Genomic DNA, 57,671 nt, shown 5'->3' with positions numbered 1-57,671 from the left:
GTAATCGCTTTCATTACCCTATGAAAAATGCGACTGAACTTATGGATTTTTCTGTCATGCAAACAGTGTGAAAAAGAGAAATTCAGAGGAACTAAATCGAAAAACAAGCGGAGACATTCAGCGCGAGTTGGCTATAATACCCGCCACTTGTTTGCCATAGCATATTTAAAGGAAACAGACATGAGCTTACTCAACGTCCCTGCCGGTAAAGATCTGCCGGAAGATATCTACGTTGTTATCGAGATCCCTGCGAACGCAGATCCGATCAAATACGAAGTTGACAAAGAGAGCGGCGCCCTGTTCGTTGACCGCTTCATGTCCACTGCGATGTTCTACCCATGCAACTACGGTTACATCAACCACACCCTGTCTCTGGATGGTGATCCGGTAGACGTTCTGGTCCCGACTCCGTACCCGCTGGAGCCAGGTTCAGTCATCCGCTGCCGTCCGGTTGGCGTACTGAAAATGACCGACGAATCCGGTGAAGATGCGAAACTGGTTGCAGTACCGCACACCAAACTGAGCAAAGAATACGATCACATCAAAGATGTGAACGACCTGCCGGACCTGCTGAAAGCGCAGATCACTCACTTCTTCGAGCACTATAAAGACCTCGAAGCGGGCAAATGGGTGAAAGTTGACGGTTGGGACAACGCAGAAGCTGCAAAAGCTGAAATCGTTGCATCCTTCGAGCGCGCCGCGAAGAAATAAGTTCGCTTGTGCTGATAGCCCTGAACACCAGACTCTGGTTAGTAAGGGTTTTTTTATGTCTGTGCTTTCCCCCTTCCGTTTCCTCACGCAACCTGCTGGTTCCTTTTTGACCTACCAAATCGGGTAGTCACATTTCATTTATCTTATTTGCGAATAAGATTCGATCTCATTATCATTCGCAACACGTAAATAAATGTGAATAAACGTCAATGAACCTCCACAATGTGAAGTCCCTGAAATGCTATTCCGGTGTGGCCTTCGCCACAGCGCTGCTATTTACCACTCTGTCCGGTTACGCAGGTACGCTGCCTGAGAAAGATTTTCTGACCCGCGATGTCGGTAACGGCGTGTATGAACTGGCGGTTGATGGCCAACAGAATGCACTTTTTGCTGCCTCGTCGCCGTCGTTTGATAAGGATAAAACCAGTGGGCTGATCTATAAACTCGATCTGGAGAAACTCACCACTACAGAAGTTATTACTACCAGCCGTCGCGCTTTTGCTACCGCGCTGGATGCAGAAAATCATGTTCTGTATGTCGGAAATACGCTGGAAGGTTCAGTAACGCTAATCGATACCCGCAGCGGTAAAGAGCTGGCGATACTACAACTGAGCGAGACCAAAAGCCCGAAAGACATTATCCATACCCGTGAAATGGTGCTCGATAAGCAGCATCACCGTCTGTACATTTCCGGCGTCGCAGAAAAAGGAATTGTCTGGGTAGTAGATACGCAAAAGCGTGAAAAAATTGCCACTATTGAAAATATGGGTGAATACCCGACCGGCATGGCTGTTGATGCCGATAAAGATCGCCTGTATGTCGTTAATGGCAGAAACGAGTTGATTACTCTGGATACCACCAGCCATAAAATTATTAACCGCTTTACCATTGAACCTGCCAAAAAACATTTCTTCCTGAATATCGCTCTTGATGCGAAAAATAATCGTGCATTCCTCACCGATCCTGATCTCGCGGACGTACTGGTTGTTGATATTAATAACGGAAAAGTCATTGCGCCAATTAAGGTAATTAATTCTCTTGCCGTGTTATATAACGAAAAACGTCAGGAAGTTTACATCACCCACCGCAATGCAAAACGAGTCAGCATTGTGGACAGCAAGACCTATCAGGTGAAACAAAGCATTGAAACCAATGCATTACCAAACAGTCTTGCGCTATCGACAGATGCTAACTCCTTGTATGTCAGCGTAAAACAGCCAGAAAAAATGATTGGCGTGAAGCCCGACTATGTGCTGAAAATCGATCTCTCTAAATATTAATAATCAAAAATCATTCTTTCACCTTGTCGCCAAAACGACGACAAGGTGACGTTGTTATTTTTACTTTTCAGGTGTCTTATATTATGAAAACGCGTCAACTTATTACGCTGACAGGGATCGTTGCACTCTCTGGCGGTGTTATATTCCCCTCACAGGCCGAGGAATTAAGTGAAACTTCTCGCAACAGTGAAGATGAAATGGTAATCACCGCATCCGGTTTCTCACAACAAAAACGTGAAGCCCCGGCGACCATTTCCGTTATCGATCGTAAAACACTGGATATTCAACCCGACCGTAACATCGGTGAAGCAATAAAAAATATTCCCGGCGTTTCAGTTACCAACAGCAGCGGTATGAATGCTGGCAGCATTATGATCCGCGGGATGGACCCGTCCTATACCGCATTCATGGTCAACAGCGTCAAACAAAACACCGGCGAGTCACGCCCGTACGGACACGATATTGGTACCGAAGCCAACTTCTTACCGCCGATGGAGGCCATTGAGCGTATCGAGGTTATTCGCGGGCCGATGTCATCGCTGTACGGATCAGATGCCATCGGCGGCGTGGTGAACGTTATCACTAAAAAGCCTTACGGTACAAAGGACTGGACGACGGCAATTGCCGCTAATACCTGGCTTCAGGAACACCAGTATCTGGGCAATACCAGCCAGATGAATCTGTTCACTATGGGTCCCATTATCCCTGATGTTCTGGGATTAAGCGTGGCGGCAGACTGGCTCGACCGACGCGATGACGATCGCAACAATTACTTTGGCAAGCATAACCGTAAATCCATGGATATGACGCTGGGTCTGGCCGCCAGCGAAAATAACCTGTTCGACCTCAACGTCGTCACCGGTGAACAAGAGAAAAACCGCACCCAGAAACGTGGCGCGCCGTGGTCATGGCTGTTCGATCGTAACGCCGTCACCCTCACTCATACCGGCTGGTACGCAGAAGATACCGTCGCGACAACCAATTACATTAACTACGAAAAAGGCCGGTCAAAATACGTTTACGACGGGCAATCACCGCAGTATGTGCAGATGGAAAACTACGTCGCCAACTCGCAAACCACCATCACTCTCGACAACCACAAGCTGACCGTCGGGGCGAATTTTACCCGTGAAGAGTTAAACGACCGCTTTGATGTGGCAAACAAAACGCTGCCGGGTTCAGAACCCGTGACCAAAGTCAGCCGCAACGGTTGGGCGCTGTTTGCTGAGGACGGTTGGAGTATTGATGATTTTATCCTGACTACGTCAGCGCGTATGGATCAGGATGATAATTTTGGGACACATATTACGCCAAAAATGTACGGCAACTGGGCATTCAGCGATGCCTGGGCGCTGAAAGGCGGCGTTTCCGCAGGGTATAAAAAACCAGAGCTGCGCGCGACCTCCAGCGACTTCGTCACGCCTTACGGCTCAACTGTGCCTTATCCGTTCCTGACGGTGGGTAATGACGACCTGAAACCGGAGAAAAGCGTTAACTCTGAGCTGGGTCTCTACTGGACAGGCAATACATTGTCGCTGGATAGCACCGTCTTCTATACCCAGTTCAAAGATAAAATTGCCGAGCAAACCATTTGCGAAACCACGGCGACAAATCAGTGCTCCGTAAATGGTTACAAGGCAGATTCCGTCAGTAAGTACTTCAACGTTAGCGAGGCGGATGTATACGGTGTGGAGCTCAACGCCGACTGGCAAATCAGCGCGGATATTAAAGCTAACGCCAACTACACCTGGAACCACAGCGAGCAGAAAAGTGGGGTAAATAAAGGCTACGCGCTGAACGATTACCCACGCCATATGGCAAATCTGTCGCTGAACTGGACGGCAACACAAAGTCTGGACGTATGGAGTACGGTGAATTATCGCAGCAGTAACCGCAACAGTGGCAACAACTATAAGTACGATGACTACACGATGGTAGACGTAGGCGTACGCTATAAACTCAATAAAAATACACAGCTGATGGCGGGTATCTACAACCTGCTGGATGAGGATCCGAAGCTGACTACCGCGTGGAATGAGTCCGCTCAGGTGGAAGGACGTCGCTATAACCTCGGCGCGCGAGTGGAGTTTTAAGCCCTGTAATAAAACAACGCCACCCGAGGGTGGCGTGTTCATATTAGTACTGGTCTCTGTCTAACCAGTTACCGCTTTCAATCAGCGTTAACCCCTCGACCGGACGTTGGTACACGTACATCCATGCACTTCCGTACGGCGTCTGAATTAACTGGCGTGCATACTCGCCGCCTCGCGTACGCAGAGCATCAAGCTCTGCCAGCGTAGCGTTGTCAATACGATAAACTTCCCCGTGTACCGATCCGTTTCCCGGAACTGCGCCTGGATAGTGGCCCAGACTATACAACTGGTAGTTCTCGATATTGAAATCACCCAGCAACTGGGCGTTGGTCATCCAGTGGCTGTTGCCCTGTTTGCGTCGTAAACTACCGTAGACAAATATTCGCATTGCTAAAACTCAAACTGATAGAGCAAATCAAGTGCCTGATCTACGCCAGACACGGCTTCCAGATATAGCTTAGGCATCAGACGATAACGTAGCGTGAGTGTCGCTAAGGAGTCAAATATACCCACACCATATTTCACCTGCAGACCTGGCAGTACGTATCCGCTGACAACCACCTGAGATGAGTCGCCCACCCCTTGTGTGTCCAGTGCCAGATTGCTTACGCCAAATGTCTCCCCGATTTTACCCACAACCTGACCACTTTGTGCAACCCCCAGACCAATAAGCATTGATGTCATTGCCGCACTGTCGCTCTGCTCGCTGTCCAGTCCTTGCCCACGAAGCAGGTAGGAAAGCGCCATTTGCTGTGACATCGCCGGGTCAGAGAAGATCTCCGCTTTCGGTTCATCAGCAGTACCCGTAACGCGAACACCAGCAATGACGTCGTCTTCAGTGGCATCCGGGTTACGAATCGCCTCGATGTTGAGCAACGGCTGGTCCGGCGGGCCGGAGAACAACAGCTCGCCTTTGCGCACAATAAGATCCTGACCATAAGCATGGAAGCGACCGCTCGGGATGTTAATCTGCCCGTTAAGCCCCAGCCCCTGCTTGTCCTGCGCCACTTTCAGATCGCCTGTCAGTCTTGCTTTCAGACCAAACGCATCGATGCGCACGTTGTTGCCTACATGCACGATCAGATTGCTGTTGATCGGAATACCCGCACTCTGTGGCTTCTCAGGCTGAAGATCGTTATTGAGCATTACCATATCGCTGGAGACACCCACCGCGCTTTCCGGCAGGTCATGCACCACAATACGCGCCCACGGTACATCAACGCTACCATCCAGCGTGAATAAACTTGGCGTGGCTTCGAAGACCACATCCGGAGATACATCCAGACGAACCATTGGCGGCACGGTGATACGAACGCGGCTGCCTTTAGCCGCGATACGCGCCCGCCAGTTGTCTATCTGAGTCCAGTCGGCGTCACCACTCAGGTTAATCTGTCCCTGCTGCGTGCGCACCACGCCCGCAATCGTCGAACGTGACCCCGTGAAATTAATCGCCAGCTGGCTTGGCTGCATGTCAAATGGCATAAAGTTGCCGTCAATGTCCAGACCACTAAGCTGTAACTGTCCGAGCAACTGCGGGCTTTGCACATCGCCGCCGAGGCGCAGGTTAGCGTTTAACATCCCCGCAGCTTTTTCACCACGCGAGAAGATGGGATTGACCATCGCCAGATTAAAGTTACGGATATTAACGTTACCGCCAAGGTTGCGTCGCCCTTGCGGATCGGTAACCTGCACCTGCCCGTCAAACTGTCCGTTATTGGTCAGGCGAATCAGCCATCCCAGTTCGGCACGGTTATTATGCAGGTCAGCGGTCATATTCAGCGTTTCAAATGCCACCGGCAACGGTGCATCATTGACGCTTTGTGTGACCTTCACGTTACGCCCGCTTAGCGTTACCTTTCCCTGTGGCAACCCTTCTTTAGTTGTGTCCCAGCTTACATCGGCTTTACCGCTGAACACGCCGCTCGCCTGCGTGGTATCTGGCATAAACGGTTTCAGCATCGCCAGATCGAAGCGGTTCAGATTAACCACTGCACGTCCTTCAGCACCGGCATCAATCGTCTGCGGCACGCACAGTTCAGCGTTTGGATTGTTCCAGCAGTGCGGCCCGATGCTGATTTTCTGTTCCTGATTACGGTAATCCAGCGCTATCGCGCGGTTCAGCGACCACGGACCAACCGGCGTCTGGAAGCGGGTATTGCTCAAGGCTCCTTTCCAGCGCTGTTCTTTGCGATCAAAACTCCCTGCCAGGTCAAGCTGCCCGGAGACCGGCTCCCCCTGAATACGCAGCTGCAGCTCATGCTGCTTTTCGCTGCCTTTGGCATTCAGGGTAACGAGATTGATATTCACATCAGGTTGCACAATCCGCTCTACGCGCACGTTGAGGCTACCGGCGATTTGTTCAGCCGATTTCACATCGCCTTCAACGCGCACCTGGGCAACGGAGAGTTCCTGCCAGCGCAGGCCACGGGCGGTGATATCCGCCAACAGTTGCGGCGCTTCCACCGTACCGCGAATTTTGACCAGACCTTTCGCCGTACCGCCTAACCCCGGTAGCGCGTTATCCAGGCCCGGAGCATCAATCATCGCGTCGAGATTGAGATCTTTTACCCCCAGTTCACCTTTCACCTCGGCGCTGTTACGCCCCAGTTCCAGGTGCAGGTCTGGGATTGTCCACTGCAGGTAACTGTTCCCTTTCAGTGAGCCATTCACATTAACCTTGTTCTGTTTAACGTTACCGGTCAGCTTTAGCTCCGGAACCTCCATCTGCCAGGTTCCGCCATACAAGCTACCTCGGGTTTTCACCAAACCATTCAGTTTTGACGGCCAGTCCGGAAGCTCTTTCGCAGTGTTAATACCATCCAGCGTCAGTTCTCCACGCCAGCTTATAGCCTGCTGCCAGTCAAGCAACGCTTTGAGTTCGGTTTTCCCCTCCAGCGCCGCCACGGTAAGTTTGTCGAGATTAATCTGCTGTTCGTTGCCTTTAGCATCCAGCGTAATGGTTGCCGGAGGAATGTCCTGTCCCTTCACTGCTGTGCGCATCGACAGCGTATAGTCCGTCATTTTGCCGGTCAGTTTGAGCTTGATATCATCGGCCTGGAATTGCTTATCGCCAGTAAACGGCCAGTAAACCTGTTTGCTGACGACGTCCAGATTGAGCGGTAATCCTGCTTCCGCCAGGCGCGTCTGTGCGCGCAGATCCATATCCACCGGGCCGGATAGATTAACACCCACTTCCAGTTGTTCGCGCAGCGCGCCACCAACCTTCAGCTTCACCTTTTCGCCTTTTAACGGGTCAATGTTCAGCGTGCTGTTCAGCGTAATATCGACTGGCCAAGCATCGGTCAGTTGCGCCGTACCACTGGCGTTCACCGTCCCCTGGCTGGAGTCGATATCCAGCGCATCGAGCTTCATATTGCCGTCAATGCTGCTCACTTTCAGCAACATGTTGTGTACTGTCAGATCGGTATCCCCAGTCACGCGCAGTTGCTCGCCGCGGAATTCTTCAATATTGAGATTCAGCGGCAGGTGAACATCGGTCATTTCCGGTAGGACCGGTTTTGAGAACAGATCTTTGAGCGTTTCACCCAACGGTTTCTCATCCGGCTGCGGATTCTGGATCTTCGGCTCAACAACCTCTTCCTGGGCGACTTCCGCCACTTTAGGCAGTGCAATCAGCAGGCCCTGTAATGACGTTGGCTTCAGGGTCAGCGTTTTTTCCTGCCAGTTCAGGCCGGAAGTAAAATCCAGCACGGAAACGGTGGTGTCATCAATTTTGATATTGATGTTGTTAAGCGCCACGCGTGAAAGCGTGATGGGATAAGGCGTTGACAGATTAAGCGGGCCGCTATCCTCTTCCTCCACCGGAGCAGAAGGCGGCATTTTTTTACTGTCGATAGCCACGTTAATATCTTTTAGCGACAGATCATTGACGCACAGACTGCTGTTCCACAGACAGTTGAGGCCGACGGCCAGATGCACTTCACCCGCATTCACCGCCACGCCAGGCTGATCGTAGCGGATATTTTTCAGCGATAAATCCCGCCAGCCGCCAGTGACCTGGCCTATCTCCAGCCCCGGAACCCAGCGATTAGCCGCCTTAAAGAGCAGATGCAGACCCGAGGTTGTACCCACGAGAAACGCTACGGTGCCTAACAACAGCAGGATAAAAATCAGAACGCCGAGGCTTATCTTCTTCCATAAACTCATAATTCAGGCCCCAGACCGATGTAAAACTGTAAACCATGCTCATCTTTGTCGTCGACAGGTACAGCAAAATCGAGCTTGATAGGTCCTACCGGTGACTGCCAGCGCACACCAACCCCGGCACCGGTTTTAAAATCACTTCTGCGGATATCGCTGACCGCTTCACCGCTATCAACAAACATCGCACCCCACCATTTTCCGGTCACGTTGTACTGGTATTCCAGCGATCCTGTCGCCAGTTTCGAGGCCCCTTTCAGTTTGCCGTCGCTGCCTTCAGGCGCAATAGATTTGTATTTGTAACCGCGAATACTGCGGTCGCCCCCGGCGAAGAAACGCAGATCCGGTGGTACTTTGTCGAAGTCTCCGGTTTCAATCCAGCCGAGGTTACCGCGCATCACAAAGCGATGACGGTCGTACAACGTGCGGATCCAGACGTTCTGTGCCTGGAAGACGGAGAAATCGACATCTGAACCCCAGGCGGTATTCGAGTAATCGATGGAATAGCGCTGAGAATCCCCCCAGACGGGCATCAGACCGCCGCGCGAGCGCGTCCGGCTAATCATCACACCAGGATAGAGCAGCATGGTGGTATTGGTTACATTACCTTGGGTAAAGTGGTCGAGGCTCCAGCGCAGGTTAATTGCGCGTTGCCAGCCGCTGGAGAGATCCCAGTAGCGAGAGACGGCAAGCGTGGTGGAGTCCTGCTCGGTATCGTTCAAATCGGTACGTTTAAATCCCCCCTGAACCAGGTAGTACTGCTCCAGTGGGTTCTTTAACAGCGGCATTTTATAACTGAAATCAAGAACCTGTTCAGGCGCAGAAACGCTGACGCTGGTCGCCAGACTGTGACCGTACGAGTTCATCCACGGTTTTTTCCACGTGGTTTTTAACCGTGGCCCGACGTCGGTGGAATAGCCGACCCCGGTTTCAATGGTGTTTTCCGTGCGTGGCGAGACCACGCCTTTCAGCGGCAACACTTTGGTTTTGCGGGCTTTGTCGAATTCCGGCGCGACCACTACAGAATTAAACCAACCGGTTGCCGAGAGACGACGGTTCAGCTCCGCCAGATCTTTCGATTCGTACTCTTTGCCTTCTTTGAACGGCACCAGATTTTGCAGATACTCATCGCGAATCTGCGATCCTTCAAAGGTGACATGTCCAAAACGATAACGCTCTCCGCTGTTGTAATCGATATCCCAGAATGCCTGGCGACGATCGAGCGCGATCCCGAGTTGGCTTTTATTAAATTCACTGTCGAAATAGCCCTTACGCAGCGCCACGCTGGTTAGCGACTTTTTGAAGCTGTCATAGTCGCCTTGATTCAGCACAGTGCCGATGGCTGGACGCGTTTTTAGCAGGTCCAGATAATCTCTGTCAGTGCGCGCCCCACCGCGTAAAATGACGTCGGTTCCGCCGATCAGTACCGGTTCACCGGGTGTCACTTTGGCAATCAACACCTGACGTCCCTTCGCCGGTGGTGGACGCAATTCAAAATCAATGGTCGGCTCAAAATAGCCCAGCGCTTTTAGCCCTTCGCGAATAGCATCATCGACGCGCGCACGAAAACGGCGGTCAGGCGTGACTTCATCACTCTGAATCGTGGATAACTGCGCACGGACGTTTTTTTCCAGCGGTCCCGATAATCCCTCGACCTGTAAGCGAACATTCGCAGCGGCGGCTGAGCCACTTAAGCACAGTAACCCCACCCAACATAACTGACGGATATGTGGCACATTTTCTCCTGAATATCCTTTTTTCCCACCCCTGGAAAAAAATACTATGCCGTTCCTGGGCTTAACAAAAAATCAACAATAAGAGTTGAAAAACAGACGACAACCCAAATATTTCTTATGTTTAACTCTAGACGTATTCACACCGTTTATTGTGGGCAAAGACGCGTCTTGTTACAACCTTAACCCAAATGACTGATTTCGGGAGAACGGCCATGAGTTTATTTGATAAAAAGCATCTTGTTACTCAAGCAGATGCATTACCTGGACGCAACACCCCGATGCCAGTGGCAACGCTGCATGCGGTTAACCAACATTCAATGACCAACGTGCCCGACGGTATGGAGATCGCCCTTTTCGCCATGGGCTGTTTCTGGGGCGTAGAACGTTTGTTCTGGTCACTCCCCGGCGTGTACAGCACTGCAGCCGGATACACTGGCGGCTATACCCCCAATCCAACCTATCGGGAGGTTTGTTCTGGTGATACGGGCCATGCTGAAGCAGTACGTATCGTCTATGATCCGCATGTTATCAGCTACGAACAGCTACTGCAGGTATTCTGGGAAAATCACGACCCGGCGCAAGGTATGCGTCAGGGCAACGATCAGGGTACTCAGTATCGTTCCGCAATTTATCCATTAACTCCGGAGCAAAATACCGCAGCCCAGGCCAGCCTTGAACGCTTTCAGGCAGCGATGACCGCAGCCGGTGATGATCGTCCTATTACAACGGAAATCAAAACGGCAACCCCGTTCTACTATGCCGAAGACGATCACCAGCAGTACCTGCACAAAAATCCTTATGGATATTGCGGCATTGGCGGCATTGGGGTTTGCCTGCCGCCACAAGGATAAATATCAGCCTCTGGCGACTTTACAGTCGCTTACGCTATACTAGCTTCTGAATTTACCGGCTCACTTCCACGAGCCGGTTTTCAATGAATATTCCATTGGATTTATACTCTATGGATTTCGAGTTGCAGAAAGGCGGCAAACTCGTGAATCCCCAGGAGCATAGATAACTATGTGACTGGGGTGAATGAGTGCAGCCAACGCATCTGCAGCTTGAAAGACGACGAGTATCAACTTCTCCCTTCCGAGGATCTGGCCTTAACGGTCGGATAAGATATGTTAAACAGTATTTTAGTCATTCTCTGCCTGATCGCCGTGAGTGCGTTCTTCTCGATATCCGAGATCTCGCTTGCCGCATCACGCAAAATTAAACTTAAGCTGCTTGCCGATGAAGGCAATATCAATGCACAACGCGTTATGAAGATGCAGGAAAATCCCGGCATGTTCTTCACCGTGGTGCAAATTGGTCTTAACGCCGTCGCCATTCTTGGCGGTATCGTGGGGGATGCTGCGTTTTCTCCGGCTTTTTACGGCTTGTTCTCGCAATACTTCGCTCCAGAGCTGTCCGAACAGTTGAGCTTTATCCTCTCGTTCTCACTGGTAACTGGCCTGTTCATCCTGTTCGCGGATTTAACCCCGAAACGCATCGGTATGATTGCGCCAGAAGCTGTGGCTTTGCGTATCATCAACCCGATGCGCTTCTGCCTGTTCGTGTTCCGCCCGCTGGTGTGGTTCTTTAACGGCCTGGCAAATAACATTTTCCGCCTGTTTAAGATCCCAATGGTGCGCAAAGATGACATCACCTCAGACGATATTTACGCCGTGGTAGAAGCTGGCGCGCTGGCGGGTGTACTGCGTAAACAGGAACATGAGCTGATTGAAAATGTGTTCGAGCTGGAATCCCGTACCGTCCCGTCTTCCATGACATCACGTGAAAACGTCATCTGGTTCGATCTGCACGAAGACGAGCAGAGCCTGAAGAACAAAGTTGCGGAACATCCGCACTCCAAGTTTCTGGTGTGTAATGAAGATATCGACCACATCATTGGCTATGTGGACTCCAAAGATCTGCTTAACCGCGTACTGGCAAACCAGAGCATGGCGCTAAACAGCGGCGTGCAGATCCGCAATACACTGATTGTACCGGATACGCTGACGCTCTCAGAAGCGCTGGAAAGCTTCAAAACTGCAGGTGAAGACTTTGCCGTCATCATGAACGAGTACGCGCTGGTAGTAGGGATTATCACGCTTAACGACGTAATGACCACGTTGATGGGTGACTTAGTCGGTCAGGGCCTTGAAGAACAGATCGTAGCGCGTGATGAGAACTCCTGGCTGATTGACGGCGGTACGCCGATTGATGACGTGATGCGCGTGCTGGATATCGACGAGTTTCCACAGTCTGGCAACTATGAAACTATCGGCGGTTTCATGATGTTTATGCTGCGTAAAATCCCGAAACGCACCGACTCGGTGAAGTTCTCAGGCTATAAATTTGAAGTGGTGGATATCGATAACTACAAGATCGATCAGCTGCTGGTGACGCGACTGGACAGCAAACCCAGCGTCCTGGTGCCGAAACTGCCGGATGCAAAAGAAGAAAGCAAAGCCTGAATGTCCTGAGTGTAAAAACATCAACGGCTCCTGTTTAAGGAGCCGTTTTTTATATACCACTTACACTACTGCATAGCACTTTGGTCAAGCCATCTCAGTTTGCAGACGCAAAACCTGACGGTTAACTTCGGACATCACAGAGAAATGCTGTTTGTCCTTCACTTTTGGGATAAGAATCTTACCCTTATCAAATTCAAAAGCGCCTACATCCTTGATATATAACCGTCCACGAAACAGGATCTTCACGTACTTCGCCACCTGCAGCGGGTTGTATCGTTGGAAAATTTTCATTGTTGTCTCCTGCTGAGCATTACGCCTTTGCGGTACCACAATCGGTCCGACAATACTCAGGCGCAAATTTTAATGCCCTATGACTATAGACTATCTCTACGATGTTTCCAGCGTGTATAAGTTTATTTACCTTCAGGTTACAATTATTCAGAATTATCTTTTCATCCATTCGCTGTCTTCAGTATAAGCCTTCATTTTTCACAGGATTTGTGCGCCCGTCCGCAAACTGGCATCGCACTTGCGGGAAAAAGCATCATTCGCACATATGATTAAATTCCAGACCCAAGTGGTCGGATCACCTGCAAAATATAAAGAAAGAAGGAAACACCATGACCTTACAAAAACTGCTGGCGGTATCATGCCTGCTGCTACCCATGATGGCCTCCGCACATAAGTTTGAAACCAACCAGCGCGTGCCGCCGGTGGGGATTACCGATCGCGGTGAACTGGTGCTTGATAACGATAAGTTTAGTTATAAAAGCTGGAATAGCGCGCAGTTGCCAGGGAAGGTACGCATTGTGCAACACATTGCCGGACGCACTTCTGCCAAAGAGAAAAACGCGACGTTAATCGAGGCAATCAAAGCGGCAAATCTGCCGCACGATAAATACCAGACCACCACCATCGTCAATACAGACGACGCCATTCCAGGCTCCGGCATGTTCGTTCGCAGCAGCCTTGAGAGTAATAAGAAGCTCTATCCCTGGTCACAGTTTATTGTCGACAGTAACGGTGTTGCGCGTAAAGCCTGGCAACTGGATGAAGAAAGTTCAGCCATCGCGGTACTCGACAAGGATGGCCGCATTCAGTGGGCAAAAGATGGCGCATTGACGCAGGAAGAGGTGCAGCAGGTTATTGCCCTGCTGCATAAGTTGCTCAGTAAATAGAGACCCGGAAGCCGGGGTTAAGAAACGATTCACGCGGAGTGTAATCCAGGGGTTTCCCCTGCCAGTCGTGAACGTGCGCCCCGGCTGCTGCGGCAACAGCGTGGCCTGCGGCAGTATCCCAAACATTGGTTGGCCCAAAGCGCGGGTACAGCTGTGCCTGCCCTTCAGCGACCAGACAAAACTTCAGCGACGATCCAATCGACGTGGTCTGATGCTCGCCTAATTGTTGCAGATACTCTTTTAGCTCATTGTCAGCATGCGAACGGCTGATCACCACCAGCGGTGGACGCGCGTCGCGTACCCGGATTTGCTTGCGCACGCCGTACTCTTCTTTCCACGCCTTACCTTCCGCCGCGCTGTACATCACGTTCATCACCGGCGCATACACCACGCCCAGAACCGGTTTTCCCTTCTCAATTAGCGCAATATTCACGGTGAATTCGCCGTTACGTTTGATGAACTCCTTCGTTCCGTCCAGAGGATCAACCAGCCAGTAGCGCTGCCAGTGCTGACGTATATCCCAGCCCGGGGGAGCCTCTTCTGATAAAACCGGAATATCTGGCGTCAGGGCCTGTAATCCTTCGAGGATCACCATGTGCGCGGCAATATCCGCCGCAGTGACCGGAGAATCATCCTGCTTGCTGGTGATCTCTATCGGTTTGATTCCATCGTAGACCTGCATAATGGCATCGCCCGCGTTCCGTGCAAGCTGGCATACATGTTCTAGCATTCTCCACCTCGTTTACACCCGTCATACTTCAAGTTGCATGTACGTTGGCTGCGTTCCTGCAACTCGAATTATTTAGAGTATATATCAGTGATGTTAACTCGTTGTTTTACTTATACCCGATCGTCAGGGGATCCGCCAACTGTGATAGCGTCTGCGGTTTTAAACGCTAACTTCATGTCATGATTCACAGTTCTGTAAGCAAGAAGATTTATATACATTTTCTTTTGTGGCTTAGATCTTAAAAAGGATGCCCCTGATGATTAAGTTTAGTGCAACGCTTCTGGCCACGCTGATTGCAGCCAGCGTGAATGCTGCAACCGTCGATCTCCGCATAATGGAAACCACTGATTTGCATAGCAACATGATGGATTTCGATTATTACAAAGATACACCAACTGAAAAATTCGGTCTGGTGCGTACGGCAAGTTTGATTAATGCCGCCAGGGGTGAAGTAAAAAACAGCGTTCTGGTCGATAACGGCGATCTGATTCAGGGCAGCCCTCTCGGGGATTACATGGCGTCCAAAGGGCTTAAAACTGGCGAGACTCACCCGGTCTATAAGGCGCTCAATACTCTCGATTACGCGGTGGGCAACCTCGGCAACCATGAGTTTAACTATGGGCTGGAGTATCTGCATAAAGCGCTCGCTGGCGCAAAATTTCCCTACGTTAACGCCAATATCATCGACGTTAAGACCCAAAAGCCGCTGTTTACCCCTTACCTGATTAAAGACACTGAAGTTGTCGATAATGAGGGCAAAAAGCAGACACTGAAGATTGGCTATATCGGCTTTGTACCCCCGCAGATCATGACCTGGGACAAGGCTAATCTCAGCGGTAAAGTGACGGTGAATGACATTACCGAAACCGCACGTAAGTATGTGCCGGAAATGCGCGAAAAAGGCGCTGATGTGGTGGTAGTGATTGCTCACTCCGGTCTCTCTGCCGACCCATACCAGACCATGGCGGAAAACTCTGTTTATTACCTCAGCGAAGTCCCGGGCGTGGATGCGATTATGTTTGGCCACGCTCACGCCGTTTTCCCGGGTAAAGACTTTGCCAGTATCAAAGGCGCAGATATTACCAAAGGCACGTTGAACGGTATTCCTGCAGTAATGCCAGGCATGTGGGGCGATCATCTGGGCGTGGTGGATCTGGTACTGAACGACAACAGTGGTAAATGGCAGGTCACCCAGGCGAAAGCCGAGGCGCGTCCCATTTATGACGCGGCGGCTAAAAAATCCCTGGCTGCCGAGGACAGCAAGATAGTTGAGATCCTGAAAGCCGATCACGACGCCACGCGTGAGTTTGTCAGTAAGCCAATCGGAAAATCTGCCGATAACATGTACAGCTATCTGGCATTAGTGCAGGACGATCCGACCGTCCAGGTCGTGAATAACGCGCAAAAGGCCTACGTTGAACACTTTATCCAGGGTGATCCAGACCTGGCAAAACTGCCGGTACTTTCTGCCGCTGCGCCGTTTAAGGTTGGCGGACGTAAAAACGATCCGGCAAGCTTTGTGGAAGTCGAAAAAGGCGAGCTGACTTTCCGTAATGCCGCCGATCTCTATCTGTATCCGAATACCCTGGTGGTGGTAAAAGCCAGCGGTAAAGAAGTGAAAGAGTGGCTGGAATGTTCCGCCGGGCAGTTTAATCTGATTGATATTCACAGCAACAAACCCCAGTCGTTAATTAACTGGGACGGCTTCCGTACCTACAACTTCGACGTGATTGACGGCGTGGATTATCAGATTGATGTTTCACAACCCGCCCGCTACGACGGCGAGTGCCAGACCGTGAACGCCAAAGCAGAGCGTATTAAAAATCTGACCTTTAACGGTAAACCTATCGATCCTGACGCGACCTTCCTGGTAGCAACCAACAACTATCGCGCCTACGGTGGCAAGTTCGCCGGTACCGGCGACAGCCATATCGCGTTTGCTTCACCGGATGAAAACCGCTCAGTGCTGGCGGCATGGATAGGTGCCCAGACGAAGAGTGCAGGTGAAATTCACCCAGCGGCGGATAATAACTGGCGTCTGGCGCCGATCCACAGCGATACGAAACTGGATATTCGCTTTGAAACGTCGCCGTCCGATAAAGCCGCCACGTTTATCAAAGAGAAAGGGCAGTATCCGCTGAAGAAAGTCGCCACCGACGATATCGGTTTTGCCATTTATCAGCTGGATTTGAGTAAGTAACGTTAATGCCGGATGACGGCTAACGCCTTGTCCGGCTTAAAAATTGTGTACGCACACAGGCCGGATAAGCGAAACGCCATCCGGCAACATATCATGCAACCCGCTCTTCCCTCAGTGCCAGAACCTGCGGCAAATTCATTTCAATCCAGTCCGCCAGTGCAGCAACTTTATCACTCACCTGCTCACCCAACGGCGTGAGACTGTACTCAACATGCGGCGGAACCACCGGATACGACACCCGGTTGATAAACCCGTCCTGCTCCAGCGCCTGCAGGGATTGCGCCAGCATTTTTTCACTAACGCCGCCCATCTTGCGACGTAAATCACTGAACCGGTGCGTACCATCACGCAGCGCCACCAGAATCAACACGCCCCAGCGGCTGGTGACGTGTTTTAACACCTCGCGGGAGGGACACTGTTCGGCAAATAAGTTGCCGTCACGCAATTGCTGAGAAAGTGTCGAAGTTGTCATATTCATACTTACCTTTTTGTACGTACTTACTAAAAGTAAGTTTAAGTGCTAGCTTTACTAAACACAAGACAAACACCAAGGAGTTCCCCATGATTGCGATTACCGGTGCCACTGGTCAACTGGGCCAACACGTTATTGAAGCCCTGCTGAAAACCGTACCCGCCAGCCAGATTGTGGCCATTGTGCGTAACCCAGCCAAAGCTACTGCACTCAGCCAACAGGGTATTACCGTCCGTCAGGCGGATTACATCGACGAAGCCGCTTTCACTACAGCATTGCGGGGGATCGACAAGCTGCTGCTGATCTCGTCCAGCGAAGTTGGGCAACGTACCCCACAGCATCGCAACGTGATTAACGCGGCAAAAGCCGCTAATGTGAAATTTATTGCCTATACCAGTCTGTTGCATGCCGACAGCTCTCCGCTGGGGCTGGCAGCTGAACACGTGGAAACCGAGAAAATGCTGGCTGACTCCGGCATTGCTTATACCCTGCTGCGTAACGGCTGGTATACCGAAAACTATCTGGCCAGCGCGCCAGCCGCGCTGGAGCACGGCGTGTTTATTGGTGCTGCGGGCGAAGGCAAAATCGCCTCAGCGACCCGTGCCGACTATGCTGCCGCTGCCGCACGTGTCATCAGTGAAGACGCTCACGCCGGTAAGATCTACGAGCTGGCGGGCGATGAGGGCTGGACCCTGAGCCAACTGGCCGCCGAACTGGCAAAACAGAGTGGCAAAAAAGTGGTGTATCAAAACCTGAGTGAAGCCGATTTTGCCGCTGCGCTGAAAGGTTTTGGTTTGCCTGCCGGACTGGCGGATATGCTCGCCGACTCTGACATCGGTGCCTCAAAAGGTGGTCTGTTCGACGACAGCCACACCCTGAGCCAATTAACCGGTCACCCGACAACTTCTCTGGCGGACAGCGTCAAAGGCATCGTGTAAGTGTTAAAAATCGGTTAATTATGGTGGCATCCCCGCGTATCCTCTCTGATAATGAAAGACGATGCGTGGGGAGAGAAAACGTGCAAGGTGTACCTGAGCAGTTCATTGATGAGAAAGACAGCGCCCGCTTTCGCCATCTGGCGCAGGTTCCGGGCGTTGAGTTGTATCATGCGCACATCTCCCGTTATGCCTTTGAACCACATACCCACGAAGCCTTTGGCATAGGCGCGATTGAAGCGGGTGCAGAACGTTTTCGCTATCGCGGTACGCAGCACGTTGCTCCTGCCCACTCCGTCGTCACCATGAATCCTGATGAGCTGCACACCGGAGAGGCGGCAACCGCCGACGGCTGGCGCTATCGGATGGTCTACCTCGAACCCGACCTTCTGGAAGACATCACCGGGATCCGCCACTGGTGGTTTCATGATGTTACGCGCCACGATCCGCTACGCTCGTACCAGATCTGCTCACTTATCCACGGCCTGTGGAATACCGAGGATCCGCTGGCGCAAAAAGGGTTACTGCTCGATCTGATTGATACATTCCAGCCTCTGGCCCGTCATGCGCCGGTACAACTGGAAGGCGCCCATCGCTTTGAGCGCGTACGCGAATATCTACACGACAACTACATGCACCCGGTGACGCTCGACGAACTGGCCCGCGTTGCCTCGCTGAGTCCCTGGCATTTTCAGCGCCAGTTCAAATCTCATTTCCACGTCACGCCACACCAGATGCTGATGGCGATCCGCCTGTGGCGTGCCAAATGTTTTCTTACTCACGGCATGCCCGCTGCAGATGTCGCCGCAGCGACTGGCCTGACCGACCAGTCGCATCTCACCCGCGCATTTACTCATCGTTACGGCATTACGCCTGTACGCTACCAGAAACAGGTTTTTTCGCGCTAATGCGCAATCTCATACAATACGTGGCCATTTTGCCTGCCTACACTGCTCGCAATGTTAAGCGATTTGGATGTCAAAAATGATTAGCGGTGTGTTGTACGCCCTGCTGGCCGGGCTGATGTGGGGATTAATTTTTGTCGGGCCGCTGATCGTGCCGGAGTATCCGGCAGTATTGCAGTCGATGGGACGCTATCTGGCGCTGGGACTGATCGCCCTGCCGATCGCCTGGCTGGGCCGCGGACGTCTGCGCCAGCTGGCGCGTAAAGACTGGATGACCGCACTGACGCTGACGATGATGGGTAACCTGATTTATTACGTTTGCCTGGCCAGTGCGATCCAACGCACCGGCGCGCCGGTCTCAACAATGATCATTGGCACATTACCGGTGGTGATCCCGGTATTCGCCAACCTGCTCTACAGTCAACGTGATGGCAAATTATCGTGGTGGCGCTTAGCCCCTGCCCTGGTGCTAATCGGCATTGGTCTGCTGTGCGTGAATATTTCTGAGCTGAATCAGGGACTGCCTGATTTTAGCGGTTGGAGATACGGTTCCGGTATCGCGCTGGCGCTGGTTTCCGTAGTGTGCTGGGCGTGGTATGCGCTACGTAATGCCCGCTGGCTGCGAGAGAATCCCGATAAGCATCCAATGATGTGGGCAACAGCGCAGGCACTGGTAACGCTTCCCGTCTCCCTGCTGGGATACGTTGCGGCCTGTCTGTGGCTAAATGGACAAACACCAGATTTCTCTCTGCCCTTCGGCCCACGTCCGGGCGTGTTTATCGGTCTGATGGTCGCCATTGCGGTACTGTGTTCGTGGGTGGGAGCATTGTGCTGGAACGTCGCCAGTCAGAAGTTACCAACGGTGATCCTCGGGCCGCTGATTGTCTTTGAAACGCTGGCGGGCCTGTTCTACACCTTTATTCTGCGCCAGGAGATGCCGCCGCTGCTGACCCTGAGTGGCATCGTGCTGCTGGTTGTGGGTGTGGTGGTCGCCGTCAGGGCCAAACCGGAAAAACCAAGTGTCGTCGCGGTTTCACCATCATAATGAGCCGGATAGTACTACGCTAATCCGGCCTACAGGATATTTTCTTGTAGGCCGGAGCAGACGTTAAACTTTAAACACCGCCACCGTCTGATTCAGGCGTGCAGCCTGCTCTTCTAGCGCGGCAGCGGCAGAAGCAGACTCTTCCACCAGCGAGGCATTTTGCTGCGTCACGCGGTCCATCTCAGCAACCGCCTGACCTACCTGATCAATACCCCGACTCTGTTCATCTGAGGCGGATGCAATCTCACCCATGATGTCAGTCACCCGGCTGACGGCACTGACTATTTCCGCCATCGTTTCACCGGCTTCATGCACCAGCGCAGTACCGGCGTTGACCCGGTTACCGGAATCATCAATCAGCGCCTTAATTTCTTTCGCCGCCTGGGCGCTGCGCTGCGCCAGCGTACGCACTTCTCCTGCTACCACAGCAAAACCGCGCCCCTGCTCACCGGCTCGCGCCGCTTCTACCGCCGCGTTCAGTGCAAGAATATTGGTCTGGAAGGCAATACCGTCGATAACATTGGTAATTTGCGCAATTTTACTCGAACTGGTGGCGATCTCATCCATAGTGCGCACCACACCATCGACCACAGCGCCACCTTTCTGCGCCGTCTGTGAGGCATTTTTTGCCAGACTGGTTGCCTGCCGCGCATTGTCCGCATTCTGTTTCACGGTAGCGGTAAGCTGCTCCATACTGGCAGCCGTCTCTTCAAGAGAGGCGGCCTGTTGTTCAGTACGGGAAGAGAGATCATTACTACCCGCAGCGATTTCCCCCGCGCCGGTGTAGATGGTATCTGCCCCATCGCGTACGACGCCAACCGTGTTTGCCAGCGCCTGTTGCATATCACGGACATTACGCGCCAGTAGCGCCATTTCATTACTGCCCTCGGCGCTGATACCGTGGGTCAGATCGCCAGCGGCAATATGGCGGATGTGCCCAATTACCTCATGGAGTGGCCTCAGCAGTACGCGTTGCATGGCTATCCAGCTGACGACAATAACGGTTATCACGATCAGCATCACCGCGGACAACAGCCAGATAATCTTCTGATAGTCCTTCTCGTTATCCTGTACACCAGCATTTGCCAGAGCAGATTGCGCAGCGCGCCATTCCTGATAAACCCCCTGCATCGCCGTCTGCTTTTGCTCAGCATTCTGTTTAAACATCTCCTCCAGTTTGCCTTCAGCGAGCAGCGCATTCATTTTTGCCAGCGTTGCAGAATAGATGCCGTATTGCTCTTCGAGCCGGTCAGCCAGATGCTCATCCAGACCCGGCGTTTCCGGCAAGGCATAGTATTTATCGTAATGATCTTTGGCATCATTCAGCAGGCGATTTGCTGTATTCACCAGTTCCTTCAACTGGCCACCGTTAATTTCATTCGCCATCGTCCCTTGCAAACGCAGCATACCCCGATTGAGCGTGACGCGAGCCTGGTTCAGGCTAATCCAGGCATCAGTAAACTCGGCCACATTCTGGCTGGAAAGCTGAGACACGTTAAAGTTTTGCTTGTCGTTATTGAGCGCGCCAATAAAAACGCCTGCGGAAATGAGCTGCATTGCGCCCAGGGCGAGTAACACGGTGATAAGTAAGGTTATCACTTTGATTCGTTTGAACATCTGTTGCCTTTTTATTATGCAGGTATTGTCTGAGGTCTAACTATCGGCAGCGGCGTCCGCTTATTTAATCTTGTGACGCGGTTTTTTTCGCCGTTTTTCCCCTTTTCAATAAGATTCAGCATGTTAAAGAGATAAGAAATTTTCGTGACAACCATCACATAATCCTCTGCCCCGAAAGGGTTATATCCTTCTCTATAAGTTGCATTTAAAATGCACCTTATATTATTGAGAATGAGGTAACGGCTATGTCTTATCGCGATCAACCTTTAGGTGAACTGGCGCTCTCTATTCCTCGCGCTTCGGCACTGTTTCGTAAATACGATATGGATTACTGCTGTGGCGGTAAGCAAACGCTGGCACGCGCTGCCGCACGTAAAGAGCTGGATGTAGAAACTATCGAAGCACAGCTCGCACAGTTGGCAGAACAACCGCTGGAGAAAGACTGGCGCACCGTAGCGCTGGCAGAAATCATCGACCATATCATCGTTCGTTATCACGACCGCCACCGCGAACAACTGCCGGAACTGATCCTGCAAGCCACTAAAGTTGAACGCGTTCATGCAGACAAACCTAACGTACCACGCGGTCTGGCAAAGAACCTGACCATGCTGCATGAAGAACTGTCCAGCCACATGATGAAAGAAGAACAGATCCTGTTCCCGATGATTAAACAGGGAATGGGTAGCCAGGCGATGGGACCTATCAGCGTGATGGAAAGCGAGCACGACGATGCCGGTGAACTGGTAGAAGTGATCAAGCACATCACCAACAATGTGACGCCTCCGCCAGAAGCCTGCACCACCTGGAAAGCCATGTATAACGGCATTAACGAGTTGATCGACGACCTGATGGAGCACATCAGTCTGGAAAACAATGTGTTGTTCCCGCGTGCCCTCGCTGGTGAATAAAAAGGGCGCCTGAGAGCGCCCTGTTTTACGGAATATTAGAGCCGCATCGCGGCTCTTTTTTTATTAGCGTACGCCAGCCATGCGTTTCTTACCGATAAACAGCCAGCCCAGCCCCAGTGCAATGAACCACAGCGGCGTTACGATCAGTGCCTGTCGGGTATCCTCTTCCAGCGTCAGCAGTACCAGTACAAACACGAAGAACGCCATGCACACCCAGCACATCAGCTTGCCTAACGGCATCTTGTAGATCGATTTCTCATGCAGATGCGGACGCTGTTTGCGGTACACCAGGTACGAGCAAAGAATAATGGTCCAGACAAACATGAACAGAATCGCTGATACGGTGGTGATCATGGTGAATGCGCCAATCACACTCGGGTTAACATACAGCATCACTACGCCGCCCAGCAGGCAGATACAGGAGAACGTCAAACCTTTCGCCGGTACTGCACGTTTAGACAGCTTGGCGAACGCTTTAGGCGCTACGCCTTCCTGCGCCAGACCAAACAGCATACGACTGGTTGAGAACACACCGCTGTTCGCAGAAGACGCAGCAGAAGTCAGAACCACAAAGTTAATCAGGCTCGCCGCTGCCGGTAGCCCTACCAGCACAAACAGCTCAACGAACGGGCTTTTGCTTGGAACAACCGAGCTCCACGGTGTTACAGACATAATCACGATCAGCGCGAAAACATAGAACATGATAATACGGATCGGAATCGAGTTAATTGCTCGCGGCAGAGATTTCTCCGGGTCTTTGGTTTCCGCAGCTGTCGTTCCCACCAGCTCGATACCCACAAACGCGAACACCGCTATCTGGAAGCCAGCAAAGAAACCACTCAGACCTTTCGGGAACCAGCCACCATCATTCCATAAGTGCGTAAACGACGCTTCAACGCCGGTTGGCGACTGGAAGTGCGTCAGTACCATCACCAGACCGACAACAATCAGTCCAACAATGGCGACGATCTTGATCATGGCAAACCAGAACTCCATCTCACCGAACATTTTAACGGTGGCGAGGTTGAGACTCAGCAGCAGAATGATCACTGCCAGTGAAGCAACCCAGTCAGAGAGTCCAGGGAACCAGAATTGCGCATAAGCCGTAATGGCGACAACGTCCGCCATCCCGGTAACTACCCAGCAAAACCAGTAGGTCCAGCCGGTAAAATACCCAGCCCATGGCCCGAGAAGGTCAGAGGCGAAATCGCTGAAGGATTTGTATTCGAGATTCGAAAGCAACAGTTCTCCCATTGCCCGCATCACGAAAAACAACATGAAACCGATGATCATATATACAAAGATGATCGACGGTCCGGCGAGACTGATGGTTTTTCCGGAGCCCATAAACAGGCCCGTGCCGATGGCACCACCGATTGCAATAAGTTGAATATGACGGTTTGTGAGATTGCGCCGTAGCGACTGTTCAGACGAACCCTCTTCGTCGGCAACGACTTTTACCTGATCTACCATGTTTTTTTCTTCCTGTACCTGTCTGTGTTGTTCAGGCTCTACGGCCTTTAATGTGTCTATGATACGACGATCCCGTTAGCAGGACTCATCGATATTAGGTAAGAATCGGCGGGATGAATACTAAGATTTAGATATAATGTTAATTTAATGTTTAAAGTGAGTGTCATATCACTCTGATACCGCGAATTAGCTCACAAAAATACACGCAAGAACGTCATTTGCAAGATAAAATATCGATACTATTACAACTATAGGTTTTAAAACTAATTTTCCGCTCCCCTCAACCCTGAGGGGAACAGAAGTCACTGCTTACAGGATCTCGAGCAGCTCAACCTCGAACACCAGCGTGCTGAACGGAGGAATGGACGCGCCAGCGCCACGCTCGCCATAAGCCAGTTCCTGAGGAATAGTCAGTTCCCATTTGGAACCCACCGGCATCAGGGTCAGCGCTTCAATCCAGCCAGGGATCACGCCATTAACCGGGAATTCAGCCGGCTCACCACGAGCGACAGAACTGTCAAACACAGTACCGTCAATCAGTTTACCGGTATAGTGCACACGTACGCGGTCGGTACGCGCCGGAATTGCACCTTCACCCTGAGTCAGAACACGGAACTGCAGACCGGATTCAGTGCTGTTCACACCGTCTTTCTCACGGTTTTCTTCCAGATATTTGACGCCTTCGGCGGCCATAGCCTGGAAACGTTCACGACGTACCGCATCTGCACGTTCGTGGATTTCACGCAGTGCGCGGTGCACAACGTCAACAGGCACAGCTGGGTGTTTGCCTTCCAGCGCATCAGCAATACCAGCGACCAGCGCTTCAGGTAACAGCCCTTCCAGACCGGATTCGCTCAGTTGCTGTCCAACCTGCAAACCAATGCCGTAGCTTGCTTGCGCTTCGATAGTGTCAAAAGTCGGGGTGGCCATCATATTTCCTTTCATCGGATGTAAAGTAGCGGGCAGCATATCAGCCATGCCGCATCCGGTAAAACTTTGTATCAGGAAGAGATGACAAATCGCGAGGAAAAAGAAACAATGGCTATATTCCGCATCAATATCACGAAAGCGGATGTATACCCTGAAAAATTCGAGTGCAGGCAGGCGAACGAATCCCGATGAGCTTACATTTATAAGTAATTAGGGTGAGTGAGAGCAGCCAACACACCGGCAACGCGAAGCATGAAGGGTATTATGACGAACATCATAGCGTTAGCCATCTATACTCTATGATCGAGGAACGATAAGCGGAGCAGGAGGAAAGCCATGCCCGGGCGCTTTGAATTAAAACCAACCCTGGCGAAAATCTGGCATGCACCGGACAATTTTCGCATTATGGACCCGCTACCGCCTATGCATCGCCGTGGCATCATTGCTGCTGCAATCGTGCTGGTGATAGGTTTCCTGCTCCCTTCTAATGACTCCAGCGATACTCCAGTGGTCACACGTGATGCACAACTGGATTTCCAGTCGCAATCACAGCCGCCGACTGAGGCTCAGCTTCAGGCACAGCTGGTTGCCCCGCAAAACGATCCTGGCCAGGTCGCTCCGGTTGCGCCGGAACCGATCCAGGAAGGAGAACCAGACGTACAGCCGCAGGCTCAACAATCTCAGCCCCAGACGCAGCCTTTTCAGCAGGATAGCGGGATTGACCAGCAATGGCGCACCTATCGCGTAGATTCAGGCAAAACGCTGGCGCAGGTATTCCGCGATCATAACCTTCCACCAACCGATGTGTATGCTATGGCACAGGTCGAGGGGGCAGGAAAACCGCTGAGTAATCTGAAAAATGGTCAGATGATACAGATCAGGCAGAATGCCAATGGTGTGGTGACGGGTTTAACTATCGATACCGGTAATGGTCAGCAGGTGCTGTTTACCCGCCAACCCAACGGCAGCTTTATTCGCGCACGGTAATTTTTAGTCCGGGTGGCGACGTCAATGCCTCACCCGGACTGGCATCGGCCTGATAAGCGCCACGTTATCAGGCATTCTGTGGTTTGCGCACTTTACTGACCTTATTCACCCACCAAATCCCCGAACAGACCAGCACCAGCGCAACCGCGTATTTCCACTCCAGAATATTCTCGCCGAGGAAGATCGCCGACAGCACCGCTCCCGAAACGGGAATAAGAAAGTTAAACGGAGCGATCATCCCTACACGATTGTACTTGAGCAAGATGCTCCACAATGCGAACGCCACCGAAGAGAGCAGCGTCAGGTAGCCAAGAATCGCCACCGAAGACGAACCGTGTACGGTCAGCGTCCCACCGAAAGCATAGCCCCCGATAACCAATGCCAGACCGCCTATCCCCAGTTGATAGCATGTCATCACCGTCGGATCCACTGTCTGAGAAATACGTTTACCGTAAAGCGTGGCGGCAGAGAGAATAAAGGCTGCCAGCACCACCGAGCCATCCCCTAACAGACTAAAGCTAAAGTCCATCAGGCCACTGTTAAAGTTCACCACCATCACACCGGTAAAGCCCAGGATACAGCCCAGCGCCTTGTTGTAGCTCAGCTTGTCGTTCTGGTAGATAAAGTGGGCCAGCAGTACGCTAAAGAACGTGCCAGTGGCGTTCATGATTGAGCCTTTCACACCCGTCGTGAACGCCAGACCGATGTAAAAGAAGATGTATTGCAGTGAGGTCTGCGTCAGTCCCAGCAGCGTGAGCTGTCCAAACTGGCGTGGGCTTAACCTGCCGATAGGTTTACGCTGCATCATAGCCAGCAACAGTAGTAATAATCCCGCAAACAAGAAGCGGTATCCGGCAAAGACAATTTTCGACGGAATGTCATCCGTGGCAATCTGGAAGATCTCATACCCGCTTTTTATCGCCGGATAGGCACTTCCCCAGAGCAGGCAGCAGAACGCCGCGCTCAGATAGACTACGTTTTTACGCGCAAACAGAGGTTGGTGCGTTGTTTCCATTCCATCACCACTTTGAAATAATGTTTTATTTTTACGATTATCCCGAAAAGGATAGAGAATAGCCAGAGCGAAAAACAGGAGGGGGAGAAAAGCAAAACGCCGGCACAGGGCCGGCGCTTTTACGCGGTTTTCAGAATAAAAACTTATTCTGCAACTACGTTTACAGTCAGCTTAGCAAACACTTCGCTGTGAACCTGGAAGCTCACTTCATGCTCACCAGTGGTACGCAGAACACCGTTCGGCAGACGAACTTCGCTCTTAGCCACTTCAACGCCAGCTGCAGTTACAGCGTCAGCGATGTCGCGAGTACCGATGGAACCGAACAGTTTACCTTCATCGCCCGCTTTGGACGCGATGGTTACGGTTTCCAGTGCGTTGATTTTCTCAGCACGAGCTTCAGCAGCAGACAGAACGTCAGCCAGTTTGGCTTCCAGTTCAGCGCGACGCGCTTCGAAAAATTCAACGTTTTTCTTGGTAGCAGGAACAGCTTTACCCTGTGGTACCAGGAAGTTACGAGCGTAGCCCGCTTTAACGTTAACCTGATCACCCAGGCTACCCAGGTTTGCTACTTTATCAAGCAGAATAACTTGCATTACCTTATCCTCTCAAAGTCGTATTAATGGACCGTGACCGATTACTGATGACGATCAGTGTACGGCAGCAGGGACAGGTAGCGAGCGCGTTTGATAGCGCGAGCCAGCTGACGCTGGTATTTTGCACGGGTACCGGTGATACGGCTTGGGACAATCTTACCGCTTTCGGTGATGTAGTTTTTCAGCGTAGCGATATCTTTATAGTCGATCTCTTGAACGCCTTCCGCGGTGAAACGGCAGAACTTGCGACGACGGAAATAACGTGCCATATGGCTAGTCTCCAGAATCTATCAATTCAATCTGCTCGGCATGCAGAACCATTTTGCTCAGGCCGTTCTTTGCCTTATGGCAAGAAATGAACCCCTGAACGGTCACTGCGCTACCGACCGTTATACTGTGAGTAATGGCCTGGTTTTCGTGTCCGCTAACAATAACGGGCATTTGACACCATGCCTGCCGGTGAAAACCGGCTTCCTCCTGCACAGAACGATGCTCAAGCACGAACTGGCAATGAGGAATTCCTGATGGACTGACCTTTCGAAGGGGAGCCCTGCACACGGTGCCGGACAACGCCAGACGGTTGGTCATCAGAAATTACTCTTCAGAATCCCCAGCATCTGCATCATCTGCGGTTTCGTTTGCGAAATCATCGCGACGTTCACGACGCTCGTCTTTCGCTTTAACCATCGGAGATGCTTCGGTAACAGCGTGCTTAGTACGCATTACCATGCTACGGATAACGGCATCATTGAAGCGGAAGTTTGTTTCCAGCTCATCGATAACTTCCTGCGGCGCTTCAACGTTCAGCAGAACGTAGTGAGCTTTGTGCAGTTTGTTGATCGGGTAAGCCAGCTGACGGCGGCCCCAGTCTTCCAGACGGTGGATCGTGCCTTCTGCTGCAGTGATTGCACCAGTGTAGCGTTCGATCATACCCGGAACCTGTTCGCTCTGGTCAGGATGGACCATAAAAACGATTTCGTAATGACGCATCGAATTGCTCCTTACGGATTATTCAGCCTCCTGTCTGGGTCAGCCGAGGCCCGGGGAGGCAAGGAACGTGTTAAAGGTCGGCTGAAAAATTGACGCGTAATCATACTTGCGCCTACAGCCAAACACAAGGCGATTGTTCGATTATTTATCATGGCGTCATTAATACATATCCAGCAGCATTTTGACGCTGATGCAAATGGAGACAATCACAATCATCGGTCTGATGACTTTCTTTCCTCGCGTCAGCACCACCGTGGCCCCCAGGCGCGCACCGAGGGATTGTCCCACGAACATGACCAGCCCGAGCGACCAGATCATTTTACCGCCGAAGATAAAAAACAAAATCGAGGCGATGTTCGATGCCAGATTAATAAAGTTAGAGTGGATTTGCGCCTTATCGATGCTGTATCCCCAAAGCAGGATATAGCAGAGCGTATAGAAAGAGCCGGCCCCAGCGCCAAGAAACCCATCATAAAAACCCACGCACCCGCCGCCGATAAGTGAAAAAAGAAGCAGTGACACCTGCTGTTTTCTTTTCGGTTCACTGAGATTAGGGGCAAATATGAAATAGATGGCGACGGCGATAATCAGTACCGGCAGCAACTTTTTTAGCAGGTCCGGCTCAATAAACTGGATTAATGTGGTGCCCAGCGCAGAACCAATAAAGGCAGATAAAAATACATATTTGTGTTCCTGAACATTGATATGCCCTCGGCGTAAAAAATAAATCCCGGAGGTGAGCGAACTACCCAACGCCTGAATTTTATTGGTCGCCAATGCGTTGGCCGGCGGCAAACCGGAAATCAACAATGCGCCAATAGAGAGAAACCCACCGCCCCCCGACACTACGTTAATAAAACCAGCTACCAGCGCAACCATAAACATAATCAGAAAATAGCTGAAATCCATGAATGAAGTATCCATAAGTTTTTGCCTTATAATCATAAAGTTATATTATTTTTTTCAGCTCACTATAGACGGCGTACTCATTCGGTTAAATTGACCATTTGGTAAGAGGTTATGCCTGGAAAACAGGAATTTTTAACCACAGCGGTAGACATCAGCTAACTGTTAATTAAAGGAAAGACAGGCATGCGGTAATTTTTTGAACAACTGCATCAGAAATGGTCGCTATCGACTCCGTCGGTAACGGTTAAAATTAAATCAGAAGTTATCTACTCACAGGAGAAAGCGAACCAGAGACCGCAGTCGAGGAGGTACATATGCGAGCCCGTGTTTTGACCCTTCTGGCTGTACTTTTGCTCAGTGCAAGTGCAACAGCAGCCATCAAGATTGACAATCATCAGGCCAGAAATATGGATGATGTGCAGAGCTTAGGCGTAATTTACATAAACCATAACTTCGCCACTGAAAGTGAAGCCAATCAGGCCCTGAATGAAGAAACAGATGCTCAAGGCGCTACCTACTACCACGTAATCCTCACCAGGGAGCCAGGTAGTAACGGAAATATGCGCGCCAGCGCGGATATTTATCGCTAGCTATCCAGAAATAACCAACGAGAACATTGCCACAGTTTGACTTGCCCCCTTCATTGGGGGCTTTTTTTGCAGTAAAACGCATCCGGAGCTGATCGATAACATCCCCTGAAAGCGTTAGCTCCGGAGCGTTTTGTTTATTTCTGTCCGTAATAGGCGTTCGGGCCGTGCTTACGCATGAAGTGTTTGTTCATCAGGTAGCCATCAATGGGATTGAGGCATGGGTTGATGCCGCGCGCAATCCACGCCATCTTCGCCACCTCTTCCATCACCACTGCGTTATGTACCGCCTCATGGGCAGTTTTCCCCCACGCAAACGGACCGTGCTGATACACCACCACACCTGGGGTATGCAGCGGTTCAACGTCCCCCAGAGTTTCAATGATGACCTTGCCGGTGTTCAGCTCATATTCGCTCTGTACCTCTTCTTCGTTTAACGCCCGGGTGCAGGGAATATCGCCAAAGAAATAATCCGCATGCGTAGTGCCAAGTGCTGGGATCGCCAGCCCCGCCTGCGCCCATGCCGTCGCATGGGTTGAGTGGGTATGCACCACGCCGCCGAGCGACGGATAGCGGCGGTACAGTGCCAAATGCGTCGCAGTATCAGAGGAAGGACGATAACGCCCTTCCACCACGTTCCCTGTCATATCGACCACAACCATATCGTCTGCGGTCATGGCCTCATAAGCAACACCGCTGGGTTTGATCACTACCCACCCGCGTTCGCGGTCGATGCTACTCACGTTACCCCAGGTAAAAGTCACCAGTCCGTAGCGCGGCAAATCCATGTTGGCATCGAACACCTGCTGTTTAAGCTTTTGCATTACGCCGCCTCCACCAGACCAACGCTTGCCATACGCGCTTTCACCCAATCACGCGCTTTCGCCACTTCTCGTGCCGGATCATCTGCCGTTTCACTCCACATCTCAATCAGGTAGGGCCCGCAATACCCACTCTGCTTGAGTGTCGCAAAACAACGTTCGAAATCCACCACGCCCTCGCCAAACGGCACGTTTTTGAACACACCGGGTTTGGTGTCTTTAACGTGTACCGCCACGATATGTCCTATCCCGGCCTGTAATTCCATCTGCACGTCGTTATCCCACGCCGACAGATTGCCAATATCAGGATAAAGCTGGAACCAAGGATTGTTCAGGTAGTGCGCATAACCCAGCGCCTTGCTGATCGAGTTCATCAGGGGATAATCCATAATCTCCATCGCCAGCGTCACCTGAGCACGACTCGCCATTTCCACGCTCTCTTTCAGCCCATCGCGAAAACGACGACGCGTTTCGTTATTGGCCTTCTGGTAGTAAACGTCGTAACCCGCCAGTTGGATCACGCGAATGCCAATATCCTGAGCAAATCGGATCGCTTTACGCATGATCTCCAGTCCCTGGTCACGCACCGCGTCATCTTCGCTACCGAGCGGAAAACGACGATGCGCACTCAGGCACATGGAAGGGACACGCACACCGGTTTCGGCAATCGCACTTACCAGCGCCAGACGCTGCTCACTGCTCCAGTCCAGGCGCGCCAGGCGGTCGTCTGTTTCATCAACAGACATCTCAACAAAATCAAAACCCAGTTCTCTGGCAAGCTTCAGCCGCGTTTGCCAGCACTCCCCGACGGGGAGCGCTTTTTCATAGATACCGAGCGGGATCTGTTTCGATAACATAACCGCTCCTTAGCCCCAAAGCTGGGCGATGGAACGTTTGAACTGACGAGCAGCTTCTACCGGTGAGGCTGCATCACGAATGCTGCGACCGGCGATAAAAACATGGATTGGAATGCCTTTGAACAACGGTAGATCCTCCAGCGCCAGACCGCCGGTAACGGTGACTTTGAAGCCCATATCGGCCAGACGTTTGATGGCACTGATATCTGCGTCCCCCCACGCCACACCTGCGGCCTGTGCATCGCGACTACGGTGATACACAACCTGTCCAATGCCCGCGTCACGCCATTCCTGCGCCTGTTCCCAGGTCCAGTAACCGGTCAGTTCAATCTGTACATCGCCATTGAATTCTTTCGCCACATCCAGCGCACCTTTGGTGGTGTTGATATCCGCACAGCAGATCACAGTCACCCAGTCAGCGTTGGCTTCAAAGCACATACGAGAAAGAATTTTGCCTGCATCGGCAATTTTGGCATCCGCCAGTACGATTTTATGCGGATACAGCGCTTTAAGATCGCGAACCGCACGCACGCCTTCAGCGACACAGAGAATCGTACCAACTTCAATGATGTCCACTTCATCTGCAATCAGGCGTGTTGTTTCATACGCGGAAGCCATCGTTTGATTATCCAGCGCTACCTGCAACATAGGTAATGACATTTTAGTGTTCCTTTTAAGCAGCCGCCGCAGTGGCGTTATCAATTAAATCCAGTACTTCCTGCGCGGTGCGGCAGGCACGTAAACGATCAAAATTAGCTTCATCTTCAAACAGATTAACAATCTGCATGATGCCAACCTCCTGATGCGTGTTGGCATCCACTGCCGCCATGGTGATCAGAATATCAACCGGGTCGTTATCTTCATGGTTAAACACCAGCGGTGTTTTCAGCGTAACCAGGGCAAACCCGGTTTTCTTCACACCTTCCTCCGGGCGGCCATGAGGCATAGCCAGACCAGGTGCTATCACAAAATACGGGCCAAACTGCTCTACGCCGTCGAGAATCGCCTGGTAGTAACGCGGTTCGACAACATCGGCCTTAACCAGCAGATCGACGCCCAGCTTTACGGCTTCCTGCCAGGTGCTGGCATCAGCCTGCAAAAGGATGGCGTTATTGTCCGCTAATGAATCACGTAATTTCATATGGCGTCCTTACTTCACATCCTGCGGAAAATGTTCTTTGATCACTTCCAGCAGCTTTGGACCAAAATCGGCTGGCGATAGCATATTGCGTACGCCAACGACATATTTGTTACCGGAAACAGTGATTTCACCGGCGATATGGGTAGAGGCGATGATGATATCTGCGCCGCTCAGCTCGCTTTTGTATTCGCCCACCGCGCAACTGTTCACCGTATGGTCAATATTTGACTGGGTTAAAAACTGATCCACTTTCATTTTCATGATCATGGAACTGCCTTGCCCATTGCCACACACAGCCAGAATACGTACGGTCATAATCGGAACTCCTTATTAGGCAGATTGTCCTGCCAGTTGTTTTTCTGCATCTTCCTCAGCGCGCAATGTGCGCCCTGCGAAAAACATATAAGCCAGTGAAATCAGAATCATGACGGCCATAAAAATCAGTCCGAGTGAGGCAAAGCCCTGCATCATCGGTGGAGCCAGAATCGACCAATCCGCCATCCCCATCCAGGCGCTCATGCCGGTGAGTTTCACCGCCCAGACGCAGCCAAAGATTTCGATCATCCCCATCACCAGACAAATTTTGAGCGCCGCACGCCAGCCGCCAAAGTGGTTAGCAAACACACCAATAGTGGCGTTAGAGAAGAACATTGGGATAAAGCCAGGGATTATCAGAATGGATGAGCCGAAACCCACCAGGATACCGACGGCGATCAACTGGCCGATGGTGCCCCACATAAAACCCCAGACCACCGCATTTGGTGCAAAGCTATAAATCGCCGCACAGTCAATCGCCAGTACTGCGCCGGGAATAAGGCGTTGAGAAATACCATTGAACGCTTCTGAAAGTTCAGCAACGAACATACGTACGCCCTGGGTGATGATGAAGATCGCGACCGCGAACGAGAAACCAGTTTGCAGGATATAGATAGTCCAGTGGGTTTTACCCGCCATCGCCTGGACAACATCAATACCGAAGGAAAGCAGGATCGCTCCAAAGAAAATGGTCATCACAATGGCTGTAGAAACGATGTTGTCATGGAAGATATTCAGCCAGCCAGGCAACTTAAGATCTTCGACGCTCTCTTCTTTTTTACCCAGATATGGTGCGAGTTTGTAAGCCATCCACGAAGCGAATTGCTGCTGGTGACCAATGGAGAAGCCGCAACCGTCGGTGACTTCCTGGGTCGGCTTGTACATCATGTTGGAGGTAATGCCCCAGTAGAGCGACACCAGCACCGCGGTACAGATAATGGTGGTCCACATCGGGTAACCGAAGATGTAGAAAGAGACCGCAATCAGCCCCGCTTGCTGGAACATGATGTGGCCGGTCAACATGATAGTGCGGATACCGGTAATACGCCGCAGCAGGACGTAACAAATGTTCAGCGCCAGCGCCAATAACACGGCGTAGCCTACCCAACTATAGGCATCGCCCATACGTTCAATGGTCGCCATCATTGAGGCGTAGGTATCTGAAATCGCGCCGTTGATGCCATAAACCTCAGACATCTTCGCCACCACTGGTTTAAAGGTGCTGGTCAGGATGCCGGACCCCGCCTGCAACAACATAAAACCGATGATTGTTTTGATCGTGCCTTTGATAATCACGCTGACGCTCTTACGCAGCAGGATGTAGCCAAGACAGGTCACAATACCCAACAGCAGCGGAGCATTGGTCATTACCTGATTAAAAAAGACGGTAAAGATGTTGTAGAGGATCTCCATAACGATCTCCAGTAAACGAAGTTGCCGGGTTTTGTTGATACCCGAATGTTGTACTCTCACTCTAATTTTCAAAAGTAATCACAACAAGATTGAATTTGATTAAATGTGACGCACCACGCAAATAATTCCTATAGATCAGGAAAGGATTAATCACCATCAACTCAAACCACAATTAAGTGCAATAAAATCAAATAAATAATAAAACACCCCAAATAAAACCTCGCGTAATTCCCTCGTAATTACACTCTGTCCGAGATGCTGGTCGCGAAAAACAAGTCATTGCCAACGTGAAAAAATAGTGTCAGGATTAATCAAAACAAATCACACTTTGATTTAACTTGAACAAACATGAAGGTAAATGCGATGAGTAAAGTAAAAAGCATCACGCGTGAATCATGGATCCTGAGCACGTTCCCGGAGTGGGGAAGCTGGCTGAATGAAGAGATCGAACAGGAGCAGGTTGCACCAGGCACCTTTGCCATGTGGTGGCTAGGTTGTACCGGGATCTGGCTGAAATCAGAAGGTGGGGCTAATGTCTGTGTCGATTTTTGGTGCGGGACAGGTAAGCAGAGCCACGGTAATCCGCTGATGAAAACCGGGCATCAGATGCAGCGTATGGCCGGAGTAAAGAAATTGCAGCCAAACCTGCGCACCACGCCATTTGTGCTCGATCCTTTCGCTATTCGCCAGATCGACGCTGTACTGGCCACTCACGATCATAACGATCACATTGACGTTAACGTTGCTGCGGCCGTCATGCAGAACTGTGCCGACGATGTACCATTTATCGGGCCGCAAACCTGCGTGGATCTGTGGATCGGCTGGGGTGTGCCAAAAGAACGCTGCATCGTAGTGAAACCGGGTGACGTTGTTAAAATAAAAGACATTGAAATTCATGCTCTTGATGCATTTGACCGCACAGCGCTGATCACACTGCCAGTCGATCAAAAAGCGGCCGGCGTCCTTCCAGACGGCATGGATATGCGTGCCGTTAACTACCTGTTCAAAACGCCGGGCGGTACGCTGTATCACAGCGGAGACTCCCACTACTCCAACTACTACGCAAAACACGGCAATGAACATCAGATAGATGTGGCACTGGGTTCCTATGGCGAAAACCCGCGCGGCATTACCGACAAGATGACCAGCTCCGACATGCTGCGTATGGCGGAAGCGTTAAATACCAAAGTGGTGATCCCGTTCCACCATGATATCTGGTCAAACTTCCAGGCCGATCCGCAAGAGATCCGTGTTCTGTGGGAGATGAAAAAAGATCGGTTGAAGTATGGCTTCAAGCCGTTTATCTGGCAGGTTGGCGGCAAGTTCACCTGGCCGCTGGATAAAGATAACTTTGAATATCACTATCCACGCGGTTTTGACGACTGTTTTACAATCGAGCCGGATCTGCCGTTTAAATCCTTCCTCTAATCGCTATGATGCCGGGTTTTTCCCGGCATTTTTCTATATTTACTTTAGTATTTTCAGGCTATTTCAAATATCATCTTAAAAAATCATTTTGTATCGGAATAGCTCATGACTGAAGCACAAAGACATCAAATTCTACTCGATATGCTGGCACAGCTGGGCTTTGTGACCGTTGAAAATGTCGTAGAACGCTTAGGAATCTCACCCGCCACGGCACGTCGGGATATCAACAAACTTGACGAAAACGGCAAGCTTAAAAAAGTTCGTAACGGCGCAGAAGCCATTACTCAACAGCGGCCACGCTGGACGCCGATGAATCTGCACCAGGCACAGAATCATGACGAGAAGGTACGCATAGCCAAGGCAGCGTCACAACTGATCAATCCAGGCGAAAGCGTGGTGATCAACTGTGGATCCACTGCATTCCTGCTTGGGCGGGAAATGTGTGGCAAGCCGGTGCAGATCATTACTAATTATCTGCCTCTGGCAAATTATCTGATCGACCAGGAGCATGAGAGCGTAATCATCATGGGCGGGCAATATAACAAGAGCCAGTCCATCACACTTAGCCCGCAGGGCAGCGAGAATAGCCTGTACGCCGGGCACTGGATGTTTACCAGCGGCAAAGGACTTACCGCTGACGGGCTGTATAAAACTGACATGCTGACCGCGATGGCAGAACAGAAGATGCTTAGCGTAGTCGGCAAACTGGTAGTACTGGTCGATAGCAGTAAAGTGGGTGAACGTGCAGGTATGTTATTCAGCCGTGCCGATCAAATCGATATGCTGATTACCGGTAAAAATGCGAACCCTGAGATCTTGCAACAGCTCGAAGCGCAGGGTGTAAACATTTTGCGCGTTTAGAGATGTTGGCGGAAAAATGATACCGTCGCTGCCAGCGCTTCTGGCGTGATACGGTGGCGCACGCCAGCTTCCCACAGGCAGGTCAGATTTTTATCCAGACCTGCCTGAATCAACGCCTGTTGTAAGCGGAAGGTTTCAACGGCCGGGACCACATCGTCATCCTGTCCATGCCACAATAAAAGCGGTCTGTCGGCCAGTCGGTCCAACTGATGCGTCACATCCCACTCAGCGAGCGGAGCTATTATCGTATCGAACTCCGTCTGCTGCTCTGGCGTCTGCACGAATAAAGGTGGAAAAAGCGTATGGGCAAGGTGGGTAAAATAGCCCGAACCCATCAGGTTGGCTGCACATTTAACCTCGGGATATCGCGCCATAATACCCAGTGCCGTCATACCACCCATTGAGGCGCCCGCGATAGCAAGACGTTCATCTAATATCCAATTCTCTGCCACCAGCGCCGCACGTAACGCCGTAAATTCCTGCATGTTTTGCTGCAAAATCTGCCAGAAGCGGTACATTCTACCCTGCGTATCACCACTGAACCGCGCACCATGATCGGGTGCTTCGGGCATAACAACCCGGAACCCGGCCTGTGCCAGAGCGACGGCAAAATAGCTGTAAACCAGGCTGGAAGAAGTGAACCCGTGATAAAAGATAATGCAGGGAAGTGTAAGGTCGTGTTGACCAGCAGGAAATGCGTGCAGGACAGGAATACCAGCCAGTTGCCGTGTTTCAATTTCTATCATTTGTCGCCTCTTTCTTTCCGGTATGCCATGGAGAAATACTTAACGCAAGTGAATGTGTTCGGCAATGATTCATAATGTTGAGAACTAGGTTACGCTTTCGCAACATTTTCATTCGAAAATCGCGCGAGAGATAACATTTCGGGAACATTCCCCTAAAGGGAAATTAATAAGGCACTACACTATGGCTATCAGGAAACGAGATAGAGTTATGCGTCGGTTTGCCTCTTTGATGCTGGTTATGTTTTTAAGCGCCTGTAGCGTGCTACAGGGGACGCCACAACCCGCGCCACCTGTCGCAGACCATCCGCAAGAAATCCGCCGTGACCAGAGCCAGGGGTTACAGCGAATGGGGACCGTCAATGCGCTGGTGAGAGGCTCTCCAGATGATGCGCTGGCAGAGATTCGTGCCAAAGCTGCCGCGGCTAAAGCTGATTATTACGTTGTATTACTGGTTGATGAAACCGTGGTAACGGGCCAATGGTATTCACAAGCCATTTTATATCGTAAATAACACGGGATTGAAATTTAGTCAGCTTTACATTGCTTTGCGCCCCTATGCGTTTACCTGTGCACAATAAACCAACAGCAGGGAGCTTGAGGTTTATTATCGCGATGGAATGCCCTGCCACGTGTAGGGGTACGAATAATGGAGCTGACGATGAAACAATCACTTGCCTTATCCTCACTGCTGCTTTCTGCCGGACTGGTGGATACCACGGCACAGCCTGCCGAGTTCGCCAGTGCTGACTGTGTCACGGGTCTGAACGAAATAGGACTGATCTCTGTCAGCAACATTGCAGGAAATCCACAGGATGTGGAACGCGTTGTGGCGTTAAAAGCGGATGAACAAGGTGCCTCATGGTATCGGATCATTCAAATGTATGAAGAACAACAGCCTGATAACTGGCGTGTACAGGCCATACTCTATGCATAGCATACTGCCAGGTGTCGCTCACTTATCTGGCCTACATCGAAAGTAAGAGTGTAGGCCTGATAAGATCCTCCTGCACAGCCGCCAGGCAAGTCATTAACACAAGCCACCCGTAGCCCGTAATAACAAGTCATTCTGCACCTGTTCAGACAAACGCCGACCACCACGCGTATCCAACATCATCTGACACCAGGCCTGCGCCACTGGCGGAGAGGCATAGCGCAACATCTGCGCCCCACAGCCGAGCAGGAAAAGCTGCTGCGTAATCTCCCGTCCCAGCTCCTCACTGGGTTTACGTAAGTGCTGTTGTAGCTGACGTACCATTCTGTCGTAATGTCGGTCTTGCCCTTTTACTTCAGCAAAAGCTTCACTGAGCATATCGTACATACCCGGTTGTTTCGTTAACACTCGCAATACATCGAGGCACATAATGTTCCCGGATCCTTCCCAGATACTGTTTACCGGCATCTCGCGGTACAAACGCGGCAGTTCACTCTCCTCACAATACCCCGTGCCACCAAGCACTTCCATGGCCTCTGCAACGAATGGCATACCGCTTTTACAGATGGCGAACTTTGCCGCTGGCGTAAATAATCTGGCCCACAGTGCTTCTTTCACATCGTTGCGACGATCCCAGGCTCGCGCCAGCCGAAACAGCAACGCCGTGTGGCCTTCCAACTGGAGGGCCATCCGGCTCAATACCTGTCGCATCATCGGCTGCTCAATCAGTGGTTTGCCAAATACCTGCCGCTGATGTGCATGATAAATTGCCACGGAAAAGGCGCGCCGCATCATACTGTGGCTACCAAGCGCACAGTCAAAACGTGTCATACCACCCATTTTCAGGATATGACGAACGCCTTCCCCCTCCTCGCCCAGTAGCCAGCCAATCGCATCCTGAAATTCAACTTCGCAACTGGCGTTAGAGCGGTTGCCTAACTTATCCTTCAGCCGTTCAAGACGGATAGCGTTACGCCGCCCATCAGGTAAAAATCGCGGGACAAAGAAGCAGGACAACCCTCCTTTAGCCTGTGCCAGCACCAGATGAGCATCGCTTTGCGGTACGGAGAAAAACCATTTATGCCCAACTAGCCGATACGTGCCATCCTCAAGGCGGTCTGCCTGAGTGGTATTGCTCAGCACATCTGATCCCCCCTGTTTCTCCGTCATTCCCATGCCAATCAGTAGACCGCGCTTTTGCCCGCCGGGCAGCAGATGTGAATCATAACGATCGCTGCATAGCGGTGTGAACCAGTCATGAAATTGTGGGGGTAACATATCAAGTAACAGCGGCGTGGCGGCAAACGTCATGGTAACAGGGCATAACGTGCCAGCCTCCACCTGCGCATGCAGCATAAAACGTGCGGCCCGGGCAACAAATGTCCCCTGTCTTGCATCTTCTTCCCAGGCAAGATTATGTACCCGGTTGGCACACAGCCCCTGCATCAGTAAATGCCAGGCGGGATGAAAACGCACGTCATCCAGTCGCTGCCCCTGCGGATCGTATCGCAATAGTTCTGGCGGATAAGCGTTGGCCAATCGTCCCAGTTCGAGCGATTCCGCCGTTCCTAATTGCTGGCCAATACTGGCAAGAAGATCGCTGTCCCAGCCAGCCCCCTCACGATTCACCGCTTCACACAGTGCACCATCGGACAGGTATAAATTGCTGTTATTGAGCGGTACAGGTTGGTTAAAAACGGTATGCGTTTGCCAGTGCATTGTGTTTCCCTCCGTCAATGGCAGTGACCATAAGTATGGTCACTCACAGAAGAGGGTGCCTGGGATAGCGGTCACAAAAAAGCCATCCCGGAGGATGGCTTGATGGAAATGGAGAGCTCAGTTACCCGCGCTGACGAACGGCCTCAAACAGGCAGATCCCCGTTGCAACGGAGACGTTCAACGATGAGACGCTACCAGCCATCGGAATACTGATCAGCTCATCACAGTGTTCGCGAGTCAGACGACGCATACCTTCACCTTCAGCTCCCATGACCAGCGCCAGGCGGCCAGTCATTTTGCTCTGATACAGAGTGTGGTCAGCTTCACCTGCCGTCCCAACAATCCAGATGTTCTCTTCCTGCAGCATACGCATCGTGCGCGCCAGGTTGGTCACACGGATCAGTGGCACGCTTTCTGCCGCGCCACAGGCGACTTTTTTCGCCGTCGCATTCAACTGCGCAGAACGATCTTTCGGGACGATAACAGCATGCACACCAGCCGCGTCTGCGCTTCGCAAGCAAGCGCCCAGGTTATGCGGATCGGTAACGCCATCCAGGATCAAAAAAAACGGCTGATCGAGAGAGGCGATCAGATCCGGCAGATCGTTTTCCTGATACTGCCGGCCCGGCTTCACGCGGGCAATAATACCCTGATGTACCGCACCCTCACTTTTCTCATCCAGAAACTGGCGGTTAGCCAACTGGATGACAACGCCCTGCGCTTCCAGAGCATGGATCAGCGGCAGCAGGCGTTTATCTTCACGACCTTTGAGAATAAAGACGTCCTGAAAGCGCTCAGGCGCACGCTCCAGCAGAGCCTGCACCGCATGGATGCCGTAAATCATTTCACTCATGAATGTACTCGTTAATAGTTTATGTGTAATGCCGGGCAGTACTTAGCTCACCCGGCTTACGGTTTATGGCCGTTATTCCGCGACTTTCTTTTTCGCCGCGCGTTTAGCTTTGGTGGCAGCAGCGATTTTAAGCGTTTTCGCCGATGGCTTTTTCGCTTTTTTGTCGCCTTTTTTCTCAGTCGCTTTTTTATCCGCCTGAGGTTTAGCTCTGCCTTTCTTCTCGCCACGGAAAGCACTATCCGGCTCGAAATTCACCTTTTTGCCCATCTGGCGACGTCTGCCGGTGTTTTTACCTGCATCACCTTTTTTCGCTTTTTCGCGCGCGGTTTTACCCTCATTACGCGGTGCGCGTTCACTGGAGATCAGGCTAAAGTCGATTTTACGCTCGTCCATGTTGACGGCTTCCACACGAACTTCCACACGATCGCCCAGGCGATACATCTGACCGCTGGATTCCCCCGTCAGGCGTTGTCCAACCTGATCAAAGCGGTAATAGTCATTATCCAGTGAGGAGACATGCACCAGACCGTCAATAAACAGCTCATCAAGACGAACAAAGAAACCAAAACCGGTCACGCTGGCAATCACGCCTTTAAAGACATTACCGACCTGATCCAGCATAAAGTCGCACTTCAGCCAGTCAGAAACGTCCCGCGTAGCTTCGTCAGCGCGGCGCTCCGCCATGGAACAGTGCTGGCCCAGTTGCAACATCTCTTCCATCGAATAATGGTAGCCCCCCGTTTCCGTGGTGTTACCTTTGTGGCCCTGCTCCTGTGCCAGCAAATACTTAATTGCACGGTGCAAAGACAGATCCGGATAGCGACGAATCGGTGAGGTAAAGTGTGCATAAGACTGCAGCGCCAGACCAAAGTGTCCGCGGTTTTCTGGATCGTAAATCGCCTGCTTCATTGAACGCAGCAGCATAGTTTGCAGCATTTCCGCGTCAGGTCTGTCGGCAATTGATTCCAGCAACTCGGCATAATCACGTGGCTCTGGTTTGTTACCACCAGGCAGTTCCAGTCCCAGCTCTGCCAGTACGGAACGGAAGGACGTGATCGCTTCAGTGGTCGGCTTGTCGTGGATACGGAACAGTGCAGGCTCTTTGGCTTTCTCAACGAATCGTGCCGCTGAGATGTTAGCCATAATCATGCACTCTTCAATCAGTTTGTGCGCGTCATTACGCTGGGTCTGTTCAATACGTTCAATGCGGCGTTCGGCGTTGAAGATAAATTTGGCTTCTTCACTTTCAAACGAGATACCGCCACGTTCTTCACGGGCTTTATCCAGCACTTTGTACAGATTGTGCAGCTCTTCAATGTGTTTAACCAGCGGCGCGTATTGCTCACGCAGCTCCTGATCGCCCTGCAGCATGTGCCAGACTTTGGTGTAGGTCAAACGAGCATGGGAGCTCATTACCGCTTCGTAGAATTTAAAGCCGGTTAAACGACCTTTCGACGAAATGGTCATTTCGCACACCATGCACAGACGATCCACCTGCGGGTTCAGCGAACACAAGCCATTGGAAAGCACTTCCGGCAGCATCGGTACGACCTGCGACGGGAAGTAGACGGACGTACCACGATTGCGAGCTTCCTGGTCCAGCGGTGTTGGTGGTCGAACATAATAGCTTACGTCAGCGATAGCCACCCATAAACGCCAGCCGCCACCGCGTTTCTTCTCACAATAAACGGCATCATCGAAGTCACGCGCATCTTCACCGTCAATTGTCACCAGCGGTAAATCACGCAGGTCAACGCGGCCAATTTTGGCCTCTTCCGGTACTTCCTCTTTAAGCCCGGCGACCTGCTTCTCTACCGCCTGCGGCCAGATATAAGGGATTTCATGAGTACGCAAAGCCATATCAACGGCCATGCTAGTGCCCATGTTATCGCCCAACACTTCAACAATTTTACCTACCGCTTTGGTGCGTCGGGTTGGGCGCTGGGTAAGTTCAACCACTACCACAAATCCCATGCGGGCGCCCATTACCTCTTCAGGTGGGATAAGGATATCGAAGCTCAGGCGGCTATCATCTGGTACCACAAACCCTACGCCGGCGTCGGTGAAGTAGCGACCGACAATCTGGCTGGTTTTTGGCACCAGTATGCGCACAATACGTGCCTCGCGACGGCCTTTACGATCCGCGCCCAGCGGCTGTGCCAGAACCTGATCGCCATGGATGCAGGTTTTCATCTGTTCGCTGGAGAGGTACAGGTCGTCTTTACGTCCTTCAACGCGCAGAAAGCCGTAGCCATCACGGTGGCCAATAACGGTACCTTTCAGCAGGTCAAGACGTTCCGGCAGCGCATAGCACTGACGGCGAGTGAAGACCAGTTGCCCATCACGCTCCATAGCGCGCAGACGGCGACGTAGCGCTTCTAACTGCTCTTCACCTTCAATGTTGAGTTCAACAGCCAGCTCATCGCGGTTGGCCGGTTTTTCACGTTTGGTTAAATGTTCGAGGATAAATTCCCGGCTCGGGATAGGGTTCGCGTATTTTTCAGCTTCGCGTTCCTGGAAAGGATCATGTGACATCTCGGTTCCTCCGTTGTCATCTCTGATGAAGATTTTCGTCACTCCACCAGCAATAATTTATAAAGCGGTTGATTATTTTCAACCAAATCGGCAAGTGTGTAGTTGTCCAGTTCCGTCAGAAAACTTTGCACTGCTTTAGAAAGCGCCTGTTTGAGTCGACAGGCAGGGGTTATGTGGCAAAACTCGCTGCTACAGTTGACCAGCGATAAAGGTTCCAGCTCGCGAACCACATCGCCAATACCAATAGCCTTAGCTGGTTTGCCCAGGCGGATACCGCCGTTTTTTCCTCGAATAGCAGTAACGAAGCCCGCCCGGCTAAGCTGATTGATTATTTTGACCATATGATTACGGGACACGCCGTAGACTTCTGTCACCTCAGAAATACTGGTCATACGTCCTTCGGGAAGCGACGCCATGTAGATTAGCGCACGTAATCCGTAATCGGTGAAACTTGTTAACTGCACATCAACCTCAGGAAAAAGGGAAAACGGATAAGCCTGGTAGTATTAATTATATTGATGATAAACCAGCCACCAGCCAGGTCGCTAATTTATTTCAGTTCGGGAAGGAAAAAAGCGAGGAACTTACAAGATTTTAAGCCGGATACCAGCGTAAAACGCCTTATCCGGCCTACAAATGCCCACTCACTGTAGGCCCGACAAGCATAGCGCCACAGGCGCTATGCAACAACCATAATTATGCGTCGAACGGGTCGCGCAGGATCATAGTTTCAGTACGGTCTGGACCAGTTGAGATAATATCAATTGGTACACCGGTCAGTTCTTCAATACGCTTGATGTAGTTCAGAGCAGCCTGCGGCAGACCACTACGTTCTTTCACACCAAAGGTAGATTCAGACCAGCCAGGCATGGTTTCGTAAATCGGCTCGATACCTTTCCAGTCGTCTGCTGCCAGCGGGGTTGTCGTGACTTCACGTCCATCCGGCATACGGTACGCCACACAGATTTTCACCTCTTTCAAACCGTCCAGTACGTCCAGTTTGGTCAGGCAGAAGCCAGACAGGGAGTTAATCTGTACTGCGCGACGCACAGCAACGGAGTCCAGCCAGCCGGTACGACGACGACGACCCGTGGTCGCGCCATATTCGTTACCCTGCTTGCACAGGAACTCGCCGACATCATCAAACAGTTCAGTCGGGAACGGACCTGCACCTACACGAGTAGAGTAGGCTTTAATGATACCCAGCACGTAGTCCACATAACGTGGGCCCAGGCCGGAGCCAGTTGCCACGCCACCAGCAGTGGTGTTGGAGGAGGTTACGTACGGATAGGTACCATGGTCGATATCCAGCAGTGTACCCTGCGCACCTTCGAACATGACAAAATCGCCACGTTTACGCGCCTGGTCCAGCAGATCGGAAACATCAACAACCATAGAGGTCAGGATGTCGGCAATCGCCATCACATCATCCAGCACTTTTTGGTAGTCAACTGCTTCAACTTTATAGAAATTCACCAGCTGGAAGTTGTGATATTCCATCACTTCTTTCAGTTTTTCAGCGAAGGTTGCTTTATCAAACAGATCGCCAACGCGCAGACCGCGACGAGCTACTTTGTCTTCATAAGCCGGACCGATGCCACGACCGGTGGTGCCGATCGCTTTCGCGCCACGCGCTTTCTCACGTGCGTTATCCAACGCGACATGATAATCAAGGATCAGAGGACAAGCTTCAGACAGCAGCAGGCGCTCACGGACAGGGATACCACGATCTTCCAGTCCTTTCATCTCTTTCATCAGCGCGGACGGAGACAGCACAACACCGTTACCGATGATGCTGATGACATTCTCGCGAAGAATACCTGATGGAATAAGATGGAGGACGGTTTTTTCACCGTTGATTACGAGAGTATGGCCTGCGTTGTGACCACCCTGGTAGCGCACAACATATTTAGCCCGTTCAGTCAGAAGATCGACGATCTTCCCTTTACCTTCGTCACCCCATTGGGTGCCCAGTACGACGACGTTGTTACCCATTTTTCAAAATCACCGTTTGCTTAAAAATGGATTCTACCACCGCTTTTTCAGATATACAGCACTTTTTGCATCCAAAAATTCGTAAATTAGTCTACTTATTAATCAGCCAATCGTTTTCCTCAACATGTAGTAGACCACAACGCCCGCAACCACAAGACCGCCGCCAAAACGACGTAAAATATTTTCCGGCAGTTGTGCCATCGCAGAGATCATTTTCTTCCAGGCACTGGGATACAGCATCGGACCAAGACCTTCCAGCACCAAAACCAGCGCGAGCGCCAGCAAAATTGTTGAGTTCATCCGCTGTCCTTATATAAAAAGAAAACCACCGCATCCCTGAGGACGCCGGTGGTTTTACTGGTCTAAAACCGCTGGGCTATTTTAGCGTGTCGCGGAATTCGGTGTCTTCATGTAACGGAAGAAATCGCTGTCCGGACTCATAATCATCACGTCCTGATTACCTTCGAAGCTCTTCTCGTAAGCACGCAGGCTACGGATGAAGGCGTAGAAGTCAGGATCCTGACTAAATGCGTCGGCAAACAGTTTAGCGGCCTCCGCATCACCTTCACCACGCATAATACGGCCCTGGCGCTCAGATTCTGCCAGCGTTTTAGTAACTTCATAGTCCGCTGTTGCGCGCAGTTTTTCCGCTTCTTCCTGACCTTGTGAACGATGGCGACGCGCTACCGCTTCACGCTCAGCGCGCATACGGTTGTAGATAGCCTCGGACACTTCGGCCGGCAGGTTGATTTGCTTGATACGCACGTCGACCACTTCGATACCCAACGCCGCCATACTGTTCGGGTTGATGACCGGTACTTTACCGTTCGTTTCAGCCTGAACACGTTCAGCTGCTTCGGCAATTGCACTATCCGCCGCAGGGGTCGCTACTTCATCTTCCGTGCCAGCAGATCCGGAGTTCAGCGCGTCACGGACTTCCAGGGTCAGACGACCACGAGAATCGGTAACGATGTCTTTTACATCCAGACGACCGATTTCAGAACGCAGACGGTCAGAGAACTTACGTTTCAACAGAACTTCTGCCTGAGAAACATCACCACCGCCTGTTGCCAGGTAGTAACGGCTAAAATCGCTGATACGCCATTTAATGTAGGAATCAACGATCAGGTCTTTCTTCTCTTTGGTAACAAAGCGATCGGCCTGGTTGTCCATGGTCTGAATACGCGCATCAAGCATTTTCACTGATTCAATAAACGGGATCTTAAAGTGCAAACCCGGTGCAAAAACCAGCGGCTTGTTGTCATCGTCGCGCAGAACTTTACCAAAGCGCAGCGTAATACCGCGCTCGCCTTCTTTGACGACAAAGACAGACATGAACAGAACTACCAGAACGATGATAATAATCGCAATAACTGACTTACGCATCGTTATTCCCCCTGACGCTGGTAGTCGTTACGCTGCGCGTTCGCGCGGCGTTGGTCCATAATATCACCCTGACTGGTGGACGAAGTGCTGCTTGCTCCAGTACTGGAGGTTGATGCCGGTGGCAGACGCAACAGGTTTGAGCTGCTGTCAGATTTTGCTGCTGGCGCATTTCCGCCTTTAAGCATCTGATCTAACGGCAGAACCATCAGATTGCCGCCCTTATCGTTAACCAGTACTTTGCGGGTATGGCTCAGCACTTTTTCCATGGTTTCAATATACAGACGCTCGCGAGTAATTTGCGGTGCGGCTTTATATTCCGGCAGAATTTTTGCAAAGCGAGCCACTTCACCCTGTGCTTCCAGGATGGTTCGCGTTTTATATGCACGCGCTTCTTCAAGAATACGCTGCGCCTGACCATTTGCGCGTGGCTGAACTTCGTTGGTGTACGCTTCAGCTTCACGGATGTATTGCTGCTCGTTTTCACGTGCTGCGATGGCATCGTCAAACGCGGCTTTCACCTCTTCCGGCGGACGTGCAGCCTGGAAGTTGACGTCCAGCAGAGTAATACCCATGTTGTATGGACGGATGGTCTCTTCCAGTTCACGCTGGGTGTCGCTACGAATAACAGTACGCCCTTCGGTCAGAATACGATCCATGGTGTATTTACCGATAACCCCACGTAAGGCGCTGTCGGTAGCCTGGCGCAGACTGTCATCAGCACTGGTTACGCTAAACAGGTAACGCTGCGGATCGGTAACACGGTACTGCACGTTCATTTCAACGCGCACGACGTTTTCGTCAGATGTCAGCATCACGCCGGATGCAGCAAGCTCACGCACAGCTTCGACGTTTACCGGAGTAACTTCGTCGATAAATGTCGGTTTCCAGTTCAGACCCGGCTCAACCAGATGGCTGAATTTACCGAAGCGTGTCACCACGCCGCGCTCCGCTTCTTTAATGGTATAGAAACCGCTGGCTGCCCAGATAATGACAATTGCCGCTGCTGCGATAGTAAAGACCCGTCCTCCCAGTTGTGGACGCGGGCCTTGCGATGAACTACCGCCACCAGAACCTGTACCTTTACCGCCACCCAGACCACCGAGTTTTTTACTCAGTTTGCGGAAGATATCATCAAGATCGGGAGGTCCCTGCTCACGACCACCTTTGTTTCCATTTCCCTCAGGGTTGCCGCCAGGTTTGCTGCTTCCCCAGGGGTCGCGGTCTTGTCCGTTATTACCGGGCTGATTCCACGCCATGTTTGTGCTCCATATTTGTTATGCGGTGATATACCCCGTTTTTTGCACTACAGGAGCGTTACCGCCTTCCTGCAACCCAAAATTCGATGAGTATTGGGCAAAAAATCCCCAGGCATTTCCTCCCGGTCAGACGATGTAATCTGCCAGGGTCGGTTCTTGTTTACAGAGGCGACGCCAGTCAACGATCGGCATACGAACTTGCAGACCTACGCTGCCATCCTCCTCCATCCACTCTTTTTCTATTGCCTGAAGTTGGTAAAACCGGCTTCTCAGACGCCCTTCCTGCGGCGGTAAACGCAACGTATGCTGCGCAACCTCACCGGAAAGCCGCTCTGTCAAAGCCTGAAAAAGTTGTGGTATACCAATGCCAGTTTGCGCAGAAACCCAAACGCGGATTGGTTTATTCTCTTCATCTCTGTCGATACGCGGTTCAAAATCATCCAGCATATCGATTTTATTCATCACCAGCAGGGTCGGGATCTCGTGCGCGTCGATCTCTTCGAGAACCGTATCCACAGCCTGAATATTTTCCTGCACACGGAAATCTGCCGCATCAATAACGTGCAGCAGCAATGTCGCCTGACGCGTCTCCTGCAAGGTGGCTTTAAACGCCGCCACCAGGTCGTGCGGCAAATGACGTATAAACCCGACGGTATCCGCCAGCACAGTTTCACCGACATCCGCTACGTCTATACGACGTAGTGTAGGATCCAGGGTCGCAAACAGTTGATCTGCTGCGTAGACCCGGGCTTCGGTTATCTGGTTGAACAAGGTGGATTTTCCGGCGTTGGTATATCCCACCAGTGATACGGTTGGGACATCCGCTTTCTTGCGCGACTGCCGCCCCTGCTCACGTTGCTTTTCAACTTTTTCCAGGCGCGACTGTATCTGCAAAATGCGATTACGCAGCAAACGACGGTCGGTTTCGAGCTGGGTTTCACCCGGACCACGCAAACCAATACCGCCCTTTTGCCTTTCAAGGTGAGTCCAGCCACGGACCAGGCGTGTAGCCATATGACGCAACTGCGCCAGTTCAACCTGCAACTTACCCTCATGGGTACGTGCACGCTGGGCAAAAATATCTAAAATGAGGCCAGTCCTGTCGATGACAAGACACTGGCATAACTGTTCCAGGTTACGTTCCTGGGCAGGGCTTAGAGCATGATCAAAAATCACCACCGCAGCGCCTGTCGCTTTCACGGCTTCCGCAATTTCGATTGCCTTACCTTCACCAACAAAAAACTTCGGGTGCGGTGCTTTACGGCTCCCGGTAATCACCTGCATTGCTTCGACACCGGCGGAAGAAACCAGAGATTCAAACTCCTGGAGATCTTCCATATCTTTGTCTTGCGAAAAATAGATGTGTACCAGTACCGCCTGCTCACCGGCATCATAACGGTCAAACAAGCGTCAACCCCTTAATATATATCAACGGGGAACGCAGGATCTCTGGCTCCCCGTGTGTAAAACAGCCAAAACCTTATTCGGTTTCTTCGCTGTCCTGTTGCGCAGATGAACCCTGCGCGTTGCTACCGTGATGGTAGTTACTGCTGGTGCCGCCGGTGGCGTTATTGCTGTGATGAGAAACCGGGCGAGACGGGACAACAGTAGAAATCGCGTGCTTATAAACCATCTGGCTGACCGTGTTTTTCAACAGGATCACGAACTGATCAAAAGACTCGATTTGACCTTGCAGCTTAATACCATTCACCAAATAAATAGAAACTGGAACACGTTCCCGACGCAGTGCGTTCAGGAACGGATCTTGTAAAGATTGCCCCTTAGCCATTCTCTCTTTTCCTTATATGCTTATTTGTACTTTGAACCTTTCGATTCTGAAAAATTGCGCACGATACGTTTCAATTGTACACATTCAGTTCGCGATAGCACCAACAACCTGTAATACTTCGTTTCGCGCCTGGTCAGGCTTTTCACTGTCAAGCCAGTGCACCCCATCCCAACCACGCAACCAGGTTACCTGCCGCTTCGCCAACTGCCTCGTGGCGCAAACACCTCTATAAACCATTTCATCATATGAGATTTCACCTTCAATGTATGACCACATCTGGCGATACCCAACACAACGAATGGAAGGCAAATCCGTATGCAAATCTCCTCGGGCAAAAAGCGCCCGGACTTCTGCTTCAAAACCTGAAGCTAACATCTGATGAAAACGCTGCTCAATTCGCTGATGGAGCAGTTCACGGCTCGCCGGGGCGATAGCAAACTGATGCACCTGATACGGCAAAGCATCTCCTGACGTTTGCGTCAGCTCCGTTAAAGTTTTACCCGAAATGAAAAAAACTTCCAGTGCCCGGGAAAGTCTTTGCGGATCATTTGGATGAATCCGCGCTGCGGCAACAGGATCAATCTCCTGAAGCTGCCGATGTAACGCGTCCCACCCAAGCTCTGCCGCCTGCTGTTCAATTCTGGCCCTGACCTCCGGATCCGCCGACGGTAACGGCGACAACCCCTCAAGCAAGGCTTTGAAATATAACATTGTGCCGCCTACTAACAGCGGGATACGCCCCGCTGCAGTAATATCAGCCATCTCGGCTAGCGCATCTCGACGAAAATCCGCAGCAGAATACGCCTGTGCCGGATCGCGAATATCCAGCAATCGGTGCGGTGCAGCCTTTAGCTCTTCAGCATCGGGCTTGGCGGTACCGATATCCATCCCCTTGTAAATAAGGGCGGAATCAACGCTTATCAACTCTACAGGCAAAACTTTACGCAATTCAATTGCTAATGCCGTTTTACCAGAGGCCGTTGGCCCCATTAAAAAAATTGCCTTTGGCAGGCTCGCCTTACTGATATCACTCATGTTTCAGGGCGTTCATTACCGAATGTAAATCAACAGGTTGTAACAGACCACCCGGCGGCGCCTTCACAAGCTGCGGACAGAGCCGCTCAACATCCGCCAACAGCGTAATAGCCTGAGCCATGCTCCACTGCGGATGTTCACTCATCAGGTTACGCGCAATCCACTGTGCAATGTTGCCATGTTCGAATACGGACTGCTGCGCCAGGTAGCCTATCAGTTCAGGAATCAAGATTTGTAAATTTTGTTGGCGTAAGGGTAAAGGCACTGCTCGGATGGTCACATGCTGCGCATCCAACTGAAATTCAATGCCCAAATCCGCCAACTGGCTTTGCGCTTTTTGCAAAGCCGCCTTTTCATCTGCGGTCACTTTCAAACGCAACGGGATCAGCAATGGCTGAGCACAAACAGGTCCCTGTCCCGGCGTCAACTGCGCCTGACGCAACCAACGTTCAGCTACCGGTAGCGCCAACAGCCGGATATGTCCGTCGCATTCGAGTAACGCGCAGTCTGCACCGACGATTGTCAGGACTCGGCCAAAACTTTGGCTGTGTCCGGCAAGAGAAGACTCTGCCACGTTGGGTACAGCGGATTTGTGCGTTGGAACCGGAGCAGGTGTCTGAAGTAGTTGTTGGTAAACTTCACCCTGTTGCTTTTGATACCCAGGCTGAGCATGCGGCCAACTGGCAGATGCCTGGCGACCGCCACCACTCCCTGCCGATACGGAATAACGCGGCGTAGTGGGTTCACGTGCTGGCGCAGGTTCTGCAAAGTGATTACGTCCCGCCGCAACCCGGTTTTCCGGGATATGCCTTGGTAGAGGATCTTCATCACCCTCCAACGGAAGCGATGTTTCAAGCTGTTGTTGCAGTACGCTCAGCACCCCCTGATAGATAAAATCATGCACCAGGCGGGACTGATGGAAGCGGACTTCATGTTTGGCAGGATGCACATTTACATCCACCTGATGCGGATCAATTTCCAGATACAAGACAAATGCGGGTTGTTGATCGGCCCCTAACTTGTCTTCGCAGGCCTGGCGGATAGCGTGGTTAATCAGCCGGTCACGCATCATACGACCATTCACGTAGCAGTACTGAATTTCTGCCAATGCCGCAGTGGTGTGATTCGGGTCAGCTACCCAGCCCCGCAACGTCAAATCGCCATGCTGCCACTCAATAGCCAGCGCCTGCTCCAGAAATGGCGTGCCACAAATAGCGCCCAGTCGACGCTCTTTTTGCCCATCGGCTGTCACCGCGCGGTACTGGCGCATTATTTTACCGTTGTGTGACAAATTAATCGTCACGTCAAAACGCGCCAGCGCAATGCGTCGGATGATTTCGTCAATATGATTAAACTCGGTTTTCTCGGTGCGCATGAACTTGCGCCGCGCTGGCGTGTTGTAGAACAAATCCAGCACTTCCAGCGTAGTACCCACCGGATGCGCAGCAGGTTTAACCGTCACGTCCATATCGCGCCCTTCAGCATACGCCTGCCAGGCTTCGGGTTGTTCTTGTGTACGGGACGTCAGGGTTAAACGTGAGACAGAGCTGATACTTGCCAGCGCCTCCCCGCGAAACCCGAGACTAACGATAGCCTCGAGATCGTCAAGTGAGGCTATTTTACTGGTGGCATGGCGAGCCAGCGCCAGCGCCAGCTCGTCTTTTTTGATACCACAGCCATTGTCACGAATGCGGATAAGCTTTGCACCACCGCGTTCGATATCAATATCAATACGTGTAGCACCCGCATCAAGGCTGTTTTCCACCAGTTCTTTTACTACCGACGCAGGCCGTTCTACCACCTCACCTGCGGCAATCTGGTTCGCCAGCTGTGGCGGTAGAACCTGAATCGGCATGGCTAATCCTTAATTTGTTAACGTATCACCCGGTGATACAGCGCTGGCTGTTTGTGACGGTGCGCCCTGCGGCCCCGTTTGCATAGGGTGCGCCAGGAAGTAGTTACGCAACCCTTTATAAATCGCCTCTGCCAGTTGCTGCTGATAATCATCGCTCGCCAGCAGGCGCTCTTCACTGTTGTTACTGATAAAACCGGTTTCAACCAGTACTGACGGGATATCAGGCGAGCGTAATACGCCAAGGCTGGCGTGCTCTGGTCGACGTTTGTGCATCGAACCAATACGCTCTAACTGGCCGATCATACTGGTCGCCACATCATACCCTACGCGCTGTGAATGACCGAACTGCAGGTCCAGCACCGCCTGGCTTAAGTACGGATCGGACTGACTGTTTGCCAGCACATCCCCCGCACCACCCAACAGCTCAGATTGCTTCTCATGCTGTTCCAGCCAGCCGGCCATTTCACTGTTGGCACGACGGTTTGACAGTACCCACACGGAAGCGCCGGTGGCATCCCGGTTTGGTGCAGCATCCGCATGAATAGAGACCAGGAAATTGGCATTTTGTTTACGAGCGACGTCAGAACGCCCCATCACCGAAATGAAGTAATCGCCATCACGGGTAAGCACGCCTTTAAACATCGGGTCGTCATTCAGCAAGCTACGCAGCTTACGCGCAACCGCGATAGTGACGTTTTTCTCCCGCGTACCGCCAGGCCCGATAGCGCCGGGATCTTGCCCACCGTGTCCTGCATCGATAGCGATAACGACTTTATCGCCATTGTTGTTGGTCGCCCGGGCGGCAGGTCGCGTGACCGTATTGCTGTTGGTCACGGCAGTTGTACGATTGCTTTCCGTTTTAAACGGATTGCGTGCAGGCTCAACCGAACGCGGGGCAACAACCGGCGCTTCAACACGCTTCACGACCACTGGTGGAGGTGGAGGCGGTGGAGCATCGGCTTTGATCGTAAACACGACAGTATAGTTACCACCGTTTTGCCGTTTCACGGCTTCAGCTTTCCCGTTTTCGGTTAAATCGACGACCAGCCGCAGAGACTGCGCGTCATTCGGCGTGCCGGAGCGGATCGCCTTCACCAGATTATTGCCACTAAACAGCAGCGGTAATCCCTGAATCACACCGGATTGTTTGATATCCAGCGCGACAGTTCGTTTCCCGTCCTGCGATACGCTGTATTCAGGATCGCCAATAAAACTTAACGTGATCCGCGCCTGTTGGTCACCGTTGGAAACCTGAAGATCCGAGAGGCTGGCGGCTCCTGCCTGCGCGCACAGCAGGACCAGGGTTGCCATCAGCCAGTTTCTGATGCGATAAATCATCCCGCCACCCTTAAGATTAATCGGCTAAACGCGCCAGCAATAAATCACCCGATGAGGAGACGGCACTTACGCGCGCCTCCCGACCTTGCGCCTGGTACTCAATGTGTATTTCGACGTCCGGGTCAGGAAGCACACCTTTACCTTGTTGCGGCCATTCCACCAGGCAAATTGCATCATTGGCAAAATAATCTCGGATCCCCATAAACTCCAATTCTTCCGGGTCCGCAAGTCGATACAGATCGAAGTGATACACCATCAGGTTATCGAGTGAATAGGGTTCAACCAGTGTGTAGGTGGGGCTTTTTACATTGCCTTTGTGACCCAACGCCTGCAGGAATCCCCGGCTAAAGGTGGTTTTACCCGCACCCAGATCGCCGTACAAATAAATAACAGTTGCGCCGTCACAGGCGTTGGCTACCCGCAGTCCCAGGTCTAAAGTCGCCTGTTCATCAGGTAGCGGAATTACTCGATTCATCATGATAAACGTCAATCACATCAGGGTTAACAATACGCTGTAGCGTGGTAAAGAGATCTGTCGCCAGCATGCCGCGAGTTCCAAAACGCGCTGCCAGCACATCCGCCGCCGCACCGTGCGCGACACATCCTGCACACGCTGCATCATACGGGGTAAGCTTCTGTCCGAGCAATGCACCAATAATACCGGAGAGCACATCGCCCATACCGCCGCTGGCCATTCCTGCATTGCCGGCATCAATAATACCCAACGCATTTTGTTCGGAGGCCACAACCGTACCCGCACCTTTCAGCACCACTACACCTCCGTACCGTTTTACCAGACGTTGTGCAGAAAGTAAGCGATCGTCTTCAATTTCTGCTATGGAACAGCCCAGTAGTCGCGCGGCCTCACCTGGATGCGGCGTGATCACGCGATTGTGACGTTTATCGGGGTTGATTGCCAGCAGGTTAAGCGCATCAGCGTCCCAGAGCATTGGTTTACGAAAATTCTCCACTTTTTGCAGCGCTTTTTTGCCCCACTCCTGCTGCCCAAGCCCAGGACCAATGACCACCACATCCGCCCATTCCAGATTTTCCTCCAGCGCATGCGGCGTTAGCGTATCCACCATCAACTCCGGACGGGCAGTCAGGATTGGCGCAATGTTTTCGCTGCGGGTCAGAACTTTAACCAGCCCGGCACCTGCGCGAAGTGCGGCTTCACCGGCCATACGTATTGCACCAGCAGTGCCATGGTCGCCACCAATAATCACCAGTCGCCCGTGGGAGCCTTTATGCGATGTCGGTCGGCGCGGCGTTAACCAGTGGGCAAGTTGCGAAGCATCAAAACGCTGAACAGGCACTTCCTGCCCTGCAAGCCAGGTCTCCAGCCCAAGAGCATTAAAATGAAGATGCCCAGTGACATCACGCGCTTTACCGGTTAACAGTCCCGGTTTTAACGCAATAAAAGTGACGGTATGCGCGGCACGCATCACCGCACCTGGCGTCGCTCCTGTCTGCGCCAGCAGACCGGACGGAATATCTATCGCCACCACGGGAGCAGGGTGCGAATTAGCCAATTCGATCAATGCAGCCAGAGGGGCGCGCGGTGCATGTTGTAAGCCGGTACCGAGCAGCCCATCAATAATGACATCCACCTTTTCCGGCCAGATAATATCTGGAGCATGGATAACGCCCCCTGCATTCAGCCAGGCGTCACGCGCCTGCTGCGCCTCTTCAGGGAGAGGCTTGTCACTCTCCTGCGCCAGTAATGTGACGTTAATACCCACCGCTTTGGCAAGCCTTGCGACCACATAGCCATCCCCACCATTATTTCCGTGGCCACAGAGCACCAGCCAGTGCCGGGAGTCCGGGTACGCGTCGCAGGTAACCTTAAATGTTGCCTCTCCCGCTCGTAGCATCAGTTCATAAAGAGTCAGCCCAAGACTGTCTGCAGCCTCACGTTCCGCTCTCTTGATGTCATCGGCGTGCCAGATGGAGTGTGGTATACTTGCGAGGTTTTTCTTCATTGTATGGTCCGTCATGTCAGAGCCCCTCGATCTCAATCAGTTAGCGCAAAATATTAAGCAGTGGGGGCTGGAACTTGGCTTTCAGCAGGTCGGTATTGCCGATACCAACCTTAGCGAAGCCGAACCCAAACTGCAGGCATGGCTGGATAAACACTATCACGGCGAGATGGACTGGATGGCCCGTCACGGCATGATGCGTGCTCGTCCCCAGGAGTTATTGCCCGGGACTTTACGCGTCATTAGCGTACGAATGAACTATCTCCCTGCCAACGCGGCCTTTGCCAGCACCTTAAAGAATCCGACCCTGGGCTACGTCAGTCGATACGCACTGGGGCGTGACTACCATAAACTACTGCGTAACCGCTTAAAAAAACTGGGAGAGATGATTCAGCAACACTGTGTTTCGCTGAATTTTAGACCTTTTGTTGATTCTGCGCCTATTCTTGAGCGTCCACTGGCGGAAAAAGCCGGGCTTGGATGGACAGGTAAGCACTCACTTATCCTTAACCGTGAAGCCGGTTCATTTTTCTTTTTGGGTGAGTTACTGGTTGATTTACCTTTGCCAGTGGATCTGCCAGCAGAAGAAGGATGTGGGAAGTGTGTCGCCTGCATGACCATCTGCCCGACTGGTGCGATCGTTGAGCCGTACACCGTAGATGCCCGTCGCTGCATTTCTTATCTCACCATTGAGCTGGAGGGTGCAATTCCGCAAGAATTTCGCCCACTGCTGGGAAATAGGATCTATGGCTGCGATGACTGCCAGCTCATTTGTCCCTGGAATCGCTATTCGCAGTTAACCGTAGAAGACGACTTTAGCCCACGCAAACAACTCCACGCCCCAGAGTTAATTGAACTGTTTAGCTGGAGCGAAGCGTGGTTTTTAAAAGTCACAGAAGGTTCTGCCATTCGTCGTATTGGTCACTTGCGCTGGCTACGAAATATCGCCGTCGCGCTGGGTAATGCCCCCTGGGATGGGGCTGTTATCAATGCGCTGGAAAATCGCCGAGGTGAGCACCCACTTCTCGATGAGCACATAGAATGGGCGATTGCGCAGCAAATTGAGAAGCGAAATGCCTGCGTGGTTGAAGTGCAACTGCCGAAGAAGCAGCGCCTGGTCAGGGTCATTGAAAAAGGCTTGCCACGTGACGCTTAAGTCATCCACAGCTTGTGTATAAAAATAAAAACACATTGATATTCAAGAGGGAAAAAATCGTCAAGTGATCGCATTAACAGTTTGAAATGATAATTAATTCAACGTATTCAATTAATTACAAAGATACTATTCACCCGGCTAAGTTTTTTGCATTCCAGGAATAATATCCGAACCTGTGGATAAGTCTGTTTACAAGAGTATGTCAAAGACAAAAGAAAACAGCCCCAACGCGATAATTCGTTGTGGATATGTTTATTGAGATAAGAATTTGGAGCGGGAAACGAGACTCGAACTCGCGACCCCGACCTTGGCAAGGTCGTGCTCTACCAACTGAGCTATTCCCGC

At 51.6% G+C, this 57,671-nt stretch carries 55 protein-coding genes and 1 tRNA gene; 18 read left to right on the top strand and 38 right to left on the bottom strand.

The window, feature by feature from the left end:
• Positions 1-180: 180 nt before the first annotated feature.
• The 3 genes from ppa to OGY01_RS17050 all read left to right on the top strand — a co-directional run bounded on the left by ppa (position 181) and on the right by OGY01_RS17050 (position 4,084).
• Entirely contained in the window at positions 181-711 is a 531-nt protein-coding gene (gene ppa / locus OGY01_RS17060) for an inorganic diphosphatase (RefSeq protein ID WP_045439097.1), read from the top strand.
• 209 nt (positions 712-920) lie between these two features.
• Positions 921-1,991 (top strand): 7-bladed beta-propeller protein YncE, encoded by a 1,071-nt coding sequence (yncE, locus tag OGY01_RS17055; RefSeq protein ID WP_353622516.1) that lies wholly within the window; start codon positions 921-923, stop codon positions 1,989-1,991.
• An 83-nt stretch (positions 1,992-2,074) separates the two neighbouring features.
• Positions 2,075-4,084 (top strand): TonB-dependent receptor domain-containing protein, encoded by a 2,010-nt coding sequence (locus OGY01_RS17050; protein WP_286493420.1) that lies wholly within the window; start codon positions 2,075-2,077, stop codon positions 4,082-4,084.
• Between the two features lie 43 nt (positions 4,085-4,127).
• Here the strand turns inward: OGY01_RS17050 and OGY01_RS17045 are convergent, their stop codons facing one another.
• From OGY01_RS17045 to tamA, 3 genes are read right to left on the bottom strand one after another with little or no spacing between them, the layout of a single operon-like run.
• On the bottom strand, positions 4,128-4,472 hold the full coding sequence (locus tag OGY01_RS17045; RefSeq protein ID WP_045439093.1) for a gamma-glutamylcyclotransferase family protein: 345 nt from the start codon (positions 4,470-4,472) through the stop codon (positions 4,128-4,130).
• 2 nt (positions 4,473-4,474) lie between these two features.
• Entirely contained in the window at positions 4,475-8,251 is a 3,777-nt protein-coding gene (gene tamB, locus OGY01_RS17040; protein WP_286493419.1) for an autotransporter assembly complex protein TamB, read from the bottom strand.
• Positions 8,248-9,981 carry an autotransporter assembly complex protein TamA gene (gene tamA, locus OGY01_RS17035; RefSeq protein WP_048222294.1) on the bottom strand — a complete coding sequence of 578 codons (1,734 nt, stop codon included), beginning with the start codon at positions 9,979-9,981 and terminating at the stop codon, positions 8,248-8,250. The genes tamB and tamA overlap by 4 nt, the downstream gene beginning before the upstream one ends.
• Before the next feature lie 212 nt (positions 9,982-10,193).
• On the opposite strand from tamA, the gene msrA reads away from it, so the two are divergent.
• Both msrA and paeA read left to right on the top strand, forming a co-directional pair.
• Positions 10,194-10,832: a peptide-methionine (S)-S-oxide reductase MsrA gene (gene msrA / locus OGY01_RS17030; RefSeq protein ID WP_045439078.1), complete on the top strand. Its 639-nt coding sequence runs from the start codon at positions 10,194-10,196 to the stop codon at positions 10,830-10,832.
• A gap of 273 nt (positions 10,833-11,105) precedes the next feature.
• Complete coding sequence (gene paeA, locus OGY01_RS17025; protein ID WP_045439075.1) at positions 11,106-12,443, top strand: polyamine export protein PaeA; 1,338 nt, start codon at positions 11,106-11,108, stop codon at positions 12,441-12,443.
• Positions 12,444-12,527: 84 nt separating this feature from the next.
• Here paeA and OGY01_RS17020 read toward each other — a convergent pair whose 3' ends face one another.
• Positions 12,528-12,734, bottom strand: coding sequence for a DUF1107 domain-containing protein (locus OGY01_RS17020; RefSeq protein WP_041143739.1), 207 nt, complete (start codon positions 12,732-12,734; stop codon positions 12,528-12,530).
• A 329-nt stretch (positions 12,735-13,063) separates the two neighbouring features.
• Between OGY01_RS17020 and OGY01_RS17015 the strand changes: the two genes are divergently transcribed.
• Positions 13,064-13,621 (top strand): YtfJ family protein, encoded by a 558-nt coding sequence (locus OGY01_RS17015; protein ID WP_045439061.1) that lies wholly within the window; start codon positions 13,064-13,066, stop codon positions 13,619-13,621.
• Here OGY01_RS17015 and cysQ read toward each other — a convergent pair.
• Complete coding sequence (gene cysQ / locus OGY01_RS17010) at positions 13,611-14,351, bottom strand: 3'(2'),5'-bisphosphate nucleotidase CysQ (protein ID WP_045439058.1); 741 nt, start codon at positions 14,349-14,351, stop codon at positions 13,611-13,613. The two genes, OGY01_RS17015 and cysQ, sit on opposite strands and share 11 nt — an antisense overlap.
• Before the next feature lie 256 nt (positions 14,352-14,607).
• Here cysQ and OGY01_RS17005 point away from each other — a divergent pair, with 256 nt between their 5' ends.
• Positions 14,608-16,551, top strand: a complete 1,944-nt coding sequence (locus tag OGY01_RS17005; RefSeq protein ID WP_286493416.1) for a bifunctional 2',3'-cyclic-nucleotide 2'-phosphodiesterase/3'-nucleotidase — start codon at positions 14,608-14,610, stop codon at positions 16,549-16,551.
• A 91-nt stretch (positions 16,552-16,642) separates the two neighbouring features.
• Here OGY01_RS17005 and OGY01_RS17000 read toward each other — a convergent pair whose 3' ends face one another.
• On the bottom strand, positions 16,643-17,023 hold the full coding sequence (locus tag OGY01_RS17000) for a winged helix-turn-helix transcriptional regulator (RefSeq protein ID WP_045439054.1): 381 nt from the start codon (positions 17,021-17,023) through the stop codon (positions 16,643-16,645).
• Between the two features lie 89 nt (positions 17,024-17,112).
• Here OGY01_RS17000 and OGY01_RS16995 point away from each other — a divergent pair, with 89 nt between their 5' ends.
• The 3 genes from OGY01_RS16995 (at position 17,113) to OGY01_RS16985 (ending at position 19,908) form a co-directional block, all read left to right on the top strand.
• Positions 17,113-17,961, top strand: a complete 849-nt coding sequence (locus tag OGY01_RS16995; protein ID WP_286493414.1) for an SDR family oxidoreductase — start codon at positions 17,113-17,115, stop codon at positions 17,959-17,961.
• An 80-nt stretch (positions 17,962-18,041) separates the two neighbouring features.
• A complete protein-coding gene (locus tag OGY01_RS16990; protein WP_045439051.1) occupies positions 18,042-18,866 on the top strand; it encodes an AraC family transcriptional regulator in 825 nt (274 codons plus the stop codon).
• 76 nt (positions 18,867-18,942) lie between these two features.
• Positions 18,943-19,908: a DMT family transporter gene (locus tag OGY01_RS16985; RefSeq protein ID WP_286493438.1), complete on the top strand. Its 966-nt coding sequence runs from the start codon at positions 18,943-18,945 to the stop codon at positions 19,906-19,908.
• 63 nt (positions 19,909-19,971) lie between these two features.
• On the opposite strand, the gene OGY01_RS16980 is transcribed toward OGY01_RS16985, so the two are convergent.
• Positions 19,972-21,525, bottom strand: a complete 1,554-nt coding sequence (locus tag OGY01_RS16980; protein WP_045439045.1) for a methyl-accepting chemotaxis protein — start codon at positions 21,523-21,525, stop codon at positions 19,972-19,974.
• A gap of 245 nt (positions 21,526-21,770) precedes the next feature.
• Here OGY01_RS16980 and ytfE point away from each other — a divergent pair, with 245 nt between their 5' ends.
• The gene (gene ytfE / locus OGY01_RS16975) at positions 21,771-22,433 is read left to right on the top strand and encodes an iron-sulfur cluster repair protein YtfE (protein WP_045439037.1); all 663 of its coding nucleotides are present in this window, start codon (positions 21,771-21,773) and stop codon (positions 22,431-22,433) included.
• A 63-nt stretch (positions 22,434-22,496) separates the two neighbouring features.
• Here ytfE and cycA read toward each other — a convergent pair whose 3' ends face one another.
• Both cycA and bamJ read right to left on the bottom strand, forming a co-directional pair.
• Complete coding sequence (gene cycA / locus OGY01_RS16970) at positions 22,497-23,906, bottom strand: D-serine/D-alanine/glycine transporter (protein ID WP_045439035.1); 1,410 nt, start codon at positions 23,904-23,906, stop codon at positions 22,497-22,499.
• Positions 23,907-24,215: 309 nt separating this feature from the next.
• Positions 24,216-24,836, bottom strand: a complete 621-nt coding sequence (bamJ, locus tag OGY01_RS16965) for a BamJ family beta-barrel-assembly machinery protein (RefSeq protein WP_286493437.1) — start codon at positions 24,834-24,836, stop codon at positions 24,216-24,218.
• Between the two features lie 336 nt (positions 24,837-25,172).
• Between bamJ and OGY01_RS16960 the strand changes: the two genes are divergently transcribed.
• Entirely contained in the window at positions 25,173-25,823 is a 651-nt protein-coding gene (locus OGY01_RS16960; protein WP_045439032.1) for an OapA family protein, read from the top strand.
• A 67-nt stretch (positions 25,824-25,890) separates the two neighbouring features.
• On the opposite strand, the gene OGY01_RS16955 is transcribed toward OGY01_RS16960, so the two are convergent.
• The 6 genes from OGY01_RS16955 to OGY01_RS16930 form a co-directional block, all read right to left on the bottom strand.
• Complete coding sequence (locus OGY01_RS16955; protein ID WP_286493412.1) at positions 25,891-26,838, bottom strand: DMT family transporter; 948 nt, start codon at positions 26,836-26,838, stop codon at positions 25,891-25,893.
• A gap of 143 nt (positions 26,839-26,981) precedes the next feature.
• The gene (gene rplI / locus OGY01_RS16950) at positions 26,982-27,431 is read right to left on the bottom strand and encodes a 50S ribosomal protein L9 (RefSeq protein WP_003025676.1); all 450 of its coding nucleotides are present in this window, start codon (positions 27,429-27,431) and stop codon (positions 26,982-26,984) included.
• 41 nt (positions 27,432-27,472) lie between these two features.
• Positions 27,473-27,700 carry a 30S ribosomal protein S18 gene (gene rpsR / locus OGY01_RS16945; protein ID WP_000135199.1) on the bottom strand — a complete coding sequence of 76 codons (228 nt, stop codon included), beginning with the start codon at positions 27,698-27,700 and terminating at the stop codon, positions 27,473-27,475.
• Positions 27,701-27,704: 4 nt separating this feature from the next.
• A complete protein-coding gene (gene priB / locus OGY01_RS16940) occupies positions 27,705-28,019 on the bottom strand; it encodes a primosomal replication protein N (protein WP_006686338.1) in 315 nt (104 codons plus the stop codon).
• Positions 28,020-28,025: 6 nt separating this feature from the next.
• Positions 28,026-28,421 carry a 30S ribosomal protein S6 gene (gene rpsF, locus OGY01_RS16935; RefSeq protein WP_006686337.1) on the bottom strand — a complete coding sequence of 132 codons (396 nt, stop codon included), beginning with the start codon at positions 28,419-28,421 and terminating at the stop codon, positions 28,026-28,028.
• 159 nt (positions 28,422-28,580) lie between these two features.
• A complete protein-coding gene (locus tag OGY01_RS16930; RefSeq protein ID WP_045439023.1) occupies positions 28,581-29,345 on the bottom strand; it encodes a TSUP family transporter in 765 nt (254 codons plus the stop codon).
• Between the two features lie 299 nt (positions 29,346-29,644).
• Between OGY01_RS16930 and yjfY the strand changes: the two genes are divergently transcribed.
• Positions 29,645-29,920 (top strand): DUF1471 family protein YjfY, encoded by a 276-nt coding sequence (yjfY, locus tag OGY01_RS16925; RefSeq protein ID WP_045439020.1) that lies wholly within the window; start codon positions 29,645-29,647, stop codon positions 29,918-29,920.
• 134 nt (positions 29,921-30,054) lie between these two features.
• On the opposite strand, the gene OGY01_RS16920 is transcribed toward yjfY, so the two are convergent.
• From OGY01_RS16920 to ulaA, 6 genes are read right to left on the bottom strand one after another with little or no spacing between them, the layout of a single operon-like run.
• A complete protein-coding gene (locus OGY01_RS16920; protein ID WP_200012449.1) occupies positions 30,055-30,741 on the bottom strand; it encodes an L-ribulose-5-phosphate 4-epimerase in 687 nt (228 codons plus the stop codon).
• The gene (locus OGY01_RS16915; protein ID WP_048222313.1) at positions 30,741-31,595 is read right to left on the bottom strand and encodes an L-ribulose-5-phosphate 3-epimerase; all 855 of its coding nucleotides are present in this window, start codon (positions 31,593-31,595) and stop codon (positions 30,741-30,743) included. Before OGY01_RS16915 ends, OGY01_RS16920 begins: the two co-directional genes overlap by 1 nt.
• 9 nt (positions 31,596-31,604) lie before the next feature.
• Positions 31,605-32,255 (bottom strand): 3-keto-L-gulonate-6-phosphate decarboxylase UlaD, encoded by a 651-nt coding sequence (gene ulaD / locus OGY01_RS16910; protein ID WP_045439012.1) that lies wholly within the window; start codon positions 32,253-32,255, stop codon positions 31,605-31,607.
• A gap of 13 nt (positions 32,256-32,268) precedes the next feature.
• Positions 32,269-32,736, bottom strand: coding sequence for a PTS ascorbate transporter subunit IIA (gene ulaC / locus OGY01_RS16905; protein WP_045439010.1), 468 nt, complete (start codon positions 32,734-32,736; stop codon positions 32,269-32,271).
• Positions 32,737-32,745: 9 nt separating this feature from the next.
• A complete protein-coding gene (gene ulaB, locus OGY01_RS16900) occupies positions 32,746-33,051 on the bottom strand; it encodes a PTS ascorbate transporter subunit IIB (RefSeq protein WP_045439008.1) in 306 nt (101 codons plus the stop codon).
• A gap of 15 nt (positions 33,052-33,066) precedes the next feature.
• Entirely contained in the window at positions 33,067-34,464 is a 1,398-nt protein-coding gene (gene ulaA, locus OGY01_RS16895; protein ID WP_045438997.1) for a PTS ascorbate transporter subunit IIC, read from the bottom strand.
• Positions 34,465-34,827: 363 nt separating this feature from the next.
• On the opposite strand from ulaA, the gene ulaG reads away from it, so the two are divergent.
• Complete coding sequence (gene ulaG, locus OGY01_RS16890; protein WP_200012443.1) at positions 34,828-35,892, top strand: L-ascorbate 6-phosphate lactonase; 1,065 nt, start codon at positions 34,828-34,830, stop codon at positions 35,890-35,892.
• A gap of 105 nt (positions 35,893-35,997) precedes the next feature.
• Positions 35,998-36,753, top strand: coding sequence for an HTH-type transcriptional regulator UlaR (gene ulaR / locus OGY01_RS16885; RefSeq protein ID WP_045438991.1), 756 nt, complete (start codon positions 35,998-36,000; stop codon positions 36,751-36,753).
• On the opposite strand, the gene yjfP is transcribed toward ulaR, so the two are convergent.
• Positions 36,750-37,499: an esterase gene (yjfP, locus tag OGY01_RS16880; protein WP_286493411.1), complete on the bottom strand. Its 750-nt coding sequence runs from the start codon at positions 37,497-37,499 to the stop codon at positions 36,750-36,752. The genes ulaR and yjfP overlap by 4 nt on opposite strands.
• A 181-nt stretch (positions 37,500-37,680) precedes the next feature.
• On the opposite strand from yjfP, the gene bsmA reads away from it, so the two are divergent.
• Together bsmA and yjfN are read left to right on the top strand one after the other, a co-directional pair.
• Entirely contained in the window at positions 37,681-38,010 is a 330-nt protein-coding gene (gene bsmA / locus OGY01_RS16875) for a biofilm peroxide resistance protein BsmA (RefSeq protein ID WP_071828881.1), read from the top strand.
• 147 nt (positions 38,011-38,157) lie between these two features.
• Positions 38,158-38,433, top strand: coding sequence for a DUF1471 family protease activator YjfN (gene yjfN, locus OGY01_RS16870; protein WP_136345327.1), 276 nt, complete (start codon positions 38,158-38,160; stop codon positions 38,431-38,433).
• Between the two features lie 93 nt (positions 38,434-38,526).
• Here the strand turns inward: yjfN and OGY01_RS16865 are convergent, their stop codons facing one another.
• The 15 genes from OGY01_RS16865 to nnr form a co-directional block, all read right to left on the bottom strand.
• Positions 38,527-40,149: an isovaleryl-CoA dehydrogenase gene (locus OGY01_RS16865; RefSeq protein WP_286493410.1), complete on the bottom strand. Its 1,623-nt coding sequence runs from the start codon at positions 40,147-40,149 to the stop codon at positions 38,527-38,529.
• Positions 40,150-40,270: 121 nt separating this feature from the next.
• Positions 40,271-41,002: a 23S rRNA (guanosine(2251)-2'-O)-methyltransferase RlmB gene (rlmB, locus tag OGY01_RS16860; protein WP_045438969.1), complete on the bottom strand. Its 732-nt coding sequence runs from the start codon at positions 41,000-41,002 to the stop codon at positions 40,271-40,273.
• A 72-nt stretch (positions 41,003-41,074) separates the two neighbouring features.
• Positions 41,075-43,537 carry a ribonuclease R gene (gene rnr / locus OGY01_RS16855; protein WP_045438967.1) on the bottom strand — a complete coding sequence of 821 codons (2,463 nt, stop codon included), beginning with the start codon at positions 43,535-43,537 and terminating at the stop codon, positions 41,075-41,077.
• A 38-nt stretch (positions 43,538-43,575) separates the two neighbouring features.
• On the bottom strand, positions 43,576-44,001 hold the full coding sequence (gene nsrR / locus OGY01_RS16850; RefSeq protein WP_045438964.1) for a nitric oxide-sensing transcriptional repressor NsrR: 426 nt from the start codon (positions 43,999-44,001) through the stop codon (positions 43,576-43,578).
• Between the two features lie 232 nt (positions 44,002-44,233).
• Positions 44,234-45,532, bottom strand: a complete 1,299-nt coding sequence (gene purA / locus OGY01_RS16845; RefSeq protein WP_045438961.1) for an adenylosuccinate synthase — start codon at positions 45,530-45,532, stop codon at positions 44,234-44,236.
• A 102-nt stretch (positions 45,533-45,634) separates the two neighbouring features.
• On the bottom strand, positions 45,635-45,832 hold the full coding sequence (locus OGY01_RS16840; protein ID WP_003025602.1) for a DUF2065 domain-containing protein: 198 nt from the start codon (positions 45,830-45,832) through the stop codon (positions 45,635-45,637).
• A gap of 81 nt (positions 45,833-45,913) precedes the next feature.
• Positions 45,914-46,918 (bottom strand): protease modulator HflC, encoded by a 1,005-nt coding sequence (gene hflC, locus OGY01_RS16835; RefSeq protein WP_045438957.1) that lies wholly within the window; start codon positions 46,916-46,918, stop codon positions 45,914-45,916.
• Positions 46,919-46,920: 2 nt separating this feature from the next.
• A complete protein-coding gene (gene hflK, locus OGY01_RS16830) occupies positions 46,921-48,174 on the bottom strand; it encodes an FtsH protease activity modulator HflK (protein ID WP_048222322.1) in 1,254 nt (417 codons plus the stop codon).
• A gap of 126 nt (positions 48,175-48,300) precedes the next feature.
• A complete protein-coding gene (gene hflX, locus OGY01_RS16825; protein WP_045438953.1) occupies positions 48,301-49,581 on the bottom strand; it encodes a ribosome rescue GTPase HflX in 1,281 nt (426 codons plus the stop codon).
• Between the two features lie 73 nt (positions 49,582-49,654).
• A complete protein-coding gene (hfq, locus tag OGY01_RS16820; protein WP_045438949.1) occupies positions 49,655-49,963 on the bottom strand; it encodes an RNA chaperone Hfq in 309 nt (102 codons plus the stop codon).
• A gap of 84 nt (positions 49,964-50,047) precedes the next feature.
• Positions 50,048-50,998 (bottom strand): tRNA (adenosine(37)-N6)-dimethylallyltransferase MiaA, encoded by a 951-nt coding sequence (gene miaA, locus OGY01_RS16815; RefSeq protein WP_048222323.1) that lies wholly within the window; start codon positions 50,996-50,998, stop codon positions 50,048-50,050.
• The gene (mutL, locus tag OGY01_RS16810; protein WP_200012434.1) at positions 50,991-52,853 is read right to left on the bottom strand and encodes a DNA mismatch repair endonuclease MutL; all 1,863 of its coding nucleotides are present in this window, start codon (positions 52,851-52,853) and stop codon (positions 50,991-50,993) included. Before mutL ends, miaA begins: the two co-directional genes overlap by 8 nt.
• A 9-nt stretch (positions 52,854-52,862) precedes the next feature.
• Positions 52,863-54,191: an N-acetylmuramoyl-L-alanine amidase AmiB gene (gene amiB / locus OGY01_RS16805; RefSeq protein WP_136345328.1), complete on the bottom strand. Its 1,329-nt coding sequence runs from the start codon at positions 54,189-54,191 to the stop codon at positions 52,863-52,865.
• Positions 54,192-54,207: 16 nt separating this feature from the next.
• The gene (gene tsaE, locus OGY01_RS16800; protein WP_045438937.1) at positions 54,208-54,669 is read right to left on the bottom strand and encodes a tRNA (adenosine(37)-N6)-threonylcarbamoyltransferase complex ATPase subunit type 1 TsaE; all 462 of its coding nucleotides are present in this window, start codon (positions 54,667-54,669) and stop codon (positions 54,208-54,210) included.
• Positions 54,641-56,188 carry a bifunctional ADP-dependent NAD(P)H-hydrate dehydratase/NAD(P)H-hydrate epimerase gene (gene nnr, locus OGY01_RS16795; RefSeq protein ID WP_284096896.1) on the bottom strand — a complete coding sequence of 516 codons (1,548 nt, stop codon included), beginning with the start codon at positions 56,186-56,188 and terminating at the stop codon, positions 54,641-54,643. Before nnr ends, tsaE begins: the two co-directional genes overlap by 29 nt.
• Here nnr and queG point away from each other — a divergent pair.
• Positions 56,187-57,326, top strand: coding sequence for a tRNA epoxyqueuosine(34) reductase QueG (queG, locus tag OGY01_RS16790; RefSeq protein WP_045438931.1), 1,140 nt, complete (start codon positions 56,187-56,189; stop codon positions 57,324-57,326). The genes nnr and queG overlap by 2 nt on opposite strands.
• Positions 57,327-57,595: 269 nt before the next feature.
• Here the strand turns inward: queG and OGY01_RS16785 are convergent.
• A tRNA-Gly gene (locus tag OGY01_RS16785) sits at positions 57,596-57,671 on the bottom strand.

Source organism: Citrobacter sp. Cm038 (genome assembly GCF_030333105.1).
GTDB classification, from domain to species: Bacteria; Pseudomonadota; Gammaproteobacteria; order Enterobacterales; family Enterobacteriaceae; genus Citrobacter; species Citrobacter murliniae.
Note: the sequence above shows the minus strand (reverse complement) of the source record. Positions and strands in the feature narration are given on the sequence as shown.

Coding starts and splice junctions, on each gene's coding strand:
- OGY01_RS16865 (WP_286493410.1), bottom strand. CDS start 40,149: ATGCACTGGCAAACGCATACCGTTTTTAACCAACCTGTACCGCTCAAT.
- paeA (WP_045439075.1), top strand. CDS start 11,106: ATGTTAAACAGTATTTTAGTCATTCTCTGCCTGATCGCCGTGAGTGCG.
- rpsF (WP_006686337.1), bottom strand. CDS start 28,421: ATGCGTCATTACGAAATCGTTTTTATGGTCCATCCTGACCAGAGCGAA.
- purA (WP_045438961.1), bottom strand. CDS start 45,532: ATGGGTAACAACGTCGTCGTACTGGGCACCCAATGGGGTGACGAAGGT.
- yncE (WP_353622516.1), top strand. CDS start 921: ATGAACCTCCACAATGTGAAGTCCCTGAAATGCTATTCCGGTGTGGCC.
- rnr (WP_045438967.1), bottom strand. CDS start 43,537: ATGTCACATGATCCTTTCCAGGAACGCGAAGCTGAAAAATACGCGAAC.
- ppa (WP_045439097.1), top strand. CDS start 181: ATGAGCTTACTCAACGTCCCTGCCGGTAAAGATCTGCCGGAAGATATC.
- ulaD (WP_045439012.1), bottom strand. CDS start 32,255: ATGTCATTACCTATGTTGCAGGTAGCGCTGGATAATCAAACGATGGCT.
- ulaC (WP_045439010.1), bottom strand. CDS start 32,736: ATGAAATTACGTGATTCATTAGCGGACAATAACGCCATCCTTTTGCAG.
- cycA (WP_045439035.1), bottom strand. CDS start 23,906: ATGGTAGATCAGGTAAAAGTCGTTGCCGACGAAGAGGGTTCGTCTGAA.
- queG (WP_045438931.1), top strand. CDS start 56,187: ATGTCAGAGCCCCTCGATCTCAATCAGTTAGCGCAAAATATTAAGCAG.
- hflK (WP_048222322.1), bottom strand. CDS start 48,174: ATGGCGTGGAATCAGCCCGGTAATAACGGACAAGACCGCGACCCCTGG.
- OGY01_RS16980 (WP_045439045.1), bottom strand. CDS start 21,525: ATGTTCAAACGAATCAAAGTGATAACCTTACTTATCACCGTGTTACTC.
- OGY01_RS16930 (WP_045439023.1), bottom strand. CDS start 29,345: ATGGATACTTCATTCATGGATTTCAGCTATTTTCTGATTATGTTTATG.
- nnr (WP_284096896.1), bottom strand. CDS start 56,188: ATGACGGACCATACAATGAAGAAAAACCTCGCAAGTATACCACACTCC.
- priB (WP_006686338.1), bottom strand. CDS start 28,019: ATGACCAACCGTCTGGCGTTGTCCGGCACCGTGTGCAGGGCTCCCCTT.
- hflC (WP_045438957.1), bottom strand. CDS start 46,918: ATGCGTAAGTCAGTTATTGCGATTATTATCATCGTTCTGGTAGTTCTG.
- ulaB (WP_045439008.1), bottom strand. CDS start 33,051: ATGACCGTACGTATTCTGGCTGTGTGTGGCAATGGGCAAGGCAGTTCC.
- mutL (WP_200012434.1), bottom strand. CDS start 52,853: ATGCCGATTCAGGTTCTACCGCCACAGCTGGCGAACCAGATTGCCGCA.
- bamJ (WP_286493437.1), bottom strand. CDS start 24,836: ATGGCCACCCCGACTTTTGACACTATCGAAGCGCAAGCAAGCTACGGC.
- OGY01_RS17045 (WP_045439093.1), bottom strand. CDS start 4,472: ATGCGAATATTTGTCTACGGTAGTTTACGACGCAAACAGGGCAACAGC.
- OGY01_RS17020 (WP_041143739.1), bottom strand. CDS start 12,734: ATGAAAATTTTCCAACGATACAACCCGCTGCAGGTGGCGAAGTACGTG.
- OGY01_RS16920 (WP_200012449.1), bottom strand. CDS start 30,741: ATGCAAAAGCTTAAACAGCAGGTGTTCGATGCCAACATGGATTTGCCG.
- yjfP (WP_286493411.1), bottom strand. CDS start 37,499: ATGATAGAAATTGAAACACGGCAACTGGCTGGTATTCCTGTCCTGCAC.
- rlmB (WP_045438969.1), bottom strand. CDS start 41,002: ATGAGTGAAATGATTTACGGCATCCATGCGGTGCAGGCTCTGCTGGAG.
- OGY01_RS16960 (WP_045439032.1), top strand. CDS start 25,173: ATGCCCGGGCGCTTTGAATTAAAACCAACCCTGGCGAAAATCTGGCAT.
- msrA (WP_045439078.1), top strand. CDS start 10,194: ATGAGTTTATTTGATAAAAAGCATCTTGTTACTCAAGCAGATGCATTA.
- OGY01_RS16955 (WP_286493412.1), bottom strand. CDS start 26,838: ATGGAAACAACGCACCAACCTCTGTTTGCGCGTAAAAACGTAGTCTAT.
- tsaE (WP_045438937.1), bottom strand. CDS start 54,669: ATGATGAATCGAGTAATTCCGCTACCTGATGAACAGGCGACTTTAGAC.
- amiB (WP_136345328.1), bottom strand. CDS start 54,191: ATGATTTATCGCATCAGAAACTGGCTGATGGCAACCCTGGTCCTGCTG.
- ytfE (WP_045439037.1), top strand. CDS start 21,771: ATGTCTTATCGCGATCAACCTTTAGGTGAACTGGCGCTCTCTATTCCT.
- OGY01_RS16995 (WP_286493414.1), top strand. CDS start 17,113: ATGATTGCGATTACCGGTGCCACTGGTCAACTGGGCCAACACGTTATT.
- OGY01_RS17050 (WP_286493420.1), top strand. CDS start 2,075: ATGAAAACGCGTCAACTTATTACGCTGACAGGGATCGTTGCACTCTCT.
- OGY01_RS16985 (WP_286493438.1), top strand. CDS start 18,943: ATGATTAGCGGTGTGTTGTACGCCCTGCTGGCCGGGCTGATGTGGGGA.
- rplI (WP_003025676.1), bottom strand. CDS start 27,431: ATGCAAGTTATTCTGCTTGATAAAGTAGCAAACCTGGGTAGCCTGGGT.
- OGY01_RS17015 (WP_045439061.1), top strand. CDS start 13,064: ATGACCTTACAAAAACTGCTGGCGGTATCATGCCTGCTGCTACCCATG.
- rpsR (WP_000135199.1), bottom strand. CDS start 27,700: ATGGCACGTTATTTCCGTCGTCGCAAGTTCTGCCGTTTCACCGCGGAA.
- ulaA (WP_045438997.1), bottom strand. CDS start 34,464: ATGGAGATCCTCTACAACATCTTTACCGTCTTTTTTAATCAGGTAATG.
- OGY01_RS16840 (WP_003025602.1), bottom strand. CDS start 45,832: ATGAACTCAACAATTTTGCTGGCGCTCGCGCTGGTTTTGGTGCTGGAA.
- hfq (WP_045438949.1), bottom strand. CDS start 49,963: ATGGCTAAGGGGCAATCTTTACAAGATCCGTTCCTGAACGCACTGCGT.
- yjfY (WP_045439020.1), top strand. CDS start 29,645: ATGCGAGCCCGTGTTTTGACCCTTCTGGCTGTACTTTTGCTCAGTGCA.
- tamB (WP_286493419.1), bottom strand. CDS start 8,251: ATGAGTTTATGGAAGAAGATAAGCCTCGGCGTTCTGATTTTTATCCTG.
- yjfN (WP_136345327.1), top strand. CDS start 38,158: ATGAAACAATCACTTGCCTTATCCTCACTGCTGCTTTCTGCCGGACTG.
- ulaR (WP_045438991.1), top strand. CDS start 35,998: ATGACTGAAGCACAAAGACATCAAATTCTACTCGATATGCTGGCACAG.
- bsmA (WP_071828881.1), top strand. CDS start 37,681: ATGGCTATCAGGAAACGAGATAGAGTTATGCGTCGGTTTGCCTCTTTG.
- OGY01_RS16915 (WP_048222313.1), bottom strand. CDS start 31,595: ATGTTATCGAAACAGATCCCGCTCGGTATCTATGAAAAAGCGCTCCCC.
- OGY01_RS17005 (WP_286493416.1), top strand. CDS start 14,608: ATGATTAAGTTTAGTGCAACGCTTCTGGCCACGCTGATTGCAGCCAGC.
- OGY01_RS17000 (WP_045439054.1), bottom strand. CDS start 17,023: ATGACAACTTCGACACTTTCTCAGCAATTGCGTGACGGCAACTTATTT.
- cysQ (WP_045439058.1), bottom strand. CDS start 14,351: ATGCTAGAACATGTATGCCAGCTTGCACGGAACGCGGGCGATGCCATT.
- miaA (WP_048222323.1), bottom strand. CDS start 50,998: ATGAGTGATATCAGTAAGGCGAGCCTGCCAAAGGCAATTTTTTTAATG.
- ulaG (WP_200012443.1), top strand. CDS start 34,828: ATGAGTAAAGTAAAAAGCATCACGCGTGAATCATGGATCCTGAGCACG.